The organism is Streptomyces cinnabarinus (assembly GCF_027270315.1).
GTDB classification, from domain to species: domain Bacteria; phylum Actinomycetota; class Actinomycetes; order Streptomycetales; family Streptomycetaceae; genus Streptomyces; species Streptomyces cinnabarinus.
Genome location: NZ_CP114413.1, coordinates 3,990,235 through 4,047,179, shown reverse-complemented (window position 1 = coordinate 4,047,179; position 56,945 = coordinate 3,990,235). Strand labels below are relative to the sequence as shown.

At 69.7% G+C, this 56,945-nt stretch carries 49 protein-coding genes, 2 tRNA genes and 1 pseudogene (2 of these 52 only partly in view); 28 read left to right on the top strand and 24 right to left on the bottom strand.

Translation table 11 applies throughout. The features are described 5' to 3' along the window. From STRCI_RS18105 to STRCI_RS18090, 4 genes are all read left to right on the top strand, one after another. Window positions 1-341, top strand: partial view of an LLM class F420-dependent oxidoreductase gene (locus STRCI_RS18105; protein WP_269659993.1) — the end only. It extends 505 nt beyond the left edge of the window; the window shows 341 of its 846 coding nt (coding positions 506-846); the start codon falls outside the window, past its left edge; its stop codon occupies window positions 339-341. Window positions 342-473: 132 nt separating this feature from the next. After that, window positions 474-3,059, top strand: coding sequence for a bifunctional FO biosynthesis protein CofGH (locus STRCI_RS18100; RefSeq protein ID WP_269659992.1), 2,586 nt, complete (start codon window positions 474-476; stop codon window positions 3,057-3,059). 59 nt (window positions 3,060-3,118) lie between these two features. Next, window positions 3,119-3,685: a hypothetical protein gene (locus STRCI_RS18095; RefSeq protein ID WP_269664579.1), complete on the top strand. Its 567-nt coding sequence runs from the start codon at window positions 3,119-3,121 to the stop codon at window positions 3,683-3,685. Window positions 3,686-3,715: 30 nt separating this feature from the next. Next, window positions 3,716-3,913: a hypothetical protein gene (locus STRCI_RS18090; protein ID WP_269659991.1), complete on the top strand. Its 198-nt coding sequence runs from the start codon at window positions 3,716-3,718 to the stop codon at window positions 3,911-3,913. Here the strand turns inward: STRCI_RS18090 and STRCI_RS18085 are convergent. Then, a complete protein-coding gene (locus tag STRCI_RS18085; RefSeq protein ID WP_269659990.1) occupies window positions 3,910-4,419 on the bottom strand; it encodes a DUF2165 domain-containing protein in 510 nt (169 codons plus the stop codon). The two genes, STRCI_RS18090 and STRCI_RS18085, sit on opposite strands and share 4 nt — an antisense overlap. Window positions 4,420-4,508: 89 nt before the next feature. Here STRCI_RS18085 and STRCI_RS18080 point away from each other — a divergent pair, with 89 nt between their 5' ends. Beyond that, window positions 4,509-7,751, top strand: a complete 3,243-nt coding sequence (locus STRCI_RS18080; protein WP_269659989.1) for an ATP-binding protein — start codon at window positions 4,509-4,511, stop codon at window positions 7,749-7,751. Here STRCI_RS18080 and STRCI_RS18075 read toward each other — a convergent pair. Then, window positions 7,739-7,933 carry a DUF397 domain-containing protein gene (locus STRCI_RS18075; RefSeq protein ID WP_269659988.1) on the bottom strand — a complete coding sequence of 65 codons (195 nt, stop codon included), beginning with the start codon at window positions 7,931-7,933 and terminating at the stop codon, window positions 7,739-7,741. The two genes, STRCI_RS18080 and STRCI_RS18075, sit on opposite strands and share 13 nt — an antisense overlap. Next, window positions 7,930-8,742, bottom strand: a complete 813-nt coding sequence (locus STRCI_RS18070; RefSeq protein ID WP_269659987.1) for a helix-turn-helix domain-containing protein — start codon at window positions 8,740-8,742, stop codon at window positions 7,930-7,932. The genes STRCI_RS18075 and STRCI_RS18070 overlap by 4 nt, the downstream gene beginning before the upstream one ends. Window positions 8,743-8,872: 130 nt before the next feature. Between STRCI_RS18070 and STRCI_RS18065 the strand changes: the two genes are divergently transcribed. Then, window positions 8,873-9,985, top strand: a complete 1,113-nt coding sequence (locus tag STRCI_RS18065; protein WP_269659986.1) for an ADP-ribosylglycohydrolase family protein — start codon at window positions 8,873-8,875, stop codon at window positions 9,983-9,985. On the opposite strand, the gene STRCI_RS18060 is transcribed toward STRCI_RS18065, so the two are convergent. From STRCI_RS18060 to STRCI_RS18045, 4 genes are all read right to left on the bottom strand, one after another. Then, the gene (locus tag STRCI_RS18060; protein ID WP_269659985.1) at window positions 9,986-10,681 is read right to left on the bottom strand and encodes a winged helix-turn-helix transcriptional regulator; all 696 of its coding nucleotides are present in this window, start codon (window positions 10,679-10,681) and stop codon (window positions 9,986-9,988) included. Window positions 10,682-10,691: 10 nt separating this feature from the next. Continuing rightward, on the bottom strand, window positions 10,692-11,366 hold the full coding sequence (locus tag STRCI_RS18055; protein ID WP_269659984.1) for an alpha/beta fold hydrolase: 675 nt from the start codon (window positions 11,364-11,366) through the stop codon (window positions 10,692-10,694). A gap of 118 nt (window positions 11,367-11,484) precedes the next feature. Next, window positions 11,485-13,053 (bottom strand): sodium:solute symporter family protein, encoded by a 1,569-nt coding sequence (locus STRCI_RS18050; RefSeq protein WP_269659983.1) that lies wholly within the window; start codon window positions 13,051-13,053, stop codon window positions 11,485-11,487. A gap of 126 nt (window positions 13,054-13,179) precedes the next feature. Continuing rightward, window positions 13,180-13,965: an SDR family oxidoreductase gene (locus STRCI_RS18045; protein ID WP_269659982.1), complete on the bottom strand. Its 786-nt coding sequence runs from the start codon at window positions 13,963-13,965 to the stop codon at window positions 13,180-13,182. A gap of 75 nt (window positions 13,966-14,040) precedes the next feature. Between STRCI_RS18045 and STRCI_RS18040 the strand changes: the two genes are divergently transcribed. Then, on the top strand, window positions 14,041-14,868 hold the full coding sequence (locus tag STRCI_RS18040) for a hypothetical protein (RefSeq protein WP_269659981.1): 828 nt from the start codon (window positions 14,041-14,043) through the stop codon (window positions 14,866-14,868). A gap of 4 nt (window positions 14,869-14,872) precedes the next feature. Here the strand turns inward: STRCI_RS18040 and STRCI_RS18035 are convergent, their stop codons facing one another. Beyond that, window positions 14,873-16,714, bottom strand: coding sequence for a glycosyltransferase family protein (locus STRCI_RS18035; protein ID WP_269659980.1), 1,842 nt, complete (start codon window positions 16,712-16,714; stop codon window positions 14,873-14,875). A gap of 206 nt (window positions 16,715-16,920) precedes the next feature. Beyond that, on the bottom strand, window positions 16,921-19,533 hold the full coding sequence (locus STRCI_RS18030) for a D-alanyl-D-alanine carboxypeptidase (RefSeq protein WP_269659979.1): 2,613 nt from the start codon (window positions 19,531-19,533) through the stop codon (window positions 16,921-16,923). A 218-nt stretch (window positions 19,534-19,751) separates the two neighbouring features. Between STRCI_RS18030 and STRCI_RS18025 the strand changes: the two genes are divergently transcribed. The 3 genes from STRCI_RS18025 to STRCI_RS18015 all read left to right on the top strand — a co-directional run bounded on the left by STRCI_RS18025 (window position 19,752) and on the right by STRCI_RS18015 (window position 22,076). Beyond that, entirely contained in the window at window positions 19,752-20,507 is a 756-nt protein-coding gene (locus STRCI_RS18025; RefSeq protein WP_269659978.1) for a GOLPH3/VPS74 family protein, read from the top strand. A 302-nt stretch (window positions 20,508-20,809) separates the two neighbouring features. Beyond that, window positions 20,810-21,667: a helix-turn-helix domain-containing protein gene (locus tag STRCI_RS18020; RefSeq protein ID WP_269659977.1), complete on the top strand. Its 858-nt coding sequence runs from the start codon at window positions 20,810-20,812 to the stop codon at window positions 21,665-21,667. 217 nt (window positions 21,668-21,884) lie between these two features. After that, the gene (locus STRCI_RS18015) at window positions 21,885-22,076 is read left to right on the top strand and encodes a DUF397 domain-containing protein (RefSeq protein WP_269659976.1); all 192 of its coding nucleotides are present in this window, start codon (window positions 21,885-21,887) and stop codon (window positions 22,074-22,076) included. Window positions 22,077-22,270: 194 nt separating this feature from the next. On the opposite strand, the gene STRCI_RS18010 is transcribed toward STRCI_RS18015, so the two are convergent. From STRCI_RS18010 to STRCI_RS18000, 3 genes are all read right to left on the bottom strand, one after another. Next, window positions 22,271-23,143: a MerR family transcriptional regulator gene (locus STRCI_RS18010; protein ID WP_269659975.1), complete on the bottom strand. Its 873-nt coding sequence runs from the start codon at window positions 23,141-23,143 to the stop codon at window positions 22,271-22,273. Between the two features lie 55 nt (window positions 23,144-23,198). Beyond that, window positions 23,199-23,708, bottom strand: a complete 510-nt coding sequence (locus STRCI_RS18005) for a glutathione peroxidase (protein ID WP_269659974.1) — start codon at window positions 23,706-23,708, stop codon at window positions 23,199-23,201. A gap of 284 nt (window positions 23,709-23,992) precedes the next feature. Then, entirely contained in the window at window positions 23,993-24,961 is a 969-nt protein-coding gene (locus STRCI_RS18000) for a helix-turn-helix domain-containing protein (RefSeq protein WP_269659973.1), read from the bottom strand. A gap of 67 nt (window positions 24,962-25,028) precedes the next feature. Here STRCI_RS18000 and STRCI_RS17995 point away from each other — a divergent pair, with 67 nt between their 5' ends. From STRCI_RS17995 to STRCI_RS17985, 3 genes are all read left to right on the top strand, one after another. Then, window positions 25,029-26,231: an MFS transporter gene (locus tag STRCI_RS17995; RefSeq protein WP_269659972.1), complete on the top strand. Its 1,203-nt coding sequence runs from the start codon at window positions 25,029-25,031 to the stop codon at window positions 26,229-26,231. Window positions 26,232-26,397: 166 nt separating this feature from the next. Then, a complete protein-coding gene (locus tag STRCI_RS17990) occupies window positions 26,398-27,963 on the top strand; it encodes a cellulase family glycosylhydrolase (protein ID WP_269659971.1) in 1,566 nt (521 codons plus the stop codon). A 375-nt stretch (window positions 27,964-28,338) separates the two neighbouring features. Beyond that, complete coding sequence (locus STRCI_RS17985; RefSeq protein WP_269659970.1) at window positions 28,339-28,923, top strand: TetR/AcrR family transcriptional regulator; 585 nt, start codon at window positions 28,339-28,341, stop codon at window positions 28,921-28,923. A 180-nt stretch (window positions 28,924-29,103) separates the two neighbouring features. On the opposite strand, the gene STRCI_RS17980 is transcribed toward STRCI_RS17985, so the two are convergent. The 4 genes from STRCI_RS17980 to STRCI_RS17965 form a co-directional block, all read right to left on the bottom strand. Further along, window positions 29,104-29,670, bottom strand: coding sequence for a Uma2 family endonuclease (locus tag STRCI_RS17980; RefSeq protein ID WP_269659969.1), 567 nt, complete (start codon window positions 29,668-29,670; stop codon window positions 29,104-29,106). 602 nt (window positions 29,671-30,272) lie between these two features. Beyond that, window positions 30,273-30,349: transfer RNA gene (locus tag STRCI_RS17975), tRNA-Ser, on the bottom strand. A 66-nt stretch (window positions 30,350-30,415) separates the two neighbouring features. Next, window positions 30,416-30,688: a cold-shock protein gene (locus tag STRCI_RS17970; RefSeq protein ID WP_269659968.1), complete on the bottom strand. Its 273-nt coding sequence runs from the start codon at window positions 30,686-30,688 to the stop codon at window positions 30,416-30,418. 298 nt (window positions 30,689-30,986) lie between these two features. Next, window positions 30,987-31,742, bottom strand: coding sequence for a GntR family transcriptional regulator (locus STRCI_RS17965; protein ID WP_269659967.1), 756 nt, complete (start codon window positions 31,740-31,742; stop codon window positions 30,987-30,989). A gap of 79 nt (window positions 31,743-31,821) precedes the next feature. On the opposite strand from STRCI_RS17965, the gene STRCI_RS17960 reads away from it, so the two are divergent. The 4 genes from STRCI_RS17960 (at window position 31,822) to STRCI_RS17940 (ending at window position 35,221) form a co-directional block, all read left to right on the top strand. Continuing rightward, on the top strand, window positions 31,822-32,100 hold the full coding sequence (locus STRCI_RS17960) for a hypothetical protein (RefSeq protein WP_269659966.1): 279 nt from the start codon (window positions 31,822-31,824) through the stop codon (window positions 32,098-32,100). A gap of 734 nt (window positions 32,101-32,834) precedes the next feature. Continuing rightward, on the top strand, window positions 32,835-33,566 hold the full coding sequence (locus STRCI_RS17950; protein WP_269664578.1) for a GntR family transcriptional regulator: 732 nt from the start codon (window positions 32,835-32,837) through the stop codon (window positions 33,564-33,566). Next, window positions 33,563-33,853, top strand: a complete 291-nt coding sequence (locus tag STRCI_RS17945; protein WP_269659964.1) for a hypothetical protein — start codon at window positions 33,563-33,565, stop codon at window positions 33,851-33,853. Before STRCI_RS17950 ends, STRCI_RS17945 begins: the two co-directional genes overlap by 4 nt. Before the next feature lie 729 nt (window positions 33,854-34,582). After that, complete coding sequence (locus STRCI_RS17940) at window positions 34,583-35,221, top strand: response regulator (RefSeq protein ID WP_269659963.1); 639 nt, start codon at window positions 34,583-34,585, stop codon at window positions 35,219-35,221. 326 nt (window positions 35,222-35,547) lie between these two features. Here the strand turns inward: STRCI_RS17940 and STRCI_RS17935 are convergent, their stop codons facing one another. Further along, window positions 35,548-37,062, bottom strand: coding sequence for a restriction endonuclease (locus STRCI_RS17935; RefSeq protein ID WP_269659962.1), 1,515 nt, complete (start codon window positions 37,060-37,062; stop codon window positions 35,548-35,550). Between the two features lie 1,094 nt (window positions 37,063-38,156). Further along, window positions 38,157-38,396, bottom strand: a complete 240-nt coding sequence (locus STRCI_RS17930; RefSeq protein WP_269659961.1) for an Imm32 family immunity protein — start codon at window positions 38,394-38,396, stop codon at window positions 38,157-38,159. A 373-nt stretch (window positions 38,397-38,769) separates the two neighbouring features. Here STRCI_RS17930 and STRCI_RS17925 point away from each other — a divergent pair, with 373 nt between their 5' ends. Next, complete coding sequence (locus tag STRCI_RS17925) at window positions 38,770-39,231, top strand: hypothetical protein (RefSeq protein WP_269659960.1); 462 nt, start codon at window positions 38,770-38,772, stop codon at window positions 39,229-39,231. 280 nt (window positions 39,232-39,511) lie between these two features. Here STRCI_RS17925 and STRCI_RS17920 read toward each other — a convergent pair whose 3' ends face one another. Continuing rightward, a complete protein-coding gene (locus tag STRCI_RS17920) occupies window positions 39,512-40,036 on the bottom strand; it encodes a hypothetical protein (protein WP_269659959.1) in 525 nt (174 codons plus the stop codon). Window positions 40,037-40,532: 496 nt separating this feature from the next. Here STRCI_RS17920 and STRCI_RS17915 point away from each other — a divergent pair. Then, a pseudogene (locus STRCI_RS17915) lies at window positions 40,533-41,063 on the top strand (tyrosine-type recombinase/integrase); the annotation flags it as partial. A gap of 68 nt (window positions 41,064-41,131) precedes the next feature. Here STRCI_RS17915 and STRCI_RS17910 read toward each other — a convergent pair. The 3 genes from STRCI_RS17910 to STRCI_RS17900 all read right to left on the bottom strand — a co-directional run bounded on the left by STRCI_RS17910 (window position 41,132) and on the right by STRCI_RS17900 (window position 44,223). Further along, window positions 41,132-41,207, bottom strand: a tRNA-Arg gene (locus STRCI_RS17910). Window positions 41,208-41,244: 37 nt separating this feature from the next. Further along, a complete protein-coding gene (locus STRCI_RS17905) occupies window positions 41,245-42,813 on the bottom strand; it encodes an IclR family transcriptional regulator domain-containing protein (protein ID WP_269659958.1) in 1,569 nt (522 codons plus the stop codon). 114 nt (window positions 42,814-42,927) lie between these two features. After that, window positions 42,928-44,223 (bottom strand): M6 family metalloprotease domain-containing protein, encoded by a 1,296-nt coding sequence (locus STRCI_RS17900; protein WP_269659957.1) that lies wholly within the window; start codon window positions 44,221-44,223, stop codon window positions 42,928-42,930. A gap of 278 nt (window positions 44,224-44,501) precedes the next feature. On the opposite strand from STRCI_RS17900, the gene STRCI_RS17895 reads away from it, so the two are divergent. After that, on the top strand, window positions 44,502-45,146 hold the full coding sequence (locus STRCI_RS17895) for a TetR/AcrR family transcriptional regulator (RefSeq protein WP_269659956.1): 645 nt from the start codon (window positions 44,502-44,504) through the stop codon (window positions 45,144-45,146). Between the two features lie 88 nt (window positions 45,147-45,234). Next, a complete protein-coding gene (locus STRCI_RS17890) occupies window positions 45,235-46,776 on the top strand; it encodes an MFS transporter (RefSeq protein ID WP_269659955.1) in 1,542 nt (513 codons plus the stop codon). A gap of 147 nt (window positions 46,777-46,923) precedes the next feature. Here the strand turns inward: STRCI_RS17890 and STRCI_RS17885 are convergent, their stop codons facing one another. Then, complete coding sequence (locus tag STRCI_RS17885) at window positions 46,924-47,439, bottom strand: MarR family winged helix-turn-helix transcriptional regulator (protein ID WP_269659954.1); 516 nt, start codon at window positions 47,437-47,439, stop codon at window positions 46,924-46,926. 104 nt (window positions 47,440-47,543) lie between these two features. Here STRCI_RS17885 and STRCI_RS17880 point away from each other — a divergent pair, with 104 nt between their 5' ends. From STRCI_RS17880 to STRCI_RS17870, 3 genes are all read left to right on the top strand, one after another. After that, the gene (locus tag STRCI_RS17880) at window positions 47,544-48,329 is read left to right on the top strand and encodes a dioxygenase family protein (RefSeq protein WP_269659953.1); all 786 of its coding nucleotides are present in this window, start codon (window positions 47,544-47,546) and stop codon (window positions 48,327-48,329) included. 414 nt (window positions 48,330-48,743) lie between these two features. After that, window positions 48,744-49,751 (top strand): sigma-70 family RNA polymerase sigma factor, encoded by a 1,008-nt coding sequence (locus STRCI_RS17875; RefSeq protein ID WP_269659952.1) that lies wholly within the window; start codon window positions 48,744-48,746, stop codon window positions 49,749-49,751. A gap of 450 nt (window positions 49,752-50,201) precedes the next feature. Continuing rightward, complete coding sequence (locus tag STRCI_RS17870) at window positions 50,202-50,837, top strand: TetR/AcrR family transcriptional regulator (RefSeq protein WP_269664577.1); 636 nt, start codon at window positions 50,202-50,204, stop codon at window positions 50,835-50,837. A 228-nt stretch (window positions 50,838-51,065) separates the two neighbouring features. Here STRCI_RS17870 and STRCI_RS17865 read toward each other — a convergent pair whose 3' ends face one another. Beyond that, entirely contained in the window at window positions 51,066-52,037 is a 972-nt protein-coding gene (locus STRCI_RS17865; protein ID WP_269659951.1) for a helix-turn-helix transcriptional regulator, read from the bottom strand. A 63-nt stretch (window positions 52,038-52,100) separates the two neighbouring features. Here STRCI_RS17865 and STRCI_RS17860 point away from each other — a divergent pair, with 63 nt between their 5' ends. From STRCI_RS17860 to STRCI_RS17845, 4 genes are all read left to right on the top strand, one after another. Then, entirely contained in the window at window positions 52,101-53,729 is a 1,629-nt protein-coding gene (locus tag STRCI_RS17860) for an MFS transporter (RefSeq protein ID WP_418953352.1), read from the top strand. Between the two features lie 294 nt (window positions 53,730-54,023). After that, window positions 54,024-54,785 carry a DeoR/GlpR family DNA-binding transcription regulator gene (locus tag STRCI_RS17855; protein ID WP_269659950.1) on the top strand — a complete coding sequence of 254 codons (762 nt, stop codon included), beginning with the start codon at window positions 54,024-54,026 and terminating at the stop codon, window positions 54,783-54,785. Then, complete coding sequence (pfkB, locus tag STRCI_RS17850; protein ID WP_269659949.1) at window positions 54,782-55,729, top strand: 1-phosphofructokinase; 948 nt, start codon at window positions 54,782-54,784, stop codon at window positions 55,727-55,729. Before STRCI_RS17855 ends, pfkB begins: the two co-directional genes overlap by 4 nt. A 217-nt stretch (window positions 55,730-55,946) precedes the next feature. Continuing rightward, window positions 55,947-56,945 carry the start of a PTS fructose transporter subunit IIABC gene (locus STRCI_RS17845; protein WP_269659948.1) on the top strand. Its footprint extends 1,332 nt past the window's final position, so the window shows 999 of its 2,331 coding nt (coding positions 1-999); the start codon lies at window positions 55,947-55,949; its stop codon lies off the right edge, out of view.

The window sequence follows — 56,945 nt, the reverse complement described above, 5'->3', positions numbered from 1 at the left end:
AGCCGGTACGGAAGCCGCGCGGCCCGGTCGTCGGCCCCCGCACGCTGGTCGGCGGCGCGGCGGGCCCCAAGCTCTTCTCCCACGTCTGCGACTACACCGACGGCTGGATGCCCATCGGCGGCCGCGGCCTGACCGAGACCCTGCCGGTGCTGCGCCAAGCCTGGACGGACACCGGCCGCGACCCCGCCGCCCTCCAGGTCGTCCCGTACGCGATCTACCCCAACCCCGGAAAGCTCGCGCACTACGCGGACCTGGGCATCGAGGAGGTCGTGGCGCAGCTGCCACCGGCGGGGGAAGCGGACGTGCTGCGGGCCTTGGACAAATACGCCGAGTTCCTCTGAACGAAGGCCGGACCAGGCACCCCAGGGGCGCGGGGAACTGCGCGACCAGCCACAACGCACCCGCACCCGGCAACGCACACCCTCACCCCCGACCCCCTCCGACCCCACAACCCCCGAACGTATGCTCAAGGAATGACGACTCCCGCGACCTCTGGATCCGGCCCCACCGAGAACTCCATGCGTCGCGCCCTGAAACGAGCAAGGGACGGCGTCGCCCTCGACGTCACCGAGGCGGCCGTGCTGCTCCAGGCCCGCGGCGCGGCCCTCGACGACCTCACCGCGTCCGCCGCGCGGGTCCGGGACGCGGGGCTCGAAGCCGCGGGCCGCCCGGGGGTCATCACCTACTCGAAGAGCGTCTTCGTCCCGCTCACCCGGCTGTGCCGGGACAAGTGCCACTACTGCACTTTCGTCACGGTCCCCGGCAAGCTGCGCCGCGCAGGGCACGGGATGTTCATGTCCCCGGACGAGGTCCTCGACATCGCCCGCAAGGGCGCCGCCCTCGGCTGCAAGGAAGCCCTCATCACCCTCGGCGACAAGCCCGAGGACCGCTGGCCCGAGGCCCGCGAGTGGCTGGACGCGCACGGCTACGACGACACCATCGCCTACGTCCGCGCGATCTCCATCCGGATCCTGGAGGAGACGGGACTGCTCCCGCACCTCAACCCGGGCGTCATGAGCTGGACCGACTTCCAGCGGCTCAAGCCCGTCGCGCCGTCCATGGGCATGATGCTGGAGACCACCGCCACCCGCCTGTGGTCGGAGCCCGGCGGCCCCCACCACGGCTCCCCGGACAAGGAACCCGCCGTCCGCCTGCGCGTCCTGGAGGACGCCGGCCGTTCCTCCGTGCCCTTCACCTCGGGGATCCTGATCGGCATCGGCGAGACGTACGAGGAGCGCGCCGAGTCCCTCTTCGCCCTCCGCAAGATCTCCCGCGCCTACCACGGCATCCAGGAACTGATCATCCAGAACTTCCGCGCCAAGCCGGACACGGCGATGCGCGGCATGCCGGACGCCGAACTCGACGAACTCGTCGCCACGGTGGCCGTCGCCCGGCACCTCATGGGACCGTCGGCCTGCCTTCAGGCCCCGCCGAACCTCGTGGACTCCGAGTACGAGCGGCTCATCGGCGCCGGGATCGACGACTGGGGCGGGGTCTCCCCGCTGACGATCGACCATGTGAACCCCGAGCGCCCCTGGCCGCAGATCGAGGAGCTGGCCGAGCGTTCCCGCACCGCAGGGTTCGAGCTGCGTGAACGGCTGTGCGTGTACCCGGAGTTCGTGCGCCGTGGCGAGCCCTGGCTGGACCCTCGGCTGCGCCCGCACGTGGCGGCGCTGGCGGACCCGGAGACGGGCCTCGCACGGCCCGACGCGGTCGTTGAGGGGCACCCGTGGCAGGAGCCCGAGGAGGCCTTCGAGGCGAGCGGCCGTACGGATCTGCACGCCACGATCGACACCGAGGGCCGGACGTCCGACCGCCGCGACGACTTCGATGAGGTGTACGGCGACTGGGGGGCCCTGCGCGAGGCCGCGGCACCCGGCATGGCGCCCGAGCGCATCGACACCGACGTCCGGGCGGCCCTGGCGACCGCGGCCGACGACCCGACGAAGCTGACCGACGCCGAGGCCCTCGCCCTGTTGCACGCCGACGGACCGGCACTGGACGCGCTGACCCGGATCGCCGACGACGTCCGCAGGGCGGCGGTCGGCGACGATGTGACGTACATCGTCACGCGGAACATCAACTTCACCAACGTCTGCTACACCGGCTGCCGCTTCTGCGCGTTCGCCCAGCGCCGCACGGACGCGGACGCCTACACGCTCTCCCTGGAGCAGGTCGCCGACCGGGCCCAGCAGGCGTGGGACGTGGGCGCGGTGGAGGTCTGCATGCAGGGCGGGATCCATCCGGACCTGCCGGGGACGGCGTACTTCGACATCGCGCGGGCGGTGAAGGCCCGGGTCCCCGGGATGCATGTGCACGCCTTCTCGCCGATGGAGGTCGTCAACGGCGCGACCCGCACCGGCATGCCGATCCGTGAATGGCTGACCGCGGCGAAGGAGGCGGGCCTGGACTCGATCCCCGGCACCGCCGCCGAGATCCTCGACGACGAGGTCCGCTGGATCCTGACCAAGGGCAAGCTGCCCACGGCGACCTGGATCGAGGTCATCACGACCGCGCACGAACTGGGCATCCGCTCCTCCTCGACGATGATGTACGGCCATGTCGACCAGCCGCGCCACTGGCTCGGCCACTTCCGCACGCTGGCCCGTATCCAGCAACAGACCGGCGGCTTCACGGAGTTCGTGACCCTGCCCTTCATCCACACCAACGCGCCGGTGTACCTGGCGGGCATCGCGCGCCCCGGCCCGACCATCCGGGACAACCGTGCGGTGACGGCGATGGCCCGCCTCCTGCTCCACCCGCACATCCCCAACATCCAGACGAGCTGGGTGAAGCTGGGCGCGGAGGGCGCGGCGGAGATGCTGCGCTCGGGCGCCAACGACCTCGGTGGCACGCTGATGGAGGAGACGATCTCCCGGATGGCGGGCTCCTCCTACGGCTCCTACAAGTCGGTCAAGGACCTGATCGCGGTGGCCGAGGCGGCGGGCCGCCCCGCCCGTCCGCGCACCACGCTGTACGGCGAGGTCCCGGAGGAGCGGCAGCGGGCGGCGACGGCCTCGGACGGGCACCTGCCCGAGCTGCTGCCGGTGCTGGACTGAGCGCGGGGGGCCGGACGGCTGGCAGTACGATGATCCGACCCTGTCGGTGAGCTGAGGAGATCCGTGCCGTGCCTTCCCCGAAGATCTGGGTGACCGGTCTGACGGTAGGGGCGACAGCAGTGGTCGTCGCCCTCGCCGTACAGGCGGACCGGGGCGCGAAGCCCACCGCCACGGCCACCCCGCCGAGCGCCTCCGCCACGGCCAAGCCCTCGCCCAAGGAGTCCGAGTCCGCCAAGCCGACCCGGGTGCCCGACGGCTCCGGCACGGGCCGCCGGATCGTGTACTCGCTCGGCCAGGAGCGGGTGTGGCTGGTGGACGCGAGCGAGGCCACGCGCCGGACGTTCACCGTCTGGCCGGGTACCGTCGACCCCGATCCGGGCAAGTACACGGTCGGTCAGCGCACGGAGGACCCGATCACCGGGTCGGACGGGGTGAAGATCGAGCACGTGGTGTACTTCGCCGTGCAGTCCGGCGTGAACGTCGCCTTCTCCAACGCGGTGGACGGCTCCTCGCCGCCCCCGCCCGAGGACGGCACCCAGACGGGCGGCATCCGGATGAAGACGGGGGACGGCTCGGCGCTGTGGACGTTCGGGACGGCGGGGACGACCGTGACGGTCGTCGAGTAGAGAGTCGAGTGGAGAACGGGGGTACCGGCAGTGGGCGTACTGGTCCTTGCCCTGATTCTGGCGCTGGTCATCGGGGGCTGCGTCTGCGTGGTGTGGACGGCCCGGGGCACGGCCCCGCGCTGGGCGCGCATGGTGGCCGCCGTGACGCGGGGCCTCGGTGAGCTGCTGACGGTCCTGATGAAGTCCAGCAAGGGGTCGGGCCGGAGCGGCAGCAGCTCGGACGATTAGGACAGGCCCTGGGACTCGGACGTACCCGGGAGCTGGTTGACCAGCAGCACGATGCCGCTGAACACGAAGACGCGGGTCGCCGCGTCCAGTCCGTTCCAGTCCCCGGACTGCCACATGGCGAACCACTCACCGCCGATCGCGATGAACCCGGCGCCGAACAGCAGCATGACCATGAGCAGCCCGTAGGTGGACCAGCTCCGGGCGGCCCGGTCGCCGTGCCGGAACCAGAGCCAGGTGCCGTATATCAGGACGAGCGCGGCGAGGGTCTCCCAGAGGATGATGGCGATGTACGCCGCGTCCTGAAGTCCCTTGCTGGTGACGGCTCTCCACATCAGGTCGTCGTCCTTGAACGTGGTGTCCATCGCCAGGACATGCCGCACGAACTGCTGGTTCGTCCCGAAGTCCGTGATGTTCCCGAAGGCGACGAGGGCCATGTAGAGGGCGACGCTCGCGGTGAGCAGGGTGGCGGTGAGACGGAGGGCGTTGCGTGGGGGTGTGGATGCCATGACGATCATTTTCCCCGTGCGGGTACGGACCCGCCGTACGCATTGAGCCAGAATGACGTGGAGTCGCCACAGCGAGGGGACGCACGGGGATGGCAGAGCTGCCTGAGTGGGAGGCGGATGACCGGTTCGTCGGCCGGGAGTCCGAACGGACCCTGTTCCTGCGGAACTTGGGTCTTCCGCCGGGAGATCCGGACCACCGCTCGCGGTTCCATGTGCGCGGTGACTCCGGCGTCGGAAAGACCTTCCTGGTCGAGGAGTTGAAGCGGCTCGCGCGAGAACGCGGGGCGCTCACGGCGTATGTCGACGAGGACGCCGGGAGCGTGCCGGACGCGCTGGAGATGATCTGCCGTCAGTTCGCCGCGCAGGGCCGGAGATTGAAGCCGCTGGAACGGCGGCTGGCCGTGTACCGCGAGGGGCGGCGGGAGGCGGAGGCGGCCCTGCGCGCCCAGGAGCCGGGGCCGGAGCCCGCGTCCGCGGGGAGCAGAGCCGCCGTCGAACTGGGCATGGGCGCCCTGGAGACCACCGTGCCGGGAAGCGCTCTGCTCACCCGGGCGCTGCCCGCCGATCTGATCGCCCAGGGCGCGGACCGGCTGCGGGCCGGTCTCAGCACCCGCTTCCGCAACGCCGACGACATCGACCTCGTCCTGCACCCGGAGGCCGCGCTCACCCCGGTCCTGCTCCGTGAACTGCACGCCGCGTCCTCCGCCGTACCGCGCATCGTCCTGTTCTTCGACACGTACGAACGGACCGGGCCGTTCCTGGACCCATGGCTGCACGGCCTGTTCAGGAAGCGGGACGAGCACGGTGGACCGCCGGACCGGGTCGTCGTGGTCACCGCCGGCCAACTGCCCCTGCCGACGGGCCGCTGGAGCGGTGTCGTGGAGCTGCCGCTCGCCCCGTTCACCGAGGTCGAGGCACGTCGGCTCCTCGCCGGGAGAGGGGTGGTGGCCGAGCCGGTGGTCGCCGAGGTGCTGCGCGTGACCGGCGGGCTGCCCGTCCTCGTGTCGACCCTCGCCGAGAAGCGGCCCGACGGCCCGGAGCAGATCGAGGACCCCAGCGCCGACGCCGTGGACCGGTTCCTGCGCGCCGAGCCCGAGGTCCGCCATGACGTTGCCCGGCTCTGCGCACTGCCCCGCTGGCTGGACGGCGACGTCTTCCGGATCCTGGTCGATCTCCCGGACGGTGAACTCGGCGCCCAGTACCGGTGGTTGCGGACACTGCCCTTCGTGGGGGAGCGTGGCGGGCGGATGCGGTACCACGACGTCGTACGGGAGCCGATGCTGCGGCAGGAGCGGCTGCACTATCCGCGCCGGTGGCGGGAACGGCACCGGCGGCTGGCGGCGGCGTTCGGCGAGTGGCGGGAGGACGTGGGGGAGGGCCGGGAGGGGGAGGACCTCTGGGCGGACGAGGAGTGGCGGGCCCTGCGTCTGGAGGAGACTTACCACCTGCTCTGCGCCCGGCCGACGGCCGACCTCGCCGCCGCGCTGAGGCTGTTCGTCGAGGCCTGCCGCGAGGACGAGGTCGAAGGCCGCCGCTGGGCCCGCATGCTCCAGGACGCGGGCACCGCCACGGACCACACCCAGTCGACCGACTGGGGCCGGGAGTTGGGCGAGGCGCTCGACGACGAGGGCGGCCTGGCCCGCGGCCTGGACCTGCTCCTGACCCGCCCGGGCCTGGACCCGCGCGGCCGGGCCGCGGCGCACGCGCTGCGCGGCCGGGAGTGGCGCCATGAGCGGGAGTACGGGCGGGCGCTGGAGGAGTACGACCGGGCGATCGAACTGGACCCGGACGCGGCCCTCGCCCACTACGGCCGGGGCCTCACCCTCCAGCTCATGGACGACTTCCCGCCCGCCCTGACCGCCCTCGACCGCGCCGACGCACTGTCGCCCGACACCGGCTGGATCATCTCCGAGCGCGCCGAGACCTACCGCCTGGCGGGCCGCTACGAGGAGGCCCTCGCCGACTTCGACCGTGCTCTCGTCCTCGATCCGACCGATGCGGGCTCCCTGACCGGGCGGGCCGTGTGCCGGCATGTGCTCGGGCGGTACGACGAGGCGCTCGCCGACTTCAACCGCTCCTTCGCCATCGACGACGACCTGTGGACGCTGATCCGCCGTGCCCGACTGCGCTTCAGCCGAGGCGAGTCGGAGCAGGCGTACGCCGACTTCGACCTCGCGGTCGCCCGCGCCCCCGACGTGGCCTGGGTCGCCTCGGAGCGGGGCGACAACTACCGTCTGGCGGGCCGCTACGAGGACGCGGTCACCGAGTTGGGCCGGGCGATCTCCCTGGACCCGGACCATGCCTCGGCCCTGGCGAGCCGGGGCGCGGCGCTGGGCGAACTCGGCCGGGGCGAGGAGGCGCAGACGGACCTGGACCGCGCGATCGCGCTGCGGCCCGGATACGCCTGGGCGCTGGTGATGCGGTCCCGGGCGAAGTACCTGAACGGCGACGAGCCAGGCATGTTCGCCGACCTGGAGGCGGCCGTGGCGGCGGCCCCGGACGCGCTGTGGATCCGCCGCGAACTCGGCTCGGAGTACTTGGACGCAGGCCGTCACGAGGAGGCGGTCGCCGCCCTGCGGCACTGCTTGGACCAGGACCCCGAGGACGCCGCCTCCTGGGCGATCCTGGGCGCGGTCCACCGTGCCCGTGACGACAGCGCCGAGGCGCTCCGGCACCTGGACCGGGCCCTCGCCCTGTCCCCCGACTACGGCTGGGCCTACGCCCAGCGCGCCCGGGTGGGCCTCGCCACGGGCCGCACGGACCAGGCGCTCGCGGACCTCGACCGCTGCGTGTCCCTGGACCGGGATCCGGACTGGGCCCGCCACAGCGCCGTCGAGCTGCTGATGCTCTGCCGACGCTGGGACGAGGCCGAAGCCCGCCTCACCGACGGCATGGACGACCTGGCGCCCCCGCTGCACCGCCACGCGGGCCGCTGGACCGAGGCCCGCCGCGTCGCCGAACGACTCCGCGCGGGCGACGAACCGATCGAGGGCACCTTTGAGGTGGCGATGACCGTGAGTGGATCGGAAGGCATGCCCGCGGCGGCTCCCCTGTGGCGGGAACTGGTCTGCCTGCTGCGGGAGGACACGGGACCCTTTGAACGCGCCCAGGGCCACTGCGTCACCGGCTGCGCCCTCTCCGACCCGGCCACCGCCGAACAGGGCCTCGCGGAGGCACTGGCCCTGGACCTCGACTGGCTCTCCCTGGCCGGCCTGGCGTTCATCCTCACGGAACTGAAGGAGAGCCAGGGCGCGGACGTCTCCTTGATCACCGCCTGCCTGGAACCCCTCGTCGAGGCCAGGGACGCGGTGCGGGCGCGTTACGCGGAGTAGGAGTAGGTGTTGAGGAACGCCGACCAGGCGTCGTCGCCGACGGTGAGCTGAGCGCCGTCGCGGTTCTTGGAGTCGCGTATGTGGATGGTGGGGGTGGCGGGGGATACGGCGACCTCGACGCAGTCGGGCTCGTCGGCGCCGCTGTAGCTGCTCTTGAACCACGTCAGTGCGGTGGCGGTCATGTCTCTTCTCCCAGAAGCTTCTCGATGAAGGCCAGGGACTCCCGGGGCGAGAGGGCCTGCGCTCGGATCATTCCATAGCGCATCTCCACCACTTGGGCTTCGCGGGGATCACTGATCACTTGGCCGCGCAGCTCTGCCGCCAAGTACCCGAGCGTCTTGCCGCCCCGAAGTTTCAGCACGCGGAACGAGCCGGACACGTACGCGTGGTCCGCTCGGCTTGTGGGCATCACCTGGATCTCCACGTGCCGCAACTGGCCGACCTCCAATAGGTGTTCGAGCTGTTGCCGTAACACCATCTTGCCGCCGACCGGCCTCCGCAGCGTGGCCTCTTCCTGGACGAAAGTGAGAGACGCCCGCGGCACTCGCTCGAACACGACCTTGCGCGCGATACGCGCGGCGACGAGACGGTCGATCTCCTCCTCCGTGTACGAGGGGCGCCGCGTCTCGTACAACGCCTGCGCGTACTCCGGAGTCTGGAGCAGACCGTGGACGTGAAAGGCGCTATAGGCACCCATCTCCACGGACTCGTCCTCCAACTTCGCCAGATCCCGAACGTTCTTCGGATACCGCGCCTGCTCCACATCCCCCTTCATCGCCGAGATCTTCCCGCCCGCCCCGAGCCTGTCGTCCGCCTTGTCCAAGAAGTCCGGCCTCGGGATCCGCTTCCCGCGCTCCACCGCCGAGACCATGTCCGCGCCGTATCCGATCGCGTCCCCGAGTTCGGTCTGCTTCAGCCCGGTCGCTTCCCGCCACAGCTTGATCTGGCGCCCCACCGTCCTGAGTACGGCCTCTGCTTCCTCGTCCTCCACACCGCCACCTCCCTTGCTGCTCAGCGTAGATGGACCGACCACGCTCAGTTATGTGTCCAGGGAAAGCGGATCACCTTGGTTCACTTGGTGCGCCTGAACCGATCGTTCCTGGTCGATTACAGTGCTGAACGTGGGTGCGACAGCTGGCGCCGTCTGGGGCCGCTCCGAGCAGCAGGACTTCCGTAGCCGGGTGCGCGGGACGATGCTCGGTGCTGCCGTCGGCGACGCGCTGGGCGCGCCCGTGGACGGGATGGGCCTCGCGGAGATCCGGGAGGCGTACGGTGCCGAGGGCCTGACCGACTTCGGGCTCGGGTACGGCCGACGCGGTGCGGTGACCCATCTCACCCAGCTCACCCTGTTCTCCGTGGACGGCTTGATACGGGCGCAGGTCCGAAGGGACACCGGCGCCTGGCATCCGCCGACGGATCTGCACCGGGCGTATCTCCGGTGGGCGGCGACCCAGCGGGACTGGGGTCCCGACGAGCGGCGCAAGGAAGACGGCTGGCTGGCCCGCGAGGAGTGGCTGTACGCCCGGCGGGATCCCGCGAAGTCCCTGATCGTCGGGTTCGCCGACGAGATGATGGGCACGCCGGACGCGCCCAAGAATCCAGGGGAGGCGGGGCCGGAGGCGGCGGCGCGGTCGGGGCCCTTCGGGCTGCTGGTCGGCTGGGAGCCTCAGCTGGTGGCCCAGTTGGCGATCGAGTGCGCGGCCCAGACCCACGGTCACCCGGTGGGATACCTGTCGGCGGGGGCGTACGCGGTGATCGTGCACGCGCTGGCCTGCGGCGACCATCTGGACGGTGCCGTACAGCGCGCGCTGGCGCTGCTGGCCGCCCGGCCGGGCCATGAACCGGTCTCCCAGGCCCTCCAGTACGCGCTCGGCGCGGTGCGCCAGGGCATGCCCGCCCCGGGGCGGGTGGAGGAACTGATGGGTGCGGCCACGGCGGACGGCGTGCTGGCGGCGGCCGTGTACTGCGCCCTGGTGGGTGAGGACGTACGCCACGGTCTGTGTCTGGCGGTCAACCACGACGGTCCGTCGGGTGCCACGGCGGCGCTGACCGGCGGTCTTCTGGGGGCCCTGCACGGTGAGACGGCCCTGCCGCCGGCCTGGCTGGCCGAGCTGGAAGGCCGTCCCACGATCCTGGAACTCGCGGACGATTTCGCGATGGAGATGACGCAGGGCCCGGCCCTGCACGGCCCGGCGGGCTCGGCCCCGGGCTGGCTCGCGCGATACCCGCGCTGATTACGTAGCGGTGCCTTCCGGCTTCCGGGCCTGCGGGGGCGGGAGGCGGAACAGGCCCCGCAGACCGCTCAGCGCCTCGCTGTCGCCCGACGCCGACGCTTCACCGCTCCTGATCGCCTCGGCGAGCGTGAGTTCCTGGCCCGTCACGCGGAGGAACGTCTCCTGGCTGATCGTGATCGTCGCGTCGGGGCGCTGCGCCGGTCCGTGCAGCGTCTCGATCGTGCCGTCGTCGATCCGGGCGTGGAAGAACTCGTCGTCGATACGGAACTCGTACACCGCTCGGAGTCCGGCGGCGGCCTCGGCGTCGAAGCAGGCCCGCAGGCCGAGCACGGCCCAGCCGGGATGGAACGTCTCGGTCTCGCGCCGCTCGCCCATCGCCCACTTCAGGCCCCACCGGGCCAGCGCCAGCACCGCCGGTCCGAGTTCCTCACCGGCCTCGGTGAGGGCGTAGGCGGGGGTCCGGGCGGGCGGCGGGAGGGTGATCTTGTGGGCCAGCCCCTCGCGTTCCAGATGTTTGAGGCGGGCGGTCAGCAGTCCGGTGCCCAGGCCGCGCAGGCTCGCCTGGAGGTCGCCGAACCGCTTGGGCCCGGTGAGCAGTTCACGGATCAGCAGCAGCGTCCAGCGCTCGCCGACCAGGTCGAGGGTGCGCGCCGTCGCGCAGTACTGGTTGTACGTCTTGTACGTCCGCTGCTCCACGATCAGGATTCTAGATTTCGCGCTCCAGGAGCACCCGGGCCACCGCCTCCGGATCCGTCAGCATGATGTCGTGCGGGCCGTCCAGCCCCCGCGTCCGGTACCCGAGGGCCTCGCCGAACTGCTCGAACGGGTAGGTCTGCGGCCTGCAGAACACGGCCGTTCCGGGAATCCGGTCGACGGCTCCGCTCAGGCGGGTGGGTTCGGTGAACGTGCGCAGGGGCTGGGGGAGCAGGCGCTCGGCGAGCCAGGCCGCGGTGTCGGGGTCGTCGATGCCGTACGCCGTCGGGGGTGCGGCCGGGACGAGCCAACCGTCCCCGCGCGTCTCGGCGGCCGCACGCATCGCGTCGCCGAGGGCGGCGGGGGCAAGGCCGACGATGCTGGAGCCGTCGGGCCCGGCCCAGCCGTCCACCAGGACGAGGTGGCCGACGGCATCGGGCCGCGCGTCGGCGGCCTCCCGTACGACCAGGCCGGAGTAACTGTGCCCGACCAGCACGAGTTCGTCGTCCTCCGGAACGGTGTCCAGGGCGGCGACGACCGTCTTGGCGTGGTCGTGGAGGCCGTGGTCCCCGCCGATGTTGAGGTCCGGGGTGAGTGTGCGGGCCCCGGCGGCGTGTAGGAGCGGGACGATCCGGTCCCAGGCCCAAGGGCCGTGCCAGGCACCGTGGACGAGAACGAACGTGGTCATCGGGGAACCTCCGGTGAAAGGGGTGAAGCCCGTCGCGCGTCGCCCCCGATCGTAATCATCTACTTCTTGTTTTTGAAGTAGCAGATTTCAAATCGGGTAGCGACGCGCGGGCCGGGCGTCAGTCCTTCACTCGGGTCGCCAGCACGTCGTCCCCGGCCGGTGCGGGAGCGGCCAGCGCCGCCGCCCCGTCCCCGTCCGTGTTCACCTTGTCGATGACGGCCAGGCGCTCGGGGGTGTCCTCCGGCTTGAGGTAGCCGATCAGGATGTACAGGACCAGGGACACGGCGAGCGGGATCGAGACCTGGTACTGGAGCGGCACCCCGCCGTCGACGTTCCAGTGGATCGGGTAGTTGACCAGCCAGAAGGCCAGCAGGCCCATCGACCAGCTGGTCAGGGCCGCGGTGGGACCGGAACGGCGGAAGGGCCGCAGCAGGCCCAGCATCATCGGGATCGCCATCGGGCCCATCAGACCGGCCACCCACTTGATGACGACCGTGATGATGTCCCCGAACGTGGGCGAGTTGACCTGGGTGGCCGCCGCCATGGACAGGCCCAGGAAGACCACCGTCGTCACCCGGGCGACCCTGAGGCCCTGACCCTCGCTCCAGGTCCGCGCCCGGCGCCAGATCACCGGTGCGCAGTCCCGGGTGAACACCGCCGCGATGGCGTTGGCGTCGGAGGAGCACATCGCCATGGTGTGGGAGAAGAAGCCGACGATCACCAGGCCCAACAGGCCGTGCGGCAGGAGCTGTTCGGTCATCAGGCCGTAGGAGTCGGAGCCGTCCGGCTTCTGCGACTCCACCAGCAGCGGCGACATCCACATCGGGAAGAACAGCACCAGCGGCCAGATCAGCCACAGCGCCGCCGACAGCCGGGCCGACCGCTCCGCCTCACGCGCACTCGGCGTCGCCATGTACCGCTGCGCCTGGTTGAGCATGCCGCCGTTGTACTCGAACAGCTTGATGAAGAGGAACGCGAGCAGGAAGACGGTTCCGTACGGCCCGACGAGCGGCTTGTCGTGGCCCTGGAGCGCCGGCTCGTCCCAGGCGCCGAAGAATCCGATGCCCTTGTCGTCCAGTTCCATGACCACGGCCACGAACATCGCGATACCGGCGAGGAGTTGGATGACGAACTGCCCCAACTCCGTCAGCGCGTCCGCCCACAGGCCGCCGATCGTGCAGTACACGGCCGTGATGCAACCGGTGATCAGGATGCCCTGGTTCAGCGAGATCCCGGTGAACACGGACAGCAGGGTGGCGATCGCCGCCCACTTCGCGCCCACGTCCACGATCTTCAGCAGCATCCCGGACCAGGCCAGCGCTTGCTGGGTCTTCAGGTCGTACCGGTTCTTCAGGTACTCCAGCGGGGAGGCCACATGGAGCCGGGAGCGGAGCCGGTTGATCCGCGGGGCGAACAGCTTGGACCCGATGGCGATGCCCAGGGCGATCGGGAAGGACCAGGTGACGAAGGATGTGACGCCGTAGGTGTAGGCGATGCCCGCGTAGCCCGTGAACATGACCGCGCTGTAGCCGGACATATGGTGCGAGATCCCGGAGAGCCACCACGGCATCTTCCCGCCGGCCGTGAAGAAGTCGCTCACGTTGTCCACGCGTTTGTGCGACCAGATGCCGATCGCCACCATCACGCCGAAATAGCCGATGAGCACGGCCCAGTCGAGACCGTTCATGTGCGCCCTCCCAGGGTTCGACCCGGCGCTCATCGTGGGCGCTGCCTCGTGAACACGACAAGTGAGCGTAGGGTCAAGGGGAGGTAAAAGTATTCGTGATGGTGGTTCTGATTTATGTATGTGAACTCATCGCATCAGCTCCCCGGCGTTGACCAGCAACGATTGTCCGGTGATCGCTCGGGCCCGATCCGACACCAGGAACACCGCCGCATCCGCCACATCACCGTCCGTGGCCAGTTCCGGCAGTGCCATCCGGTCCGTCAGCCGCTTCAGCACGGCCGGTTCCCCGACCCCTTCCGTCTGCGCGGTGAACTGGACGTACGCCTGCACCGGCGGCCCCCACATCCAGCCCGGCAGCACGGTGTTGACCCGGATCCGGTCCGGGCCGAGCTCCCGCGCCAGCGAGTACATCGCGCTGGTCAGCGCCCCCTTGGACGCGGCGTACGCGGCCTGCCGCACCTGCGAGGGGGCCGCCACCGCCGACTGCGTCCCGATGAACACCACCGAGCCGCCCCGCTCCCTGAGCGAGGGCAGACATGCCCGCGTCATCCGCAGCGAGCCGAGCAGGTTCACATCGAGCACCGACTGCCAGGTGGCGAAGTCGGCATCCTGGAGTCCGCCGAAGTAGCTGTCCCAGGCGGCCACATGGACCACCCCGTCGATCCGCCCGAACCGCTCCAGCGCCAGCCCCGCCAGCGCCTCGCACTGCCGCTCGTCGGTGATGTCGGTCGTCCGGTACGCCGTGTGCGCCCCGTCCGGATCGATCTCCGCCGCGCTCTTGGCGAGGTTGGCCTCCGTCCGCGCCCCGAGGGCCGCGTTCCCCCCGTCCCGTACGACCGCCGCCGCGATCTGGTGCCCGAGTCCGGGCCCGACCCCCGACACGACCACGGTCCTGCCCGCGAGCAGTGACATCTCGACCCCTCCTGACCCTGGACCTCTATCTGACGGAGCGTCAGAGTATGGGCGACCGTAAGAAAGGGGAACCGCATGAGCGACGACACCCGCAGCGACGTCTACGCCGAACTGGCCGCCGTCGGCCCGTACGGAGTCCGCCCGGGCCACGCCCTGATCACCATGGTCGAACCGCACCCGGGCCATGAGTACGCCTACAACCGCTGGTACGAGGACGATCACTACTACGCCGGCGCGATGGCCATGCCCTGGATGTACTCGGGCCGCCGCTGGGTCGCCACCCGGGATCTGCAACTCCTGCGCGCACCCGAGAAGTCGGCCGTGGCCCAGCCCGTCACCGCGGGCTGCTACCTCTCCACGTACTGGATCACCGCGGGCCGCTACGCCGACCACATGAAGTGGACCGTCGCCATCAACAAGCGCCTCAACCGCGACGCCCGCGTCTACCAGGACCGCACCCACGTCTTCACCGCGTTCCAGGACCACGAGGCCACGGTGTACCGCGACGGGGCCGCCGGGCCCCGGGACTTCCACGCGCTGGACCACCCCTACGCGGGCCTGGTCCTGGAGGTGATCGACGCCGACTCGGCCGAGCAGCGCGCCGAACTGCTGGAGTGGCTGCGCTCGCGGCATCTGCCCAAGCGCCTCGCCGGTTCCCCGGCCGCCATGGTGACGATCTTCCGGCCCACGCCGCTGCCCGGCGACCGGATGACCTACGTCAAGCAGGTCGAGGGCGTCGACACCCGGCTGACGCTGCTGTGGTTCCTGGAGGCCGATCCGCGGGAGTGCTGGGAGCCTTACTTCACCGGCCTGAGCACCGAGGGACTCGGCCGGATCGAGCTACGGGCCCCCTTCGTGCCGACGGTCCCCGGCACCGACAAGTACGTGGACCGGCTGCGCTGACGGGCTACCTCAGCTCGTCCGGACACGGAGTGCCGCGCGGCACGTCGTAGGGCGCCGCCAGCCGGTAGGTGCCCGCCTTCGGGGCCACCAGCATCGTCCACCTGTCCCCGAGCGCGTCCTCCTCGGTCTCCAGCAGACAGCCGTTGACGTTGTCGTACGTCCTCGGCTCGCCGTCCGCGCGGTCCCTGGACGCCTCCGTCTCCTTGGGCGGATCGAGCTTCCTGCCCTCGGCGTCGACGATGCTCAGCCACGGCGAGTACGGGATCCGGATCAGCACCCGCCCCGGCTCGCTCACCCGCATCGTCCACTCGCCCTGCTCGGCCCGCTCCACCACGGTGTTCGGCTCGGCCAGCGGCGCCGGGTCGATCACCTGGAACAGCTGCCAGTTGGCGTCGCCCCACACCTGCTTCAGATACGGCATCCCGCGCTGCACCAGCTGCCGCTCGCGCTGGCCGCCGTCCCCGTCCGGGTCGTCCTTCGGCACCACCACGAAGTGCACCGCCCAGCGGTTCAGCCACTCCAGATAGTTCGCCGAGTTCAGGGTGTCGTCGTAGAAGAGCGGATTGCGCTCCATGTCGGCCTGGCGGTTCCAGCCGCGGGCGAGATTGACGTACGGCGCGAGCGCGGACGCCTCGCGGTGCGAGCGGGCCGGGACGACCTCCACCCGGCCCTTCTCGGCGCCGACCTCCTGGAGCTCGTTGACCAGCGGCGCCAGCTCGCGGGCCCAGGAGGCGGCCGGGGTGGTGTGCACGATGTCGACGACCGTCTTCGCGCCGATCCACACCGTGAACCCGACGACGGCCAGCACGGTCGCGTACCACTTGCGCGAGCGCGGCACCGTGAACGGCAGCGCCGCCACCAGCGCGACCCCCGCGAACAGCATCGACAGCCGGGTGATGTTGGACCCGATCTGCGAGTTGATCAGCCACACCAGCAGCACCGACAGCGCGTAGACCCCCGAGGTCAGCCGGACCGTCGACCACTCCTTGGGGACGAGGAAGAGCACCAGCACCGCGGAGGCGAACGGCAGCAGCACCGAGGCGATGTTCATCGGCTGCGTCCCGGAGAAGGGGAACAGCCACGCCGACACGGCCACCACCGCGGTCGGCGCGAGCCCCAGCGCCCAGGCGCCGGGCCGCCGCTTCTGGAGGAACATCGCCACCGCGATCAGACCGACGAACAGCCCGGCGACCGGCGAGGCCATCGTCGCCAGCGCGGCCAGCGGGGCCGCGGCGAGCGCCTTCGCCCAGCGCTTGTAGCGCCAGCGGTACGGCCAGCAGAAGACGACCGCCACCGCGCCCAGCGCGAACATGGTGCCGAGCCCGTAGGTGACCCGGCCCGAGGCCGCGTTGCACAGCAGCGCGAACACCCCGGCCAGCGCGGCCCACAGGGGATTGCGCACGGACCGGCTGCGGATGAGGACGAGCGTGAGGAGCCCGGCGGTGACGGTCCCGGCGATCATCATCGTCGTCCGGACGCCCAGCACGGACATCAGATACGGCGAGACGACGCTGTACGACACCGGGTGCATCCCGCCGTACCAGGCCAGGTTGTACGCCGAGTCCGGGTGCCGGCCGACGAACTCGGCCCAGGCGTCCTGGGCGGCGAGGTCGCCGCCGCTGTTGGCGAAGGTGAAGAACCAGACGATGTGCAGGACACCGGCGAGGGCGGTGATGGAGAGGACGGGGTGGCGCAGGAGTCGCTCACGGAGGGTGAGGAGGGCGGACTTCGCGCCGCTCCCCGGGTGCTCCTCTGCCGGGGGCTCGGGCACGCGTATTCGCGGGCCGGTTCCCGGGCCCGTCTCGGCGGCGTCGTTGTCGGCGCGTGTCGGCTCAGCGGTGGCCACCGTTAAGGCACTCCCCGTGGTGTCCGGTCTTCTGTTCTGGCCGCGTCGAGTTTCCCGCGTGTTGTCGGCCCTGTACCTGAGGTTTTTTCGGCCGCGCCTTGTGGGCGACGACCTGACCCGTTTCGTGACGCTAGCACGCAGCCCGCCGAGCGGCTCCCGGGGTGGGGCCCGCCGACGGGCTGCGGTGCTTTTGCGCTGTATGTGCTTCAGAGAATGCGAGTGAGCTTCGCCATGAACCCGGGCTCGACGAGGTCGCTCTGGAGCGCCACCGGCACCTTGACCGCGCCCGCGGTGCCGCCGTCGCCGACGGTGAGCGTGCCGACCTTGGTGCCGGCCTTCGCCTCGTGCGGTACGGCGTCGGCGGCGAAGTCCAGCTCCACCTTCAGCCCCGACCAGCCGGCCGCCTTGACGTCCTTCGTCGCCACGACCGCGGTACGGCCGCCGAGGCCGTCGTCGACGTATCCGACGACATCGCCCTTCTTCAGCAGCGTCGCCGACTCCAGGGCGCCCTGTGCGGCGCGGATCAGCTGGTCGCCGGAGTCGAGCGCGGCGGCGAGGATGCCACCGCCCGCGTCCGGCTGCCGCACCACGGCGCCGACGATGGTCCGCGTCTCGCCGCCGACGTCCTGCTTCGCGGCGAACACCAGGTTGCCGAGGGCGGAGGTGGTGGTGCCGGTCTTGATGCCGACGACGTTGTTCTTCCCGACGAGCTGGTTCCAGTTGCCGTGGTTCTGCCCCTTGTAGTCGTCGTAGGACATCATCGCGGCGACCTCGCGGAAGGCGGGCGACTCCATGGCGGCCTTGGCGAGCTTGACCTGGTCCACGGCGGTGGAGACGGTGGTGTCGTTGAGCCCCGAGGGATCGGTGTACGTCGTGTTGCTCATCCCGAGGTCCTCGGCAGCGGAGTTCATCTTCTCCACGAAGGCCTTCTCGGAACCGGCGTCCCAGCGGGCGAGCAGCCGGGCGACGTTGTTCGCGGACGCGATGAGAATGCTCTCCAGGGCCTCGCGCTCGGTGATGGAGTCACCGGCGAAGACATCGACGGTGGACTCCTGCCCGGCGTCGGACTGCTCCTCGGCGGCCTGATCGATCTCGATCTTCGGGCCTTCTTCTCCGCTCTTGAGCGGATGGTCGCGAAGGATGACATAGGCGGTCATGACCTTGGCGACACTGGCGATCGGCACGGGCTTCTGGTCGCCGGAGGAGCCGAAGGTACCGATGCCCTGGACATCCAGCGCGGCCTGTCCGTCGGCGGGCCAGGGGATGTCGACCTTCGACCCCTCGAAGGTGTACGAGGACTTCGCGGTGAGGTCGAGCGTGGGCGTCGGCACCGGTCGTACGGACTGCACGATCGCGAACACGACGACGAGCAGCAGGACGAGCGGGGTCCAGATCTTCACCCGGCGCACCAGGGTGCGGACCGGTGTCTCCGGCGGCGGCGGGGTGTTGGTCAGCTCCGCCAGCAGATCGAGCGGCGGCTTCGGCGGCAGCGGCTGCTGCGTCGTCCGCTCCGGGCCGACCTGGGGGATCGCGGTGGTGATGTCCGACTTCAGCGGGACGAACCGCAGGGCGGTGGTCGGCTGATCGACGGGCTTGGCATCGCCCTCGCCCGTCGTCGTCTTCCCACCCGCACGGCTCGCGTCGCCGGGCGCGGGTGGGGTGGCCTTGGGCGGGGTGGGGGCGGCTTTGTCGGTGGCGGGCTTGCCTTCGGCGGGGGCCGGGGTTGCCTTGTCGGCGGCGGAGGCGGATCGGGCGGATTCGCCTTCGGCGGGCGCGGCCGGGGTGGCCTTGTCCGCGGGGGATTCGCCTTCGGCGGACGGGGTGGCCTTGTCGGCGGCGGGCTCGGGCGTCGTGGCCTTGGCGTTGACGAATGAGAACTGGGTGGTCTTGGTGTCCACCGGCGCGGAGGCGTCGCGCGGAGAGCCTTCGGCGGCGTCGGGTGCGGCCGCGCTCTGGGGGTCGCCCTCGGCGGTGGGCGCGGCCGTGGCCCGCTGCTTGCTGTCGTCGTCGGCGGGGGTCGCCGTGGCCTGCGCGGGATTGCTGTCGCCGGCGGGCGGGGTGGTGTCCCCCTCGGTGGTGGCGTCGCTGGTGGGCGGGGTGGTGGCCTGCTCGGTGGTCTTGGCGTCGTTGGCGGGCGCGGGTGCGTCGGCCGACGGGGTCTCGTCGGTCGTGCGGGCGGGCTTCGCGTCCTGGGCGGCGGGGGCCTTGTCGTCCGCGTCGTCCGTCGCCTCTTCGGCAGCTTCCGGCTGGTCCTCGGTGGCCGTGGCGGCTTCCGGGGCGGTGTCCGCGTCGTCGTCCGAGTCGTCGGCGGTGGCCTCCGGCTCCGGCTCGGCGTCCTCGGGCTCCTCGTCCTCCCCGGCGGGGGTGTCATCGCTGCCGGTCTCGGTCTCGGGTTCGGTGGCAACCCGCTCCGCGTCCCCGGCGGGGGTGACATCGCTGTCGGCGTCAGCCTCGGCGTCGGCCTCCTCCGCCGTATCCGCCGCGTCCGTGCCCCCGGCCGCGCGGTCGTCGCCGCTGGCGACCCAGGCCGCCACGGCGGCGCGCAAGCGGTCGTTGCCCGGGGCGGCGGGCTCGGCCTCGGGCTGGTCCGGCTCCTCGGACGCCTCGGACGGCTCCGAAGGCTCCGGCGCCGTGTTCCTGGCCTCCGCCAGGTCCTGGGCCGACAACACTCGCGTCGCCGTGTCGACGCCTCCGCGGGACATCGCGAGACGGGGGTCGGTGGATTTGTTCCGGGCTTCCGGAACCGCACCCGCGCTCCCCGACGTCGGTTCTGCCGACGACTCGCGCTGCTTCGAACTGTCGGGGGACTCGCCCGCCACCGATGCCTCCTAAACCGTGCTAAGTCTGAACCGTCGCCGCCCGGGACACCGCTCCGCAGCGCTGTCCGAACCATGTACCAGTGTCCTGTGTGCGGGCTTGCCTGACGCTGAAGACGAGAACGACATACCTACTGGTTCCCTTACAAACAGGTCACGCACCCTCGACAGACCAATGTGAGAGGGGTCACCCTGTCTTTCATCCACGCGGGGAGGCATGGATGGGCAGGAGCCGCAGAACAATTCCGGAGGAGCTTCTGCTGCTGGCACTGGACCCGGCCACGGGTACCACTGCACAGCCGCAGTCGCTCGACCTCGGTCTGGCCGGAGCACAGCTAGTGGAGCTGGCGCTGGCCGGACGGATAGCCCCTGACGGGGATCGTATCGCCGTGGTGGCACCACGGCCGACTGGAGATCCGACTTTGGACTGTGCGTTGGAGTTGCTGCGCAGGCGTGGCGCTCCCGTACGTGCCGTCCACTGGATCGGCGGGCCCCGGCTGGGGTTGCGCCAGACCTACCTCTCGCATCTGGAGCGGTGCGGCATGGTTGCTGCCGTACCGGGACAGATGTGCGGGGTGCTGCCGACGACTCGCTACCAGGCGACGGACACCGAAATCAGCCGGGAGATCAGGTCCCGGCTGGACTCCGCGATCCGCACCGGCGTACCGCCGGACCCGCGGACCGCGGCGCTCGCCGCACTGGCGCACGCGGTCGGCCTCGGCAAGCACCTGTACCCGGGCAACGAGGGTCGCTCCTCGCGCTCCCGGTTGCGGGACCTGATCAGGCACGACCCCATGGGCGGTCTCGTCGCGCACGCCGTGATGGACGTCCAGAACGGCGTCGCGGCCCAGCCGCGCCGCAGCCCCGCTCCGGCAGGCCGCCAGCCGGCCCCCGGTGGCAGGGTGGCACCGGAACCCGCTCGTGGCGTTCCGATGCAACCGCGCCGAGGCTCGATGGCACGCGTCGTGGCTCACTGAGCCGCAGTTCCACGACGTAGGCCCGCACGTCAGCACCGTCCCCCAGACCGGTACGGGAGCCGCTGGTCCGCGCGGGGCGACGGGACCGCTGTGTCCGGACGACGACACGGTCCCGCCGCCTCGCGCGGCCGCATGTCCGGGCGCACGGGAATGCCCCGGCAATCTGACGCCATGCCCCGAACTGGCGTGTATGCAGCGCATATCCACCGTTTCCCAGCGGTAGAAAGCACCTTGGTGGCAGTCTGCTCAACAGCAGATACGCAAAGTCGCAAGCAGTACATGCAGCCGGAGGTGCACGTCCCGTGGCGTCCAATGTCAATCCCACTGTCAGGCGCCGCCGGCTGGGTCAGGAGTTGCGCCGGCTCCGCGAACTCAAGGGCATGACGGCCGAGGAGGTGGCCGAGCGGCTGCTGGTCTCCCAGTCGAAGATCAGCCGCCTGGAGAACGGCCGCCGCAGCATCAGCCAGCGCGACGTGCGTGATCTGTGCGGGGTCTACGAGGTCGAGGACGTCCGGATCGTCGACTCCCTGATGCAGATGGCCAAGGACTCCCGCCAGCAGGGCTGGTGGCACTCCTTCGGTGACATCCCGTACAGCGTCTACATCGGCCTGGAGACCGACGCGGCGAGCCTTCGGGTGTACGACCCGCAGGTCGTCCCCGGTCTGCTCCAGACGAAGAGCTACGCGGAGGCGCTGATCGCGGGCGCGCTGCCGGAGGTCACCCCGACCGACATCGACAAGCGCGTCCAGGTGCGGCTGCGCCGACAGGAACGTATCTCTGCCCCGGAGAACCCGCTGCGCCTGTGGGCCGTCCTGGACGAGGCGGCGCTGCGCCGCGAGGTCGGCAGCCGGCACGTGATGATCGAGCAGCTGGAGCACCTCATCGAGATGTCCCGGCTGCCCCATGTCACCGTGCAGTGCATCCCGTTCAGCATGGGCGCCCACCCCGGCGTGAGCGGCCAGTACGCGATCCTGGAGTTCCCGGACGCCGCCGACTCCAGCGTGGTCTACATCGAGGGCGTGACCAGCGACCTCTATCTGGAGAAGGCGCAGGACGTGCAGAAGTACAGCGTGATGTACGAGCACTTGAGGGCCCAGGCGCTCAACGCCGACCAGAGCCGGGAGTTCATCGCGAAAGTGGCAAAGGACTACGCCTCCTGAGGTGCGGCGCCGGAGGGTACAGGTTCGCCCAGCCGTGGCGGAAGTCCCCATTGGAATATGCCACCCAGTCGAGTGAATAGTCGCTCCGCACATCGATGTTGGCGAGTAGCGTCGATCACGCCATCAAGGAACACCGATTGGCGCAAACGTGTCGTGCGGACAGTACGTCCGGTACGGCACGCGGACAGCAACTCAGCAACTGGTTACCGGAGCGAACATGGCAATCAAGCAGGGTGTCACGGACACGTGGGTCAAGTCCTCGTACTCGCAGGGCAATGGCGCATGCGTCGAGATCAAGTCCCCTGTCGTGTCGGCAATGGCCGTACGGGACTCCAAGGTCACCGACGGCCCCGTCCTGGCGTTTCCCGCGAGCGCGTGGAACACCTTCGTCGCCTCGGTCAAGGCGTAAGGGGGCTGCTCCCCTGAGCCTCGGCCGATGACGATCGACAGACGATCGACAACTGCACAAGCACCACGCAAGAGCCCTCTCGACCAGCCCGCCGTCCTTGCCGAGGGGGCTCGGCTTGTGCCCGGCGGCGCAGCACAACGCGCCCGCCGGGCACGGCCGTTCATGGGTCAGGGCAAATCACCGTACGGCGCCGGTCACTTCACCGGGAAGGCCACGTCGCACACCGCGTCCTCGGGGCCCGCGGCGTCCCAGTCGGCGAAGTAGATCTCCCGGCACGGGCCCGCCATCCACAGCCCCTGCCGCGGGATCCACTCCTCCACCGCCTCGAAGGCGGTCAGGATCTGCGGATGCGCCACCTGGGCCTTGGTGATCCTGGTGTACGCCAGCCGCTGGGCGGGCTCCACGCGCACCTTCGTCGCATGGGTACGGCCCTGCTTCTCGACCCACGCACGGGCCGCCGCCTCATCGGCAACGGGCACGCACGACTCGGCCGGTCCGTCGCTTTCCATGGACACATCGGAGTGGTACACGACGAACGGCGCGCCGGTGCTGCCGCCGCACTCCCGCGCGCCCGCCTCCAGCCGCCCGAGCGAGGTGCCGATCCACGCCGGCAGCTCGCCCGCCAGGACGTGCCGCATCTCGGTGATCAGCACCTGCTCGGGCACGTCCACCGTCTCGACCACGAATTTCTCGTACATCTCGGAGTTCCTCCCCGACAGTCGTCCACGGAGGTACTCGGCGAGCGTCCGCTGCCCCGCCACTCGCGCCTCGACCTCGGCCCAGTAGGCGTCGAGCCGGTCGGCGGCCGTGGCCCCGTCCGGCGCCTCGACGACCTCGGCGATCCGCGCGAGCGGCATGTCCAGCTGGCGCAGAAGTGCCACCAGGCGGGCGCCCTCGATCTGGTCGGCGCGGTAGTAGCGGTAGCCGCTGACCTCGTCGACGTGCGCGGGAGCGAGCAGGCCCAGCCGGTCGTACAGGCGCAGGGCCTTGGCCGACAGCCGCGCCCTCGCGGCGAACACACCGATGGTGAGCAGGTCGCCCTCGTCCACGGCCTCATCCTCCGTCACCGGGCGGCTCTTCCGCCCGGTGCCAAGGAGGCTCGGCTCTGCCCCAGGGGCAAGGTCAACCCGCGATCCGCGCCTCGACCGCGGCGATGAGCTCCGCGGCTTCCGGCTCGGTCTGCGGCGAGAACCGGCCGACGACGCGCCCGTCCCGCCCGATCAGGAACTTCTCGAAGTTCCACCGGATGTCCCCGCTGTGCCCTTCCCCATCGGCGAACTCCACGAGCCGCTGATAGAGCGCGTGCCGCCCCTCCCCGTTCACCTCGACCTTCTCGGTCATCGGAAAGGTCACGCCATACGTGGCCGAACAGAACTCGGCGATCTCCTCGGCGCTCCCGGGCTCCTGCCCGAGGAACTGGTTACAGGGCACACCGAGCACCGTGAACCCCTGCCCGGCGTACCGCTCGTGCAGCTTCTCCAGCCCCGAGTACTGCGGCGTGAGCCCACACCGAGAGGCCACATTCACCACGAGCACAACCTGCCCGACATACTGCTTGAGCTCCGCACCCCCACCGGCCAACGCACCGATCTCAACACCCAGCGGGCTGCCATTGCTGCTGTCTACAGTCATACCCCGGATGCTAGCCCCGCCGCCGGCACCGCCAGCCTGCGGGCACCCGCCCCGCCCCGCCGCGGGCACCCGCCCAGCCGAGGACACCCGCCCCGCCCAGCCGCAGGCAGCCGTACGACTGGGCGACACCCACCCGCGCAGCTGCGGGCAGCCACGCCGCCGAGCCCGCCTAGCTGCGGGCAGTCACGCCGCTGGGCGGCACGGGTGGGCTGGGGGTCCCCCTCTCTGGGGGGACCCCGCAGGCGCGGGCGAGCGCACTCACCCCACCCGCGCACCGCCCCGCTTCACCCCCGCCCAGCCTCCACCAGCACATCCCCCGCCCCCGTCCGCACATACAGCACCGACCGCCCCGCCCGCCGCCGCTCCACCAGCCCCGCGTCCAGCAGCACCCGCAGATGCCGCCCGACCGACCCGAGCCCCTGCCCGGTCACGGCGACCAGCTGCGTCGTGCTCATCGGCGCCCCGAGCAGCACCAGCACCCCGGCCCGCGCAGCGCCGAGCAGCGGCCCCAGAGCGGACGGCACCGCCCGCCGCCCGTGCTGCTCGGCGAGGACTCCGGTGCAGGGGTAGACGACGGCGTACCGCTCCCGCCCCTCCTCCCAGGACACCCACCCCGTCTTCGGCGTCACCGGCACGAACACCAGCTCGGCCCCGGAGATCTCCCGAGGCGGATACTCATGCCGGTTCACCTGGAACCGGCTCTCCCCGAGCCACCGCGTCCCCGGCCGCAGCGAATCCAGCACCGCCGCCCACCCGCTCCGGCTCACCTGCACGGTCCGCGCGACCACATCGGCCTCCAGCACCCGCCGACGCCGGTCCCAGTCCGGCCGTACGGTCTCCTCCCACACGTACCGCAACAGTCCCGCCGCCCGCTCCGGCAGATCATCGCGTTCCAGCTCCGCGGGGAGCGGCCCGGCGAGGGACAGGGCGAGATGGGCGCGGGCGTCCTCGGGGCGTACCGAACCCACCCGGGCGACCCCCTCCGCGAAGGACTCCCCGTCACGCGGCGTGGGCGTGAGGAAGTCCGCGATCCAGTCCCGCCCGAGCCCGGCCCGTACCAGCAGCCCGGTCACCGGATCCGCGGCCAGCCGCGCCCGGTAGCCGGGCAGATGCGCCCGCAGCCAGTCCCGCTCCCCGGGATGCGCACCCGCACCCGCGTGCAGCAGCTTCAGGCTCGCGAAGGTCTCCGCGAGCGGCGAGAGCACGAACCGGCTGCGTGCGAGCGTGTCCGCGTTGACCTGCCACCACCCCATGACCCCACCTTTCGCACCCGTGCGAAACATTAACGGCACCCGCCGGAGCCACCACAGACTCCGCTCCATGCCCGCCAACAGCTACCGAGCCCTCTTCCGCACCCCCGAGTTCACCCCCCTCTTCCTCACCTCCTCGGCCCACGTCGCCGCTCAGACGACGGCCGGCCTCGCGCTCGGCACCCTGGTGTACCGGGCCACCGACTCCCCGCTGCTGTCGGCGGTGAGCATGTTCGGCCCGTCCCTGGCCCAGGTACTGGGCGCGACCCTGTTCCTCTCCGGCGCCGACCGCCTGCCCCCGAGGGCGACCCTGACGTACCTCTCCCTGGCCTTCGCGGCGGCCACGGCCCTCCTCGCGGCCCCCGGCCTGCCGATCTGGGCGGTCTTCGTCGTCCTCCTGGCCCAGGGCCTGATCGCCTCCCTCGGCGGGGGAGTCCGCTGGGGCCTGCTGAACGAGATCCTCACCAAGGACGGCTATCTGGCGGGCCGTTCGGTCTTCAACATGATGAGCGGCATCACCCAGATCACCGGCTACGCGGCGGGCGGCGCCCTGCTCACCCTCCTCTCCCCGCGCACCTGCCTCCTCCTCTCCGCCCTGCTCTACGCCCTGGCCGCGGCCGGAGTCCGCCTCCGCCTCACCCCCCGCCCGCCCCGCGCCACCGGCCGCCCGTCGATCACCACCACCTGGCGCACCAACGCCCTCCTCTGGTCCTCCCGCCCCCGCCGCACGGTCTACCTCGCCCTGTGGCTCCCCAACGGCCTGATCGTGGGCTGCGAATCGCTCTACGTCCCCTACGCCCCCGAGTCCGCCGGCACCCTCTTCGCCTGCGCGGCGCTGGGCATGCTGATCGGCGACGTGACGGTGGGCCGCCTGATCCCACCCGCGCGGCGCGCCCGGCTCGGAGTACCGCTCCTGATCCTGCTGGCGACGCCGTACGCCTTCTTCGCGCTCGGCCCGCCCGTACCGCTGGCCGCGCTCGCGGTGGCGCTGGCGTCGGTGGGGTTCGGGGCGAGCCTGGTCCAGCAGGAGCGGCTGATGACGCTGACCCCGGACGAACTGAGCGGCCACGCCCTGGGGTTGCACTCGGCGGGCATGCTGACCTTGCAGGGTGTGAGCGCCACGCTGGCGGGTTCGGTGGCCCAACTGACCTCTCCCGCCACGGCGATGACCGTACTGGCGGTGGCGTCACTCGCGGTGACGGCGGGGCTGGCGAGGGGACTGCGGGTACCGGTGTCCGTGTCGAAGCGAGTCGAACAGCGTCCAGCATCTTGACGTGTTCCTGGCGACCTGGGTACATGTGTGGGAGCGCTCCCATGTTCCCTTCTGATGCTTTCCGGTGCTCACTTCCTCAGGAGTCGCAGTGAGAACACACAAAAGCCCCCCGACGGCGAGGCTGTTAACCGCCCTGGCCACCCTCCTCGGCCTGCTGGTCCTCGGAATGACCCCCGCCCAGGCCGCGCCCGCCCCCGTCGCCCCCCAGGCCACCGGCCTGCACATCGGCGACGGCCGCCTCCTGGAGGCCAACGGCAACGACTTCGTGATGCGCGGCGTGAACCACGCGCACACCTGGTACCCCGGCGAGACCCAGTCCCTCGCCGACATCAAGGCACTCGGCGCGAACAGCGTCCGGGTGGTCCTCTCCAACGGCCACCGCTGGACCAGGAACACCGCCGAGGACGTGGCCGCGGTCATCGCGAGCTGCAAGGCCAACCGCCTGATCTGCGTACTGGAGGTGCACGACACCACCGGCTACGGCGAGGAGGCGGCGGCCGCCACGCTCGACTCGGCGGCCGACTACTGGATCGGCCTGAAGGACGTCCTGGCCGGCCAGGAGAACTACGTCATCGTCAACATCGGCAACGAGCCCTGGGGCAACACCGATCCGGCGGGCTGGACGGCACCGACGATCGCGGCGATACAGAAACTGCGGTCGGCGGGCCTGGAGCACACGATCATGGTGGACGCCCCGAACTGGGGCCAGGACTGGCAGAACGTCATGCGCACCAACGCCCAGTCGGTGTACGCGGCCGACCCGACCGGCAACCTGATCTTCTCCATCCACATGTACAGCGTGTACGACACGGCGGCGGAGATCACCGACTACCTGAACGCCTTCGTCTCCGCCCGACTCCCCATCCTGATCGGCGAGTTCGGGGGCCCGGCGGACCAGTGGGGCGACCCGGACGAGGACACGATGATGGCCGCGGCGCAGAACCTGGACCTCGGCTACCTGGCCTGGTCCTGGAGCGGCAACACGGACCCGATCCTCGACCTCTCCATCGGCTTCGACCCGAACCAGCTCAGCAGTTGGGGCCAGCGCATCTTCCACGGCGCGAACGGCATAGCCCAGACGTCCGAGGAAGCCACGATCTTCAGCGGCTCCGGTTCCGACACCCAGCCCCCGACGGCACCCGGAACCCCGACGGCCTCCGCGAAGACGGCGACGTCGGTGACGCTGACCTGGCCGGCCGCCACGGACAACGTGGCCGTGACGGCGTACGACGTAGTCCGTGTCACCGGCACCTCCGAGTCCCCGGCGGCCTCCTCCACCACCCGCACGGCGACGATCACGGGCCTCACCGCGAACACGGCGTACACCTTCGCGGTCTACGCCCGTGACGCGGCGGGCAACCGCTCACCGCGCTCCACCACGGTGACGGTCACCACGGACGACACCCCCGCGGGCAACTGCTCCGTCGGCTACCGCGTGTCCAACGAGTGGCCGGGCGGCTTCCAGGGCGAGCTCACGATCCGCAACACCGGTACCGCGGCCGTGAACGGCTGGACCCTGGCCTTCGCCTTCCCCGACGGCCAGACCGTCACGAACATGTGGGGCGGCACCCCGGCCCAGAACGGCGGCGCGGTGTCGGTCGCCTCGGTCTCCTGGACGAACACGATCCCGGCGGCGGGCTCGGTGACGGTCGGCTTCACCGGCACCAAGGGAACGGCCAACACCGCCCCGAGGGCCTTCACCCTGAACGGCACGACCTGCACGACGACCTGACCGCCCCAGGGCCGGAGGCGCCGGCATGGCCTCCGGCCCCCCACTCGCTGAGGACCTCGACAAGAAGAACGACCCCCCCCGACACCGAGAAGCACCCGGCGACCCCGGTGGCGACCCCAGCCCGCCGCATCGCCCGCCGATAGTCGCTTCCGGGGGTTCCAGCTCTGTAGGGAATGGTTGCTCCCGGTCAGTACGGGGGCGGCCCGGAGAAGCAGTCCGGGACCCACCCGACGACCGGGCTCGGCTGATGGCCGGCGAGAGACCCGCCAGAACCGGCTGCGCACACCCTCCCCATGCCGCCCCGATAGACTATGACGGTTGTCATAACCGATCGGTCGTCGCAGGCCGAGCAAGCACACAGGTGGTGTCGTGTCGGTGTCCAAGGAAAGCGCGCCGTCGCGGGAGCGGATCGTGGCCGGCGCCGCAGACATGATCAGCCGACGCGGTCTGAGCGCGACGAGCATCCGGGAGATGGCCAAGCACGCCAAGGCGCCGCTCGGCTCGACGTACCACTACTTCCCCGAGGGCAAGCAGCAGTTGGCCACGGAGGCGGTCCGCTACACGGGCGACTGGGTGGCCCGCCGCCTGCGCAGAGAACTGGAGGCGGGCCCGGCGGAGGGACTGGACGCCTTCCTGTCCCTCTGGCGCACGATCGTCGTGGAGAGCGACTTCCACGCGGGCTGCCCCGTCCTGGCCGTAGCCATCGAAGAACCCCCGACCGACGAACTCCCACCCGCCCTGACAGCGGCGGCGGAGGTCTTCACCGAATGGCAGTCCCTACTGGCAGCGTCCCTCCGCGCCCACGGCACGGAACCCGAGCGAGCAAGACAACTGTCCACCCTGATCGTCGCGGCGGTCGAAGGCACGGTAGCCCTCTGCCGAGCCCAACGCAGCACCCGCCCCCTGGACGACACAGCAGAACAACTACGGTCCCTGATCGCCGGGGCAACGGACCACTGACCCCGATCAGCCCCGAACCGCACAGGAGTGGGATCGGGTCCTTGCCGGGTGTTGCCGCGCGATGCTCCTTCCCCTGGTCAGAACCGCGCGGCGAGCCACTTGATCCGGCTCATGCCGCCCTGTATCGGACCGTCCGCTCACGCATCGCTCACGCGCTGCCGACTGCTGAGCAGCGCATGATCAGACCTGGCCGAGGTCGATCTCCACCGGGAAGGGGGCCGCGACCTTGAGGACGCCGGTGAACACGTCACCGTCCCGGTAGGTTTTCGTCGCGGGGTCGAGAACGTAGGTGTACACGAGAGGAACGCCTGTCGCGGCCTGCTCGATCCTCCAGTAGAAGCCGATGCCTGCCTTGGCGTACTGGTCGACCTTCACGATCCGGTCGGTGGTCTCCGAGCCCGGCGACACCACCTCGGCGACCAGCAGCACGTGCTCAGGACGGGTAGGGGTGATGTCGATCGTGTCTGCGCGGTACACGACGACGTCCGGGCGGCGATTGGTGAGCGGGACGTCCTGAAGCCGGACGTCGAAGTCAGTGTCGGCGTTCCACTCCGGGCCCGAGGCGGCATCCAGGGCGTTCGCGAGAATCCGAGCCAGCCGGTTGTGCCGCTTGGACGCACTCGGACTCACGACGACCATCCCGTCCACGACCTCGATGCCGGCGCACTGCTCCTCGGACCAGGACTCGTACTCCTCCGCAGTGATCTGCTCATGCATCCACGCCGGGGCCGTCATCTCGGCCGCCATGAAGCACCTCCCGGACACTGTGCTGCGGGCCCGATCCCGCTGGATTCAGCGTACTGTCTGCCATCCGTCCGGCAGGCTGATCCCGCTCACGCCCCTCCCCGTTGGCCGGCATCCGACCAGCGAGTCCACGACTGTGAGGAACCAGCGTGGTGGACTCGTCACCAGGGGATCGGAACGGCGACGTGAAGCCTCGGTCGCAGGACGCACCGAACGCCGAAGGGCGGTTGGATTCGACGGTTCCGGCGGCAACGGATCGGGCCGGCGTTCTGCCCGCACGGCGGCTTCGGCGTGTCCGCGCCTTTAACTGGGATACCGACCAGGGGCTCACCTACTTCGAGGAAATCGTGCAGCTCCTCGAATGCTTCGGCGTCAGGGGAAACAGGCCGCGTCTTCACCAAGGGGCATGACAAGAACGCTCCATCTCTCCTACCCGCGCAGACGACCGTGGCTCCGAGTCTGTGCCGGAGGATGCTGATCCATTGGGAGGCATTCGGGAGATCAACTCCCCGTCCACTCACGCAAACGGCCCCGGACGAGGAGTCCGAGGCCCGACAAGAGCGCCTCCCTGGGGGGAACCCCCAGGTCAGCGGCGTAACGCGTTGTGCCCCCGGCAGGATTCGAACCTGCGACACCCGCTCTAGGAGTTCGATCACCGCGTCATGCGGGGTGCTGAAACGGCGTGGCACGGTTTGCCGTTGGTCCGGCTGTGGTCGCTTCGGTGTGGCAGCGTTCGCGGCCGTTGATGTCAGCTGTGGATGTCAGCCGGGCGAGGAACGATGCTCACCGCCCGGTAGTCGTACCCGTCCTGCTTGAAGCCGGGTGCTTCCCAGGTGAGATCGACCTGTTGCCCCGGTGACAGTGTGCGAAAGCCGGGCGCCTGAATGTCGGAGTAGTGGCCGAAGCACCCTCCCGGAGTCTCGGGCGAGTCGAGCACACCCCAACCCTCCTCGTCGCTCCACTCGCGCACAGTCGCAGTCACGACTGCGGCGACCTTACGGGTCCCTCTGCGCCGACTCATCTGCCTCTCTCCCATCGATCCCACAAGATCACAAAGATCTGACCGCTCAGGCTGGCACGGTCCTCCGTGGGAAGCACTGTGACGTGGCAGTCATGCCGCCCGAAGATGTACCCACCGTGGCACAGACTTCCGCGTTGAGTACGAGCAGGCTCATGCTCAGGTCATCGGCGCCGCAAGATCCAGAGATTTACCCACCTGGGTAAGGACACCTGCTCTCGAATGGGAAATCCTGGCGTGCGAAGGAAGTAGGTGGCCTATGTGGGAGATGTCGTCGGAGGTCTCGACGCAAGCGGCGCGATCACCGGTTGATCGGAATCTCGTAGACGATCTCGCAGTGTGCGGCGGGTACGACGATGTCCGCCGTTTCCACGGGCCGCCCCTGGTCGCTGTAGTACGGCCGCCGGATGTGCGTGACGAGTGCGGCCTTCTGGATGCCGAGTAGCGAAGCCTCCTCGGCGGTGGCCTGCCGGGGCTCGGGCTGCTCCACGGCGTGGCTGACGATGATGCCGATCTCGGCCATGCGGTTCACGACGCCTGCTCCGGCGTGCGGCCCGCCCTCGGGGAGGACGACGAGCGTGCCCGCAGTGAGGTCGTACGGCTCCCAACTCGTCGACAGCTGCACAGGCTTGCCGTCGGCGAGGAGCTCGTAGGCGGTGCGGACGCACAGCTCACCCTCGGCGATGCCGAGACGGGTGGCGATCTCAGCCGGTGCGGGGACCTTGGCCTCGGTCCGGCTCTCCCAATCGCCTTGCCTGCCGAGGGCCTTCATGTCCGCGCGGAACGGAGACCCGCTGGGCTGCTCGCGCGCCGACGACCGGACCACCCGCACCCGCTGCCGAGGCTCGGCGACGTAGGTACCGGAACCGGCGCGGCCTTCCAAGACCCCCTGGGAGATCAGCAACTCCTGCGCCCGGCGCACCACGTTGTCGCCCACGCCGCACTCCTGGCCGATCTGGGCGCGGGAGGGAAGCCGGTCCCCCGGCTCCCACTCGTGCTCCGCGATCCGCCGCCGGAGTTCGTCGGCGATGCGGAGATAAGGCGGCTGCTCAGGCATATGGAAAATCTAGTCCACTAGCTCTAATCTAGTTAACTAGCTTTACTCAAAGTGATCGCCGGTGGCCGGAGGATGCCCTGTGCCTGCTTCAGAGGTGAGCGCGGAGGCCATCGCATCCCGGTTATCGGCCGTCGGGCTCGCCACCCGTGTGGAGGAGCGCGACGACTGCACGGCCATCGAGGCGGAGGTGCCGCGATCACTCTCCGCCGAGTCATGGCAGGGGGCGCTGGAGGCGGTGGCCATGGCCGACCGCTTCGGCCTCCTCGCCACCAGTTCGGGCGACCGCACGCTCTGGGCGGTCGTACGCAAAGCGGTCCCCGCGACGGGCGATGTCGGGGGACCAGGCCATCAGCGATAGGAGCTGAGCACCGTGTTCAATCGTATCCGCCGCACCGTCGCGCGCCTCAGGAGGCGATACCTCCACAAGGGCAGGCACCGTCGCCCCGCAGGGCATGTCCGGCCGTTACCCGCCTCGTCTGAAGTCGCTTACCGCGCACCGCGGTTCATTAGCCAAGGCGGCGACCACACAACAGGCGTTCTCGTGGGCGAGGAGACAGCGCTCGTGCGCCCGTACGTACTGGCCAGTGAGACACGCGCACACGCACGGCACTGCTCGTCGACTGGGCCCCGGTTCGCCGCGGTGGGTGATCACTGATGCCTCCCCGCCAACAACCCCACGTCACACAGGCGGAGGCCGACTCGTACCGGTCGAGCTCCTGCCGGATCGGCACGCACTCCGCATGTGCGGAGTCCTCCCCGATCACTGCACCGGTCGACGTACCGGTGATCTACGAGTCCTGCGCCTGCTCGTGCCACAGGACCATGGGTCGAGAATCTCCGACGGAGGTGACGCGGTGAGGGGAGGAACACCCGGGGGCGAACTGCTTTCCCCCGTCGAGATCAGCGCGGCCAGTGTGCAGCGCGGCGACGTGATCCAAGTCGGAGGCCAGCAGTACCGAGTGGCCGACATCTTCCAACTGCCCAACGGGGCCAAGCGGCTTGTCTTCGACTCGGGCGAGTGGCTGACGCTGCACACGCGGACCCGCCTGATCGCCTTGCGGCTCCTGAGAGTGCGAGGCGGTGATCCGTCCCGTGCCCTCTCGTCGCGACGCTATCGCGCATGACCTCCGGCACAGGATTGCCACCGGCCGGATCAGGCATGGTGAGCGCCTTCCATCGGAGTCGCACCTCGCCGCGCAATACAGGGTCAGCACACCGACACTGCGAAACGCTCTCGCTGTGCTCCAAGTTGAGGGCCTGGTCGAAAAGGTCCATGGCAAGGGGAACTACGTTTGCCGTCCCCTCAGCAGAATCACGTACGAGGGAGGGCGCCGAACGCTCGCCGCACAGATCGTGGCTGATGCAGCTCTGAGGGTCACCGTCCGCACCACGAAGATTCAGGCCCGCGGGCACCTCACGACCTTGATGAAGGCGTCGACTAACAGCCCCCTGACCGAGTTCATCTGTCTCAGCCATGAGGGCGAGAGACCGCACAGCCTGGCTCGGATCTACGTCCCTTGCGACCTGGTGCCGGCCGCCGTGCCCTGCGAGTCGCCCTCCTTCGACGGGGTGATGCGGCGCCTGCTGGAGCTCCGTCGACCACTGGCGGAAGTCCGGGAGAGGCTCAGCGTCCGCCTCCCGACACCGGAGGAGGCATCCACCCTTCGGATCAGCTCGGCCCTGGCAGTCCTCGCGATTACGCGCCAGACAGCCGATACCACTGGACGCGTCGTCGAGGCCGCGCTCCTGGTGCTACCTGGTGACCGCGTCGACGCGGTGTTCACCACTCACCACGTGATCGAAGAGAGGGCGGCGGAAGAATGACGATGCCGAGCGAACCCCGGCTTCTCCCGTGGACGGGCCCCGACGGCAAGCCCTGCCACCTCATCACCGATGACAGTGACGGCTACTTGTCCCGCTTGGCCGACTACGTCGAATCAACGCAACTCGGCGCGGCGACCGAACTTCTGGACCGAGCGTTAGCCACGCTCGACGACACCAATACGGACTCGAACGACCTGCGGCTCCTGGCGAAGGACCTGGCAGGAGCCCTGCGGGACACACTCCGCGTGGCGATCAGCCGCGGTCACCGACTGACACCGTTTGAGTAGCGCTGTCTCGGAAAGCGGGGTAGCTCGGATGAAGATCCTTCTGAGCTACCCCGCTTTTCCATGTCTCCGGTCGTCGCCGAGCGCCCTCGGATGTCCTTGTATGACCCTTTGCTTCGGGTAGGCCATGGTGATAGCCCGTCGGGAGGGCTGCTCGCCTGATCGAGCCCCAGGCTGCGTGACAGGCCGTTGTCAGTGCCCCTTGCTAGCTTGCCTGGTGGAGTGAGACCGGCCAGAGAACCTTCGAGGTCCGCGGTCAAGGGGGGTGGGCACAAAGGTCCGTGGGAGCCACCTCGGGACTATGTTGCAGGCCGCAGACCCCACCCCCTCATCACTCGGTTAACACGCTTTCCAACTGTGGTGGTGGGGTGGCGGGCGGCATGCAGGGGCGTTCACCTGCGTTCATGGGCGGCCCGCTCGTGGGTTGCAGCCGACTCGTGGTCTCGCCTGAACGGCCGTGAACGCGGCTGAATGAGACGGAAACTGAGACGGGTGGCCATCACGGGTTCCCGGTCACGGACCTGAGGGTGTCGTCCCGCTCGCCGCGCTGGCCGCGGTTCCACACGACGCCATCTGCCCCGCTGTGGCTTGCCGGCGACTGTCTGAGCAGCCTGGGACAGGTCACCTGCGGTTGTCCTGCGCCATCGTTGCACAAACTCGCACGGTCCAGAGGATTCGGCTGATGCACTCGTTTGCTGTACAGCCCCAGCGGCCAGGGCGGATCATGACCACATGCCGGAAGCGATATGGATCAAGTTGATTGGCACATTACCCAGCCTCTTCTGGGCGGCCTTCGCCGTCATCGTATTCCTGTCGTTGCGAGGAACGATCATTCATAGCCTGGTTCCTAGGGTTACCGCACTGCGGGCTCTCGGAGTTGAGGTGGAGATGGCAGGTCAACTACTCGACCGAGTCGCCGAAGGCAGCAATACCCCAGTGACGCCGACCATGAGGCGTGGAATCCTGAGCAGACTGGAGCATGCAGCCGACACACTGAGGAGCGGCAGGATCCTCTGGATTGACGATCACCCTGAGCACAACGGCGCCTTGATCAGCCTTCTCCGGTCTATGGATATGGTTGTAGATACAGCTCGTTCAACCGGCGAGGGACTAATTGCGCTCAGGCATGGCCCGTATGACATCATCCTGACCGACATAGATCGTGATGGAGATCCACAGGCCGGGATCAGCATGCTGCGTGAGTTGGAGGCTGGAAACGTCGATCTTCCCGTCGTGGTGCACTCGCACAACTTCAATCCTGAATTGGGTGTTGACCGACGTATCTTTGCCGCAACCAACAACCCGGTGGAAATCGTGCACTACGTAATCGATCTGATGGAGCGAATCAGGTTCGGGGCGCCGGAGGTCTGAGCTCAGCGGAACGGGGTTGGGCTGGAGCTTGGATTAGCTACGTCCCGGGATGCGGAAGCGACTACTGATTCGGGTGTACGTCATCGGCGCCACTGGACACCCCGACCGAGTCAAGATCGAATGCGCAGTTGGGTGCCGTGGTGGGACCTTAGCTTGGGAAGCTGCGATCTCGTGGGGCCGGTCTGGGCGCTGACCTGGGTGAACGGTTGCATCGTGGCTCGATCGAGCTGTCCGCTTTCACCGTGATTCCCCGCTGTTCCCCGCTCGATCTGGTGCGGTTGTGGTGCAGTGCTGTGGCTTGGCCTCCGCTGTGCCCGGACGGTGGCTCATTGGATGTCAGAGGGCTGCCAACCCGGAGGTGTCTTGGGAAGGTCGATCAAGACGTCCATATTCAGGTGTTCCTTGAGCAGCGCCTTGAGATTGCGCCCGTTGATGAGCTGCATCCTGCCGTTTCGGTGAGCGAAGTCAGCGCTTGCCTTGCCAAACCAAGAGGTCGTCACCAGGACTCCGCGACTAGCAGCCTTGTCGTGCATCACCCCCGCCAATGCCCGAACCGTCTCAACGGGCACTGCATTTTTGGACCTCTTCGCCTGGATGGCGAAGACAGTGGTCCCGACCGGGTCCCGCTGGACCGCGACGGCGTCCACACCGTCATCTCGCGAGCCCTGAGTACGCCACGTCTCGAAGCCCATCGCTTCGAACAGTTCGCGTACAAGCCGCTCAAACGCAAAGGGGTCCATCTGCAGGAGGTCGGGTCGGCTGTCGAGTCCTGCCACGGCGCCGACATCCGCCGTAATGCGGTATCGCGACAGATCGATCTCAACGACTGGGGGCACTGCCTCCAGGTCGTGCGGATGGCGGGAGACGACAGCGCCGAGGTACTTCAGGCTCTCCTGCGCATCGAGCTCGGGCTCGTCCAATACGAGTTCGTCGAACTGCTCACGCTGGGCGACCACGCTCACCAGGCAAGGTCGCACCGGCCGCCCGGTTGCGCGATCCTTCGCACTCACATGCCCGTTGAACACCACCGTTGTGACGAGATCAGGCGGGGTGGTGGAGAAGGCCTCGTCCAGTGCGCGCAGGGCAAGGCGGGCGACCAGAGTGCGGTAAACCTTCTTCGTCTCGGCCTCCTTCCGCGGCTGAGCGACGATCTCAGTCCGCTGTGCCATAACCCGGTACGTCACCATGGCCGGCACTACATCAAGCTGAGGTAGTTCCACCTCAATGAGGAGCTGCTGAGCCTCAGGTATGTACGCCGCCCCCGCATCGACACGGCAGCCTTTGGGCACGGAAGAGCCACGCAGCACTTCCTCCACAGCGTCTGCAACGCCCTGCGGGCCCTGCTTGGCGAGTGCCTGCTCGACATAGGGGTGCCAGCTCTTGAGGTTCCTGGGCCGGTCCGTCAGCACCGCCTGTAGCTCCGCCAGGCGCTCTTGGGCCTGCCGAGTGCGCTTCTCGGCATCAGCCTTCAGCTCCAGCAAGCGCGTTTCTCGCGCCTGCTTCTGGCGCTCCTTCTCCACACGAGCCTGCTCCCGCTCGCGCTGCTCAGCTGCGCGCTGCCGTTCGGCCTGGCGCTTGGCCAACTCACGCTCGACACGGGCGACCTCACGCTCCTGTGCAGCTTGCTCCCGCTCCAGATGCTTCTGTCCTGCGGCCACCAGACGGGCGCGCTCGGCATCGGCTTTGGCGGCTTCCCGTTTCTGACGGCGTCGACGCTCCTCAGCGGCCTTCGCGGCCGCCTGCTCCTTCTGCTGAGCACGCTTTAGCTCAGCAGCCTTGGCCTGCTGCTTCGCTTTGTATGCCTCAGCGAGCACTTGCATCACTGACTTACGGCGCGCCACGAGTCCCCCACATGTCTCCCACCACCCTCGAAAGCCGAGCTGTGCCTCGCCAGGGCACCCCTCAGCGATACCCCGGTCTGCTGAACGAGAATCGTGGCGCTGCAAGCGCGGCCTGACCACTGCAAGGCCATGAGCTTGGGAAGCTTGGGCCTTCTGGCGGCTAGTACTGCCCGACCTGCGGTCGACCAGTGCTTCCAGCCCTCTCCGGAGCCCTGGCCAAGTCCCCGCTGGTCCCCGTGAGTCACCGCAGGATTTGGCACGTGAATGGCACGACCTTCCTCTCGTTCGTCTCGACAAGTCCCGTCGGCGGAAACGCTGGTGAGGCCTTGGGCGATGACTCTTGGTGAGGACCACTCAGAGGAGGGTGCTTTGACGGCGATCATTGGGCTTCTTGGTGCGATTCTCGGTGTCTTAGCCGGGGCTATCGCCACTTACCTGACGGCGCGATCCAACATGCGACTAGAACTTGAGCATTCATATGACAGGACTCTGCGAGACAAGAGGTTGGAGCGCTATCAAGAGCTCTTCCATATCTCTAAGTGTCTCCCGCGATACTGGCGGGCAGGTGAAAGTCCGACGAGGCAAGACTTGCTGCAGTTTAGCCGGGACTTCCATGATTGGTATTTTGGCGAGGGTGCGGGAGGAATGTTCCTCACTCCGGCGGCAAAGAGTGTGTACATGCGAGTGCAGAACAAGCTTGCGGAGGCGACACACCAGACGGCGAGCGAAAGCGGAGAGGAATCTCCCCTATCAGTCACCGAATCACAGGCTATTCGTGACCTAGCCAGCGAGCTACGACATCAGCTCGCCGAGGATGTTGGGGCTGCTAACCCGCCCCGCCTACGCTGGACGCGGCTGGGTCCGACAGTCCAGCCACCCGCGAGCGTCGGTGGCTAGGTCAGGCGACCAGCGGGCCCATACGGTCGCTACCGGGTAGCGAGGTTCTCCCCTGAACTGGAGTGCTCAGCTTGGGAAGCTTAGGGCGTCTAGGGCTTGCTTCGGGCCTGACCTGCGGCGGAGGGACGCAGACGCGTGATGGACGGTCGACGGGTTCCCCGCTGTTCCCCGTGGTTACCCGCAGGATCTGGCACGAGTCAATCGTCGTCGCACCGCTCCAAGACCAGGCCTACGGAGCCTTCTTCGAGTCCGTTGTTCTCCTCCAGGTGGAGATGAGCGCCATCCGGTGTGCCGTCCTGGGCGAGTGTGAGCAGGCGGCCGGCCAGGGTCTTCAGCCCGGCAGCGTTGGCCTCGATGACGATCTCTCCGCCCAGGTTGCGGACCTCGATGCGTGCGCCTTCCTCCCACGTGAAGACTCTGGTGGTTCCGTCGGTCACTGCACTCACGTGAGTGGTCATCGACGGAGCAGCGCTGGGTTCAGGGGCCATACACCAAGTATCGCGTCTCCAGGTCGGCCGCGATGGCGAGAACTGTACGGCGAGACATGGGTGATGACTCCTTCTTCCCGAAGCAACTTAGGCGGGGGCTTGTCCTTGTGCTGGTGTGCCGCTCACCTGGGTGGATGGTCCGCTGGCGTCCGTGATGGTCCGCTGTTGTCCGTTGGCGTTGTCACACAGATAGACACTCACCCCCGGCTCATTGAGGCACTGTCCTCGGGGCACACGTGTCCCCAGATGCGCTGGTAGATGTGCGCGCCCAGGACGAAAGGCACCCTCGACGAAGCAGCGGGCGTGCTAGACGATGATTTGGATGGCGTGGGACTGGGTGGGGACGACAGTTGCGGGTCTGTCCGGTGTGGTGGGGACGGTGTTCACCTGGCTGGCGGGAGCGCAGGGGCGTCAGCACGCGGCGCAGATGCTGGCCCAAACGCAGCAGGCTGAACGTCGAGCCAGACTGTGGCATGAACGTCGGGAAGCCTATTTTGGCGCGCTTCGTGTGATCGACCTCGATCTACGGCGCGAGCGGTACAAGGAGCTGGGGATGCTTGACAAGCTCCGTGAGGTTGAAGGGCATTGGACGAAGGCCAAACGGGTGGAGCTCACCACTGAGGCTGCAACTGCTCTGTGGGCGTTCGGTAGCGACCGCGTCAGGGATCTGGCCACACGGTGGATCACCGCAAGTGATGCGGACAACGTCGCAGAGATGCGCCAGATCGCGCTCGAGTTCCGGGCAACCGTCCGTGAAGAATTGCAGGATGACAGCCAGGGCTGACCTACGCGCCGTACAAACACGGCTCCGGAGGCCGCTTGGTACCTGGTCAAAGCAGCAGCTAGAGGCCTCGCGCTGGGTGGTCGAGGGCAATCGAGTCCACGGATAGTCCGCGACTGCGGAGCGCGGTTCGGTCTCGGAATTGGTTGCGGCTGCCTTCAGGCGGCCTGCCAGACGATGGCCCCGCCTGCTCAAGGGTGGAGCCACAACACGACCGCTCCGAACCTTCAGCACAAGCTTGGCTTCCAGCCTGGGAAGCTGGTTGCTCCCCAAGCTGCTGCGCCTATGGCTGGTTTTCTTGAATATGCCGCCATAGATCCCGCATCTGAGTAAACGGATGAATGGCATCCGGAATATCTTCTTCGCGCTGCCAAGCTCCCAGCCACTCCAGTGCCTGCTTAACCGTCGCGCGCATGGAATTGCGACTTATTACGCCAGGCTCGAAAGTGTTCAATGCCCACCAGAAGTTCAGAATTTCAAGGACGTCGAGTAGGCGAGTGCGAAGGACTTCGCAACGGAGAGTGCGTGCAGCCACTTCGGCTGGTGCGAAGAGGTCGCCGAATTCTGCGTTCCATCCGCTTTTCTTGGCCTCAGCCATGATTCCGGTCCAGGCAATACGGTCTCGCGCCTGTACGTTATTGAATTTGTCTGGCATGCTATTCAGGTGGCGACGAATGCGGATCAGCTCGCTTGCCAATGAGGCCACCGCGTCACTCTCCGCTATTTCTCGCCTTACGCTTGATGCTTTCTTCTGCTGATAAACAGTGGCAAGGAACGACAGCGCCGCACCGACGAACGCGCCCCCCAAGCCGAAGGCGGCAGTAATCCAGTCACACAGGCACGATGATGGCGTCGAACACCTTCGAGGAATACCGCTGAACGGGTTCTATAGCGATCGGCGGAGCTCCGTATGGTCGGACTCTTCCTCGCTTGAATCGCGACGACAGCACCCAAAGAGCGGAGCCAGCGAAGTTTCAATGGATGAGGCAGAACCGGTCTTCTTGCCCTGGGTGTTGTCGGGGATCTTGATGAGCTGGGTTATTGCTGGTCGGGGGCGGTGGGGCCGTGCGCCTGGTGGTCGTCGTTGGTCATCCTTGGCCACTGTCGAGCAACCTCGGACGGCCCAGGGACGGCCCAGCTTTGCCCGGTGCGGGGCCTCACTCGGCTGACGGCCGGCACCTTCGTCGCGGCCCGTCTCAGCCTCAGCCGACGAAAGTCCGCCACGACGGCGCGTCAGTCGACCGTCCAGGCGCGCGTGTGCCTCGCTGCACCCCCACCGGCCTCAGCCACGCTATCGGTGGGGTCGCCGAGGAGAGATCGTCGGCCTCCGGTGGTCGGACGTCGACCTCGACAATCGCGTTCTCTACGTCCGCCACCAGGTACAGCGTCGCCGTGGCGTCCTCTACGACGACGATCCCAAGAGCCGCCGCCGTCGGGCTGTGCCTCTTCCCGCGCTCTGCATCGCGCCCCTGCGCTGGCACCGCATGCGCCAGACGGACGCTCGCACCAAGGCGGGGGAGAGGTGGCAGGACTCGGACTACGTCTTCGCCACCCGCACCGGCCGTCCCGTCGAGCCGCGCAACCTCTACCGCTCCTTCACCCGCGTCGCCCAGTCCGCCGGCCTCCGCGTCATCCGGCTGCACGACGCCCGCCACGGCACCGCCACCCTCCTCACCGCGGCCGGGGTCGCGCCCCGCGTGGTGATGGAGATCCTCGGCCACTCTCAGATCAGCATCACCATGGACGTCTACACGCACGTCGTGCAGGACACCCAGCGCGAAGCCATGAGCCACATGGACCGGCTGCTCCGGAAGAGGCGCCCCATCCGCGAGTGACCGCCCGCGTTGATGTCAGAAGTAGATGTCAAAGGCCCCGGACCAAGATCGGTCCGGGGCCTTTTCGCTGGTGCCCCCGGCAGGATTCGAACCTGCGACACCCGCTTTAGGAGAGCGGTGCTCTATCCCCTGAGCTACGAAGGCGACAGGCGTCAGCGTACCGGATGTGGTCGGGAGGGGGTCAGGACATAGGGACGTGGGTGAAGCGGGTGGTGGTGCGGAGGTCGGATTCGATGGCGGTGGCTGTGGTGAGGAGGGGCGGGAGGAGGTGGGTCTCGCAGGCGTCCGGGGTGTGGCGGGCCGCGTGGAGGGAGACGCCCGCCGCCGCGATCACCCGGCCCGTGCGGTCGTGGATGGGGACCGACAGGGTGCGCAGGCCGTGTTCCCGGGCCTCGTCCAGGAGGACGTGGGGGGCGGCGGTCAGCAGGACCTGGCCCAGGGAGGTCGCCGGTGCCGGGAGGCGGGTGCCTGGGGGGATGTCCACGCTCATGACCCCGGGGGCCGTGACCGTCGCCGTGTAGTGGATCTCCTTGCCGTCCGGCGTGAGTACCGCCAGTGATGTTGACTCCTGGACGCGGGTCGTCAGGTCCATGAGGTGGGGGGTCGCCAGGCGGGGGAGCGTGGTGCGGGACAGCGGGGGGAAGCCGAGGGAGAGGACCGGGGGTGTCAGGGCGAACTTTCGGTCCGTCGGGCGTGTCACCAGGCCCAGGTGCTCGTAGGTGATCAGTGCCCTGCGGGCCGTTGCCCTCGCCAGGCCCGTCGCCTCCGCGATCTCCGTCAGGGTCAGCTGGGGTCCGGCTTCGTGGAACGCCGTCAGGACCGTCAGACCACGCGCCAGGGATTCCACGAAGTCGCGGCCCAGTTCCTGCTTCGAGGCGCCCGTCCACGACGCCAGACCGGAGGGCGGCGCCGAGGACTGCGGGGGTGGCGCCTCTCGTAGGCGGCGTTCCATTGTTGCTACGGCCTTCCTCAGGCGCGGGAGCAGCGCTCTGCTCAAGGCCGTCGCCGTGTGGCGGCTCGTGTGGCTGACCACGCTTGCCACGCAGGCGATCCGGTCACCGTCGGGGGAGCGGACGGGGGCCGACAGTGCCACCAGGCCCGGTTCGATCAACTGGTCGTCCAGCGACCAGCCTTCCTCCCGGGCCCGGAGCACGCGCTGCCTGAACTCCTCCTCCCCGCCCTGCCCTTGCCTCGGCGGTACGGACGAGAAGCCCCGGTCCTCCGGGTCCCGTGCCCGGCGTTCACGCCACGCGCTCCACTCCTCGTCCGTCCACTCCGTGGCGAACAGGGGCCCGGGAGCGGTGCGTTCGGCCGGGAGCAGGTCGCCGATGCGGAAGCTCAGGGACATGGCCCGGCGGCGCGTCGCCTGGTGGATGAAGCGGATGCCGTCGCCGTCGGGTACGGCGAGTGAGACCGACTCGTCCAGTTCGTCCGCCAGTTCGTCCGCCCGGGAAGCCAGGAGAGCCGGCAGGCGCAGGGATGCCAGGTACGCGTTGCCCAGTTCCATCAGGCGGGGCGTCACGACCGCGTCCCGGCCGTCGAGACGGACGTACCCCATGCGCGAGAGCGTGGACGTGATCCGGTCGACCGTCGAACGGGCCAGGCCCGTGGCGCGTTCGAGGCCGCTCGGGCTCATCCTCCCGCCCGCCGCCGTCAGCTCCCGCAGCACGGCGACCCCCCGTATCAGCGGCGCGACCGCCTCGGGCGGTACGGCGTCCCCATGGGCGGTGGGTGTGGTCGGTACGGGCATCAGCTCTCCGGTACGGCGATCTCGGAGCCCTACCGTAATGCCGGGCAGTCGTGGCGCCGGGTAACCGTAGTGCCGGGGAGGGGACAGGGGGCAGCGGCACCCACGCCCCGTCCTCTACCCCCGCGTAACCCGCACCACATGCTCCCCCGACGACCCCGACGACCCCGGCGACTCCTCGCCCACGCTGATCCGCACCCCCCTCTTCGGATCCCGGAAATCCTCCCCGGGAGTAAAGGGGGCGTCGGACAGCTCCGCGTGGACGTTGGGGCTTCGGGTGCAGCCGCCGCTGTCCTGGAGGCTGTCGTAGACGCGGACCGGGCCCTGGCCGGTGTCCACGTCGGCGTCGACCCGGTAGATCAGGACGCCGGGGCGGCAGACCGCTTCGTCGTTGCCGCCTTGGGCGCGCAGTTCCACGGCGTAGCCGGTGCGGCCGTCGAGCGGGACGAAGATCATTTTGGGGCCGCCGCGGCGGAACAGCGGGGTGAGGGTGTACTCCGTCGTACCGGAGGCCGTGGCGCAGCGGATCTGGGACGCGTCCAGCCAGCCGAGCTTCCACTTGTGCCAGCCGAGGAAGTCGTTGTTGGCGCCCCAGTCCTCGCTCATGATGTCCCAGTGGCCCACCGCGCCCCCGCCCTCCTGGGTGTAGAGGTCGGGCAGTCCGAAGACATGGCCGTTCTCGTGCGGCAGCACACGGTAGCCGGTGCGGTCGTAGGTGCCGGAGCCGTCGTCCTGGCGGGAGTAGACGAAGGAGGCGTTCGCGACGGGGACGCCGTCGGCGACCGGGGCCTCGGTGTTGCCGGCGAAGGTGACGGACAGGACCGTGTCCAGGGCGGAGGGGCCGGCGTTCGGGGTGACCAGGACGTTCAGGAAGTCGTAGCGGCGGAAGTCCACCTTCGGGTCGGCCGCCGTCACGATGTCCTGGACGAGTTCGCGGTAGCCGGGATCGAAGGGCGCGCCGCGCTCTATGCCGTACTCCTCGAACGCCTTCGGCATGCGCAGCCAGTTCGGGACCGGGGTCTCGGCGCGGTAGTCGAGGCGGCCGTAGGAGCTGGTGCGGAACCAGTCCCGGGTCTGGGGGAAGAACTCCCGGAAGCGGTTCAGGGCCCGGCCCTGGCCGCGGGCGTCGGAGAAGTCGATCATCAGGGTGAGGGCGCGGACCGTGCCGGTGGAGCGGGAGTAGCCGCTCGTGGTGGGCACGCCCTCCGACATCTGCACCGACGGACCGCCGGTGATCATGCAGGGGCCGAGTGTCGAGGAGTGGGCCAGCGAGATCGGGCCCGCCTTCGCCGTCGTGCCGCGCGCCGAGAGGTGTCCGGAGCCCGCCGAGGTGCTGACCGCCAGGGTCAGCGCGGTCACGGAGGCGAGGGCGGCGGCGCGGCGGGGGCGTATCCGACGGCTGGACGGCTGCATGCAGGGGCCCTTCGTCCACGGCAGCCGCCGGTCTGGCTGCACCCTTGCGATCACCCTCGGCCGAGGGGGGCGTGGGCGCGCGTTGGAAGAGCCCGAACGTGGCACCTCCGAGAGCTGTGACTCAGGTCACAGGAAATCTCTCGGAAGGCGGGAAATAACTGGGGACCCTCTCCCCGTTTAGACCTGTGTTCGCGTGAAACGGGGAGAGCTTCCCCGGATCGCGACCGAAGACCGTAGAACCACCCGAGAGACCGTAGAACCACCCGAGGAGGTACGCCGTGCGGACCGCAGTCCCCGTCCAGCGCAAGGTGACCCGGCCCCGCGCCGACGCCCTGCGCAACCGGGAGCGGATCGTCTCCGCGGCCCGGGAGATGTTCGTCGAGCACGGTCCGGACGTACCGCTCGACGACATCGCCCGCCGGGCCGGCGTCGGCAATGCCACGGTGTACCGCAACTTCCCGGACCGCGACGCGCTCGTGCGCGAGGTCGTCTGCTCCGTCATGGACCGTACGGTGGCCGCCGCCGAGACCGCGCTCGCGGAGCACGGCGACGCCTTCGAGGCCCTGGAGCGCTTCGTGCACACCGCCGCCGACGAGCGGATCAGTGCCCTGTGCCCGATGATCTCCAGCACCTTCGACCAGAACCACCCCGACCTGGAGGCCGCGCGCGAGCGGACCGAGCAGATGGTCGAGATGGTCATGGAGCGCGCCAGGGCGGCCGGACAGCTCCGTACGGACGTCGGTGTCGGTGACCTGATGGTCGCCTGCGCCCAGCTCAGCCGGCCCCCGGCCGGTGCCGGCTGCCTCAGTGCCGACCGCTTCGTCCACCGCCATCTCCAGCTGTTCCTGGACGGACTGCGGGCCCCGGCCCGTTCCGAACTGCCGGGCACGGCCGTCACCTTGGAGGACCTCCGCCAAGCCTGAGCGACCGACTCGCACCCTTCCTCCGCGCGTCCCATTCACGTCTTACTTACGTCTTTTTCCGTCACGAAGTCCCGAAGTGGGTACCTCCATGTCTCAAACAGCCGCCAAGGCTTCCTCAGTCCCCGATAGCAGCCCCGACAGCAATCGCTGGAAAGCGCTCGTCTTCATCGCGCTCGCCCAGCTGATGGTGGTCCTCGACGCCACCATCGTGAACATCGCGCTGCCCTCCGCCCAGCAGGACCTCGGCATATCCGACGGCAACCGGCAGTGGGTCGTCACGGCCTACGCCCTGGCCTTCGGTGGTCTGCTCCTGTTCGGCGGCCGCATCGCCGACCTGTGGGGCCGTAAGCGCGCCTTCGTCGTCGGCCTGGCCGGCTTCGCCGCGGCCTCCGCGCTCGGTGGCGCCGCCACCAACGAGGCCATGATGTTCGGCGCCCGCGCCCTCCAGGGTGTCTTCGGCGCCCTGCTCGCGCCCGCCGCGCTCTCCCTGCTCGCCGTGATGTTCACGGACGCCAAGGAGCGCGCCAAGGCGTTCGGCATCTACGGCGCCATCGCCGGTGCCGGCGGTGCCGTCGGTCTGATCCTCGGCGGCTTCCTCACCGAGTACCTGGACTGGCGCTGGACGTTCTTCGTGAACATCCCGTTCGCCGTGATCGCCGCCGCCGGTGCCTGGTTCGTCATCCGTGAGCCCGAGGGCGGCCGCAACCGCAACCCGCTCGACATCCCCGGCGTCCTGCTGTCCACCCTGGGCCTGGTCGCGCTGGTCTACGGCTTCACCCGCGCCGAGTCCGACGGCTGGGGCGACGCGGTGACGGTCGGCATGTTCGTCGCCTCCGGCGTCCTGCTGCTCGCCTTCGTCATCACCGAGGCCAAGGTCAAGGCTCCGCTGCTGCCGCTGCGCGTGGTCACCGACCGCAACCGCGGCGGGATCTACCTCTCGCTGGGCCTCGCCATCATCGGCATGTTCGGTCTGTTCCTGTTCCTGACCTACTACCTGCAGATCGTCCAGGGCTACTCGCCGGTCAAGACCGGCTTCGCCTTCCTGCCGATGATCGTCGGCATGATCACGGGCTCGACCCAGATCGGCACCCGGCTGATGACCCGGGTCGCCCCGCGGCTGCTGATGGGCCCCGGCTTCCTGCTCGCCGCGGTCGGCATGCTGATGCTGACCCAGCTGGAGGTGGACTCCTCCTACGCCGCCCTGCTGCTGCCCGCGATGCTGCTGCTCGGTCTCGGCATGGGTACGGCGTTCATGCCGGCCATGTCCCTGGCCACCATGGGCGTCAAGCCGCAGGACTCCGGTGTCGCCTCCGCGATGGTCAACACCTCCCAGCAGGTGGGCGGCGCGATCGGTACGGCGCTGCTGAACACGATCGCCGCCTCGGCCACCACCTCCTACGTCGCCGACCACATCGGCGGCGCCGCCTCCAGGTCCCAGCAGCAGCTGGTCCAGCTGGAGGGCATGGTGGAGGGCTACACCAGCGCGATCTGGTTCGCCGTCGGCATCCTGGTCGCCGCCGCGCTGATCGCCTTCACCTTCGTCAACGCCGGTAAGCCGGGCAGCGGTCCGGCGACCGCGTCCGAGGACGGCGCCGAGGAGGAGCTCGCGGTTCCGGTCGTCGCCCACTGACGACCCGGACCCACCTCTTCGGGACGGACCCGTACGTACGGGGAAGGGGACGCCCCGTACGTACGACCCAGGATCTGCCCCGGCCTCGCTGAGTGAGCGGCTCAGCGGAGCCGGGGCGGATCTGTGTCCACGGGGTCCGCGGGGTGTTCAGCGCAGCCAGGGCAGGTCCGCACCCGCTTCGTCGGGCTCGAGTCCCTCGGCGACGATCCGCATGATCTCGCCGAGGGACTTCTGCTGTTCCGGGGTGAGCCGGTCGAAGAGGGCGCCCCGTACGGCGGTCACATGGCCCGGCGCGGTCCGCTCCAGCACCGCCAGGCCCTCGTCCGTCAGCACCGCGAACTGGCCGCGCTTGTCGGAGGGACAGTCCTCGCGGCGCACCCAGCCGTTCTTCTCCAGCCGGGCGATGGCGTGCGAGAGCCGGGAGCGGGTGATCTTCGCGTACATCGCCAGCTCGGTCATCCGCAGCCGCCGCTGGGGGGACTCGGCGAGCTTGACGAGCAGTCCGTAGTAGATGTGCGGCATGCCCGCGTCCCGCTGGAGCTGGCGGTCGAGGTGGTCCTCCAGGAGGGTCGTCGCCTGGACGTACGAGCGCCAGACGCCCTGCTCCTCGTCGGTGAGCCAGCGGGTCTCTGCAGCGGGTGCGGATGCGGGTGCCGTGTTCATGGCTCCACTGTACGAGCAGTCTCCTTGAAACTTAAACCAACCGGGCCTATTCTGAGGTAGAGGTTTAGAATTCAAGTAATACGTCAGCCGGAGGAGCCGCCGCCATGACCGCCGCCAGCCAGGAGCGCATGCCCGCGCTCTACCTCAGCCACGGCGCCCCGCCCCTCGCCGACGACCCCGTCTGGCCCGGCGAGCTGGCCGCGTGGTCCGCCGGACTGCCCCGCCCGAAGGCGATCCTGATCGTCTCCGCCCACTGGGAGGAGGCCCCCCTCGCCCTCGGTGCCGTGGCCACCGTCCCGCTCGTCTACGACTTCTGGGGCTTCCCCGAGCACTACTACCGGGTGACGTACGAGGCCCCTGGCGCCCCCGAGCTCGCCGAGTCCGTACGCAAACTGCTGCGCGCCCCCGGCATCCCCGTGCAGGACATCCCGGACCGCGGCCTCGACCACGGCGCCTACGTCCCGCTCGTGGAGATGTTCCCCGCCGCCGACCTCCCCGTCCTCCAGATCTCCATGCCGACCCTCGACCCGGTCCGGCTGATGGAGATCGGCCGCAGGCTCGCGCCGCTGCGCGACGAGGGCGTGCTGATCGTCGGCTCCGGCTTCTTCACCCACAACCTGGCCGCGCTGCGCCAGGGCGGCATCCCCGCCTGGTCGGCGGAGTTCGACGACTGGGGCCGGCGCGCCCTGGAGAACCACGACTGGGACGCGCTGCTGGACTTCCTGCGCAAGTCCCCGGCCGGCCGGTACGCCCATCCGCGGACCGAGCACTTCGCCCCGCTGTTCGTGACCATGGGCGCGGCCGAGGCCGGGGGCGAGCTGGACGCGCAGCGGTCGGTCATCGACGGGTTCTGGATGGGGCTGGCCAAGCGGTCGGTGCAGTTCGGCTGACCGGGCGCGGGTGCCGCGTGTTCCCTGGTCATGTGAGTTTCCTGTGGGCTCGCCCGCCCTGGCAACCATCGGTGGGCACGACCCGTCTTCACGGGTGGAGAGTGGCCGACGGTGACGCTCTTCCGGTGTGACCGGGGTCTCGCATGGGCGGCGGCCACAGGGGTAGGCGAGGGCTTCGGGAACCCCCTCGACTCCTGGGCTGACCTGCACCTCTGCAGGGACCGGCGGCACCGCCCGACCCTGTGCGGTCGGACAGGGTACTGCATGATCAGAAAAATAGGGGGACGGGTTGGGAATTCTGTCCTGATTCCAGTCGTTGTTTCCATCGGATGCAGGGCACCCGAGGAGAGTCACCCGAGACGAGTGCCGGGCAACCGAGGACCACCCGCCAGCCCACCATCGCAAGGAGCACGCATGGCAACCCGTGCCGTCGCCCGTCGTCAGTCCGCCACCGGCGAGACGGCCGACCGGGCAAGCAGTGTTCGCGCTGTTCGCGCCCATGGCGGCGAGATCGCCGATCGCGACCTGGTCGGCATGTACCTCGACGAGATCGCGCGCACACCGCTGCTCGACGCCGCCAAGGAAGTCGAGCTGAGCCAGATCATCGAGGCGGGTGTGTTCGCGCGGCAGGTCCTCGACGGCTTTGAGGAGTCCCAGGCGGACGCCTCCCGCGAGGAGCTCGAGGCGCTGGTCGCCGAAGGGGAGCGTGCCAAGGACGTCTTCATCCGCTCCAACCTCCGCCTGGTCGTCGCGGTGGCCCGCCGCTACCCGCGCAGCGGCCTGCCTCTGCTGGATCTGGTCCAGGAGGGCAACGCCGGACTGGTCCGCGCGGTCGAGAAGTTCGACTACCGCAAGGGCTTCAAGTTCTCGACCTACGCCACCTGGTGGATCCGTCAGGCGATCACCCGCTCGATAGCCGACCAGTCCCGCACCATCCGGCTCCCCGTCCACCTCGTGGAGGAGCTCGGCCGGATCCGGCGCGTGCAGCGCGAGTTCAACCGTGAGCACGGCCGGGACCCGGAGCCCGCCGAGATCGCCGCCGAACTCGGCTCCACCCCGGAGCGCGTCGCGGACGTCCTCGACTGGGCCCGCGACCCGGTCTCGCTGAACATGTCGGTGGACGACGAGGGCGAGACCCAGTTCGGCGACCTGCTGGAGGACACCTCGGCGGTCTCCCCGGAGCAGTCCGTGCTGACCCTGCTGCGCAGCGAGGAACTGGACGACCTGATCGGCCGCCTCGACCAGCGCACGGCGTCCATCATCAAGATGCGGTACGGCATCGAGGACGGCCGGGAGCGCACGCTCACCGAGGTCGGCAAGGAGCACGGTCTGACGCGCGAGCGCATCCGGCAGATCGAGAAGCACGCGCTGCTGGAGCTGAAGAAGCTGGCCCGGGACACCGGGTTCGACGCGGCCGCATAAGAGCCGACTGAGCGTCAGGGGGCGTACGGGGGCACAGCCGCGTACGCCCGGTGGCGCCGGGTGGCGAAAGACCGCGCAAACATGGCGGGTAACACCGCTTCAACCGCCAGGGCCCTGGGAACAACCTTTCAGGGTCCAGGAGTTCGGGTCCACGATCCCCCCTCGCGGGCCGATCCTGAACCAAGTCCCGTCGCGATACCCCCCCGGCGCCGGGACTCTCCCGAGCCGGGTCTCGGCGCCCTAACCCCCCCTGGGCGCCGGGGTCCGGCTCCTTCTGTGCCCATGGGCAGGCTGGAGGGCGGGCCACCCCGTACCTGAACCCCGGGGTGGCCCGCCGGATGGCAGATTGTGTCACATGGGCATAGCCTGCCGAATGTGAGTAGCCCCACCCCAGCACCAAACTCCGCCGTACCGCTCTCCCTGACGGAGCGGCGCAAGGCGGAGACGCGTATGCAGATCGCCCGCGCGGCCGCCGCGCTCTTCGTCAGGCAGGGCCTGCGTGCCACCCGCGCCGAGGACATCGCCCAGGCCGCCGGTATCGCGCCGCGCACGTTCTACCGGTACTTCGCCACCAAGGAGGAGGCCGTCGCGCCCCTCTACGCGGCGGGCGCGGAGCGCTGGGCACAGGCCGTACACCTCGCCCCCGCGGAGCTGTCGGTCCCCGAGGCGCTGGAACACGCCGTACGGCACACCCTGACGCCGGGGGCGGGGCTGTCGGCGTCCTCCTGGGAATGGGTGCGCACCCTGATCCGTCTCGCCGGGTCGAGCCCCGCGCTGGGGAAGGTGTGGGCGGAGGTCTGCCATGCGTCCGAGGGGGCGCTGGCGGAGGTGCTGGTGGGGCGGCTGGGGCCGGAGCGCGCGGATGACGGCGGGGCCGACAACGTTGCCGGGGCGCCCGAGCTCAGGTTCGCGGCCGCCGTGGCCGGGGCGGCCGTACGGGTGGCCGTGGAGTCCTGGGCGGCGGGGCAGGCGCTGGCCGGGGGGCCGGAGGGGCCTGCCCAGCTGGCACTGCGGAACCTGGCGGTGCTGCGGGACTTTCCGTGGGGGGAAGTGGCGGGGGTGGGGGCGGGGGGACGGCGGCCGTAGGAACGCAGTCTGCCGGGCCGTAGCGGCGCGGTCCGTCGGGCCCGGCGCGGCCTGTCGGGCCGTAGGAACACGGCTCGGTCTCTTTGCTCAGGTGGCCGCCCAAGTCGCTTATGCACCGGACCAGTTCCGCGGGCTCGTGGACGGTGAACTCGCAGTCGCGGGACGCGGTCTGCCGGGCCTTGGGAACTCGGTCTGTCGGGCCGTAGGAACTCGGCTCGGTCGCTTTGCTCAGGTGGGCGTGGCCGCCGCTCTGGTCAGGCGGCCGCCCAAGTCGCGTACGCACCGGACCAGTTCCGCGGGCTCGTGGACCGTGAACTCGCAGTCGACCATGGCCAGGCGCACCGCCAGCCACTCCACCGCGTCGCCGGTCGTGGCGCGCAGGCGGCACGTGCGGTCGTCGACCGGTTCCGGGGCGCCCAGCCACTGGGGCACGCGGGCCGCGATGAACTGGGCCGGTGCGGCGAAGGTGACCGCGAACTCGTAGGTCTCCTGGCGTCGGTACATCGACTGCCGCAGGTATTCGGCCGCGTTGCCCGTCGGGAGTTCGCGGGGCGTGAAACGGGCGCCCGTGGCGAAGGGCTCGGTGACGCGGTCGACGCGGAAGGTCCGCCAGTCCTCGCGGTCGAGGTCGTAGGCGACGAGATACCAGCGGCGGCCGGTGGAGACGAGCCGGTAGGGCTCGGTGAGGCGGCGGGACTCCGTGCCGTCGCCCGCGCGGTAGGCGAACCGCAGCCGCTCCTGGCCGGCCACCGTCGAGGCCATCACGGTCAGCGTCTCCGGGGCGATGCTCGCTCCGTCGCCGCTGGTCAGCGGGGTAGTCGCGGCCTGGAGGGTGGAGACGCGGTGACGCAGGCGGCTGGGCAGGACCTGCTCCAGCTTGGCGAGCGCCCGAACCGAGGCCTCGTCCACGCCCTCGACCGCGTGCCCGGCGCCCGCGCGGAGGCCGACCGCGATGGCGACCGCCTCCTCGTCGTCCAGGACGAGCGGTGGCATCGCCTTGCCCGCGACCAGCCGGTAGCCGCCCTCGGAACCCTTGGTCGCCTGCACCGGATAGCCGAGTTCACGCAGCCGGTCGATGTCCCGGCGGACCGTGCGGCGGGACACCCCGAGCCGCCCGGCGAGCTCGCCGCCGGGCCATTCGCGGGGCGTCTGGAGGAGCGAGAGGAGCTGGAGGAGCCGGGCCGGAGTGTCTGTCGTCATGAATCCGAGGATGCCGCAGAATTAGGACACGATCTGACCTATTGGGGCCCTACCTTCTTTCACATGACCTCCAGCGAGCCTCACCTCAAGACTTCAGTGGGCGACACAGCCGTCGGCGACGCGTCCGCGGGCGATGCGTCCGTCGGCGACAAGCGGCGTTGGTTCGCCCTGGCGATCGTCATGACCGCCGCCTTCATGGACCTCGTCGACGTCACGATCGTCAACATCGCGATCCCGTCCATCCAGCAGAACGCCGGTGCCACCGAGAGCCAGATCCAGTGGATAACGGCCGGATACGCACTCGCCTTCGCCGCGGGCCTGATCACCGGCGGACGTCTCGGCGACATCCACGGCCGTAAGAAGCTGTTCCTCATCGGCATCGGCGGCTTCACGATCGCCTCCGCGCTGTGCGGATTCGCGGCGAACCCGGAGATGCTGGTCGCCTCCCGCATCCTGCAGGGCGCGATGGCGGCGCTGATGGTCCCGCAGGTGCTGTCGATCGTGCACGCGACCTTCCCGGCGCACGAGCGCGGCAAGGTGTTCGGGCTGTTCGGCGCGGTCGTGGGGCTCGGCGCGGTCAGCGGCCCGCTGCTCGGCGCGCTGCTCACCGAGTGGAACCTCTTCGGTCTGGAATGGCGCCCGATCTTCCTCATCAACCTGCCGGTCGGCATCGCGGGCCTGATCCTGGGCAGCCGCTTCATCACCGAGTCCAAGGCGGCACGCGCCCCGAAGCTGGACCTGGTCGGCGTGGCCCTGGTGACCCTCGGACTGCTGATGCTGCTCTACCCGCTGACCCGTGGCCGTGAGCTGGACTGGCCGCTGTGGGGCTACGTGTCGATGGCCGGCTCGCTCGTCGTGCTCGCGGTGCTGGTGGCGTACGAGCGGCGCAAGGGCGCGCGGGACGGGTCGCCGCTGGTCGAGCTGTCCCTGTTCAAGGTGAAGAGCTTCGCCGCGGGCATCGCCGTACAGACCGTGTTCGGTGTCGCGCTCGGCATCTTCTTCCTGGTGTGGACGCTGTACATGCAGATGGGCCTGGGCTGGACCCCGCTGAAGGCGGGGCTGACCGGCGTGCCGTTCTCGATCGCGGTCTCCGTGGCGGCGGGTCTTTCGGTGCAGAAGCTGGTGCCGCGGTTCGGGCGGGGCGTCCTGCAGGCGGGCGCGCTGGTGCTCGGGCTCGGTGTGCTGCTCTACATGTGGGAGTCCGAGCGGTACGGGCTTGGCATCGAGCCCTGGCAGATGGCGTTTCCGCTGGTCGTGATGGGTGCCGGGATGGGTCTGATCGTGGCTCCGCTGACCGACGCGATCCTCTCCGAGGTGCCGCGCGAGCACGCGGGGTCGGCATCGGGGCTGATCAACACGGTGCAGCAGATGGGGAACGCGCTGGGGCTCGGGCTGGTGTCGGTGGTGTTCTTCGGGGTGCTGGACGACAAGCTCGGGGGGCTGGGTTCGGCGGGTGCGGGGGAGGCCGAGGGCGGTGCCGCTGTGCAGACCGTCGTCGGGTCGGCCTTCGCGGACGCCTTCCAGAACGCGCTGGGCTGGGTGGCCGCGGTGATGGGCGCCATCTTCCTGCTGATGTTCGCGCTGCCCCGGCGGCCCGCGCAGCATGTGGAAGGGGCTGCTGACGAGGTCTCGGCCGGGCCCGAGCCGCTGGAGGGCCGGGGCGAGGCTCGGGAGGCCGTGTCGGTGAGCTGACCGGCGGAGCACTTTGGGGGTGACTCTGGAGCAAGGGCCCTGCGCTGCGGCGCGGGGCCCTTCCGTGTGTTCTGCCTGCGTCGTGTTCTGCCTGAGTCGAGTCGTGTTCTGGCTGAGTCGTGTTCTGCTGGCGTCGTGTATTGCACGCGCCGGAAGTCCGTTCATGCCCGTCTGCGTCCGTGACTCATGTCTGTTCATGCCCGAGTTGCGCCCGAACTTGTTTACTTTCCGGAAATCCCGGCGTAGCCTCCGAGTGAATCCACAAGGTCGGGCACTGGTCGGAGGCGAACGGACATGTACGCACCGGAGCGGCAACAGGAGATCCTCCGGCTCGCGCGTGACGGCGGCCGGGTGGACGTGCTGTCGCTTGCCGAGGAGTTCCAGGTGACGGCGGAGACGATCCGCCGGGACCTGAAGGCCCTGGACCGCGCCGGCCTGGTACGCCGGGTGCACGGCGGCGCCATCCCCGTCGGCCGCCTCGACTTCGAGCCGGACCTCGCCGAACGCGAGTCCACCGCCGCCGACGAGAAGGACCGCATCGCCAAGGCCGCCCTCGCCGAACTCCCGGCCGAGGGCACGATGATCCTCGACGCCGGTACGACCGTCGCGCGGGTCGCGAGCGCCCTCCCGCTGGAGGCCTCGCTCACCGTCGTCACCCACAGCCTGCCGATCGCGGCCCGCCTCGCGGACCACCCCGGCATCCAGCTCCATCTCGTCGGGGGGCGCGTACGGCACCGTACGCGCGCCGCCGTGGACGCCTGGGCGCTGCGGGCGTACGGCGAGATCCGGGCCGATGTCCTCCTCGTGGCGGCCAACGGCTTCTCCGCGGACCACGGTCTGACCACCCCCGACCTCGCCGAGGCCGCGGTCAAGCGCGCGGCGGTGGCCGCGGCCCGCCGGGTGGTGCTGCTCGCCGACTCCTCCAAGCACGGCCAGGAGCACTTCGCCCGCTTCGGCGACCTGAGCGACGTGGACCTGCTGATCACCGACACCGGGCTGAGCCCCGAAGACGCCGCCGCCATCGAGCGCGGCGGTACGGAAGTAGTGCGCGCATGATTCTCACCGTCACCCCCAACCCGTCCCTGGACCGCACCTACGAGGTTCCCGCGCTCGACCGCGGTGAGGTCATCCGCGCCACCGGCGAACGCATGGACCCGGGCGGCAAGGGCGTGAACGTCTCGCGCGCCGTCGCGGCCGCCGGACGGCGCACGGTCGCGGTTCTGCCCCTGGGTGGTGCGCCGGGGGCGCTCGTCGCCGATCTGCTCGACGCGCAGGGCATCGAGGTCGCGCCGGTACCGGTCGCCGGGGCCACCCGCTCGAACATCGCGCTCGCGGAGTCGGACGGGGTGCTGACGAAGATCAACGCGCCGGGTCCGGAACTGTCGGCGGAGGAGCAGGAGCTGCTTCTGGAGACGGTGCGGGAGCAGTCGCGTGACGCGGACTGGATCGCGTGCTGCGGGAGCCTGCCGCGTGGGCTCGCGCCGGCGTGGTACGCCCGTGTCGTCGCGCGGGCGCACGCGGGGGGCGCGCGGATCGCTCTGGACACCTCGGGGCGCGCGCTGCTGGAGGCGCTGCGTGAGCGGCCGGATGTGGTGAAGCCGAACGCCGAGGAGCTCGCGGAGGCGGTCGGGCGCCCCATGTCGACGGTGGGCGACGCCGTGAAGGCGGCCGAGGAGTTGCGCGAGATGGGCGCGCGCGCCGTGCTCGCGAGCCTGGGCGCGGACGGGCAGTTGCTCGTGGACGGCGCGGGCGCCTGGTTCGGCAGCGCGCGGGTGGATGCCGTGCGCTCCAACGTCGGCGCGGGCGACTCCTCCCTCGCGGGCTTTCTGATCGCGGGCGGCAGCGGCCCGGAGGCGCTGGCCTCCGCCGTCGCGCACGGCGCCGCCGCCGTGCGGCTGCCCGGCAGCGTGATGCCGTCGCCGGCCGACCTGGACCCGTCGGCGGTCACGGTCACGGCGGAGGTGCCCGTGGACCGCGTACTGAAGGAGCCGGTGTCATGACGTACTCCGTGCCGCCCCTCGCGTCGACTTCGAAGCGGCGAGGCTCCCCGTTACTCGCCGCGGACCACGGGAGGCGGGGCCACCTGAGCCGCCCTGTCTCCCGGGGGAGGCGGGGCTTCCCCGGCCCCGCCTCCACCCCCTCGCCTCACTGCACCACCCCCGTCCCCACCCTCGCCCACCCCGCTCCCCGGGCGATACGCGTGCGAAGGAGCCCGCGATGACCGACATGATCACCGCGGACCTGGTCGACCTCGACCTGTCCGCCGACACCAAGGAAGCGGCGGCCCGCGCCCTCGCCGAGCGCATGGCCGCCCTGGGCCGGGTGACCGACCTGGACGGCTTCCTCGCCGACGTCGCCGCTCGCGAGGCCCAGATGCCGACCGGCCTCGACGGCGGCATCGGCATCCCGCACTGCCGCAGCGAGCACGTCACCGAGCCCACGCTCGCCTTCGGGCGCAGCGCGGCCGGCATCGACTTCGGCGCGGCGGACGGTCCGGCGGACCTGATCTTCCTCATCGCGGCACCGGCGGGCGCGGACGACGCCCACCTCACGATCCTGTCCTCGCTCGCCCGGCAGCTGATGAACGCGGAGTTCACGGAGGCGTTGCGGTCGGTGGGAGATGCGGGGGCGGCGGCGGGGCTGATTCGGGGGGAGGGGGTGGCGGGGGCGGCGGGCGCGGGTGTGGAGTCGGAAGGTGCGGGCGCTGGCTCCGGCTCTGGCGCTGACTCCGGCTCTGGCTCTGGCTCTGGCGTGGGGGCGGGTGCTGCTTCCGGGGGCGTTGATCAGGGCGTGCACGGCGCTTTGGACGGCGCTTCGGACGCTCCTGTGGGGGCTTCTGGGGGCACGCAAGGCGCTGAAGGGAGCGCGAGCGGCGCTGTTGGGGGCGCACACGGCGCGCAGAGCGTCACCAAGGACTCCGCTGCGGCGCCGGGGGCGGCCTCCGCCGACGCCGCAGCGGGCAGCACGGCCCCGGCGCCGGGCGCGGACGCCGAGAGCGCAACCGTCCCGGCGCCGGGCGCCCCCGTCACCACCGGCGAGCGCCCCTTCCGGATCGTCGCCGTCACCTCCTGCCCGACCGGCATCGCCCACACCTACATGGCGGCCGAGTCCCTGGAGAACGCCGGCCGCGACGCGGGCGTCGAACTTGTCGTCGAGACCCAGGGCTCGGCCGGATTCACCCGGCTCGACCCGGCAGCCATCGCGGCGGCGGACGGC

Excerpts from the sequence above, each read along its gene's own strand:
- STRCI_RS18025 (WP_269659978.1), top strand. The coding sequence starts at position 19,752 with ATGGGCAGGAGCCGCAGAACAATTCCGGAGGAGCTTCTGCTGCTGGCA.
- STRCI_RS17995 (WP_269659972.1), top strand. The coding sequence starts at position 25,029 with ATGCCCGCCAACAGCTACCGAGCCCTCTTCCGCACCCCCGAGTTCACC.
- STRCI_RS18080 (WP_269659989.1), top strand. The coding sequence starts at position 4,509 with ATGGCAGAGCTGCCTGAGTGGGAGGCGGATGACCGGTTCGTCGGCCGG.
- pfkB (WP_269659949.1), top strand. The coding sequence starts at position 54,782 with ATGATTCTCACCGTCACCCCCAACCCGTCCCTGGACCGCACCTACGAG.
- STRCI_RS17855 (WP_269659950.1), top strand. The coding sequence starts at position 54,024 with ATGTACGCACCGGAGCGGCAACAGGAGATCCTCCGGCTCGCGCGTGAC.
- STRCI_RS17990 (WP_269659971.1), top strand. The coding sequence starts at position 26,398 with ATGACCCCCGCCCAGGCCGCGCCCGCCCCCGTCGCCCCCCAGGCCACC.
- STRCI_RS18050 (WP_269659983.1), bottom strand. The coding sequence starts at position 13,053 with ATGAACGGTCTCGACTGGGCCGTGCTCATCGGCTATTTCGGCGTGATG.
- STRCI_RS18040 (WP_269659981.1), top strand. The coding sequence starts at position 14,041 with ATGAGCGACGACACCCGCAGCGACGTCTACGCCGAACTGGCCGCCGTC.
- STRCI_RS17980 (WP_269659969.1), bottom strand. The coding sequence starts at position 29,670 with ATGGCGGCCGAGATGACGGCCCCGGCGTGGATGCATGAGCAGATCACT.
- STRCI_RS18100 (WP_269659992.1), top strand. The coding sequence starts at position 474 with ATGACGACTCCCGCGACCTCTGGATCCGGCCCCACCGAGAACTCCATG.
- STRCI_RS17940 (WP_269659963.1), top strand. The coding sequence starts at position 34,583 with ATGCCGGAAGCGATATGGATCAAGTTGATTGGCACATTACCCAGCCTC.
- STRCI_RS17965 (WP_269659967.1), bottom strand. The coding sequence starts at position 31,742 with ATGCCTGAGCAGCCGCCTTATCTCCGCATCGCCGACGAACTCCGGCGG.
- STRCI_RS17880 (WP_269659953.1), top strand. The coding sequence starts at position 47,544 with ATGACCGCCGCCAGCCAGGAGCGCATGCCCGCGCTCTACCTCAGCCAC.
- STRCI_RS17900 (WP_269659957.1), bottom strand. The coding sequence starts at position 44,223 with ATGCAGCCGTCCAGCCGTCGGATACGCCCCCGCCGCGCCGCCGCCCTC.
- STRCI_RS17865 (WP_269659951.1), bottom strand. The coding sequence starts at position 52,037 with ATGACGACAGACACTCCGGCCCGGCTCCTCCAGCTCCTCTCGCTCCTC.
- STRCI_RS18015 (WP_269659976.1), top strand. The coding sequence starts at position 21,885 with ATGGCAATCAAGCAGGGTGTCACGGACACGTGGGTCAAGTCCTCGTAC.
- STRCI_RS17945 (WP_269659964.1), top strand. The coding sequence starts at position 33,563 with ATGACGATGCCGAGCGAACCCCGGCTTCTCCCGTGGACGGGCCCCGAC.
- STRCI_RS17970 (WP_269659968.1), bottom strand. The coding sequence starts at position 30,688 with ATGAGTCGGCGCAGAGGGACCCGTAAGGTCGCCGCAGTCGTGACTGCG.
- STRCI_RS18045 (WP_269659982.1), bottom strand. The coding sequence starts at position 13,965 with ATGTCACTGCTCGCGGGCAGGACCGTGGTCGTGTCGGGGGTCGGGCCC.
- STRCI_RS18005 (WP_269659974.1), bottom strand. The coding sequence starts at position 23,708 with ATGACTGTAGACAGCAGCAATGGCAGCCCGCTGGGTGTTGAGATCGGT.
- STRCI_RS17890 (WP_269659955.1), top strand. The coding sequence starts at position 45,235 with ATGTCTCAAACAGCCGCCAAGGCTTCCTCAGTCCCCGATAGCAGCCCC.
- STRCI_RS17875 (WP_269659952.1), top strand. The coding sequence starts at position 48,744 with ATGGCAACCCGTGCCGTCGCCCGTCGTCAGTCCGCCACCGGCGAGACG.
- STRCI_RS18085 (WP_269659990.1), bottom strand. The coding sequence starts at position 4,419 with ATGGCATCCACACCCCCACGCAACGCCCTCCGTCTCACCGCCACCCTG.
- STRCI_RS17885 (WP_269659954.1), bottom strand. The coding sequence starts at position 47,439 with ATGAACACGGCACCCGCATCCGCACCCGCTGCAGAGACCCGCTGGCTC.
- STRCI_RS18075 (WP_269659988.1), bottom strand. The coding sequence starts at position 7,933 with ATGACCGCCACCGCACTGACGTGGTTCAAGAGCAGCTACAGCGGCGCC.
- STRCI_RS18055 (WP_269659984.1), bottom strand. The coding sequence starts at position 11,366 with ATGACCACGTTCGTTCTCGTCCACGGTGCCTGGCACGGCCCTTGGGCC.
- STRCI_RS17870 (WP_269664577.1), top strand. The coding sequence starts at position 50,202 with ATGCAGATCGCCCGCGCGGCCGCCGCGCTCTTCGTCAGGCAGGGCCTG.
- STRCI_RS17905 (WP_269659958.1), bottom strand. The coding sequence starts at position 42,813 with ATGCCCGTACCGACCACACCCACCGCCCATGGGGACGCCGTACCGCCC.
- STRCI_RS18000 (WP_269659973.1), bottom strand. The coding sequence starts at position 24,961 with ATGGGGTGGTGGCAGGTCAACGCGGACACGCTCGCACGCAGCCGGTTC.
- STRCI_RS17860 (WP_418953352.1), top strand. The coding sequence starts at position 52,101 with ATGACCTCCAGCGAGCCTCACCTCAAGACTTCAGTGGGCGACACAGCC.
- STRCI_RS17925 (WP_269659960.1), top strand. The coding sequence starts at position 38,770 with ATGGCGTGGGACTGGGTGGGGACGACAGTTGCGGGTCTGTCCGGTGTG.